Below are 55,668 nucleotides of genomic sequence, written 5' to 3' on the forward strand. Positions count from 1 at the left end.
GACCAGAAGACGATCCAAACCATTATCAGCCGTCAGGCGACCTGTCCGATATGCACCCTGGCGGCCATGGGAACACGAGCGGCCACGACCTCTTCGACGGGCTCGCGATCGACACCAGCCACCTAGGGGGCTTCGTCCCCCGTCGTTCGTGACCATGGCAATTGCACCGGGCGTGCCAGAGGCGCGCGGCCGCGTGTTTCCCGCGATTTGCGCATGAATCGCCCCCATTTCGTGGCGAGCGTCTTCGAGCCGCACGTCGGTCGCGGTGGGGCGGTTGAGGGTGGCAACCGCCAAGATGGAGGCTCGGACCTCCAACCGGGTCCTCGACCGTCGTGATGGCGTGGTCGAGCGCCCCCATGGTACCGTCCTCGATCGAAGTGATGATGGCGGCGGCGCTTCCCCTGTGCGCGTTCTTCGTGCCATGCTCGCGCGCATGAAGGACAAGATCATCGTCATCACGGGCGCGAGCGCCGGCATCGGCGCTGCGATCGCTCGCAAGGCGGGGGCCGAGGGGGCGCGCGTCGTGCTCGCCGCGCGCCGGCAAAAGGAGCTCTCGGAGGTCGCCGCCGCATCCGGGCCCGACGCGCTCGCCGTCGTCACGGACGTGACCGTGCGTGCCGACGTGGAATCGCTCGCGCGGCAGGCCCTCGAACGGTTCGGCCGGGTCGACGTGTGGATCAACAACGCGGGCCGCGGCATCACCCGCGCCCCGTCGCAGATCACGGACGATGATCTCGACATGATGATGCGCGACAACGTGAAGAGCGCGCTCTACGGCATGCAGGCCATCCTGCCCCATTTCAAGGAGCGAAACGCGGGGCAGATCATCAATGTCTCCTCGATGCTGGGCCGCATCCCGTTCTTCGCCGTCCGGGCCGCGTATTCGGCCTCCAAGCACGCGCTGAATGCCCTCACTGCCGGCCTGCGCGCCGAGCTGCGACACACGCATCCGGGGATCGTCGTCACCACGGTCTCGCCGGGGGTCGTCGCGACCGAGTTCGGTCTCAATGCTTTGCACGGGGGCGTGGATTCTCGATCGCTCCCGGGCGCGCAGAGCGTCGACGAGGTGGCCGACGTCGTGATCGACGTGATCCGCGATCCGCGGATCGACGTGTACACGCGCCCCGTCTACGCCGACAACGTCCACCGATATTACGAGGACATGGACGCCTTCGAACGGGCCTCGTTCGTCGGGCCCAAGTGATGGGGGGGCAGGGTCATGATGAAGCGCGCAGCAATTGCCGCCTGTCTGATGGTCGTTTCTTGCAAGCCGACGGGTGAAGGCCCTGCGAAGGAGGCTCCGGCCGCTCGTCCGCTCGGCGAGCTTCTCCAGCAGCAGGATCTGAAATACGAGGACCTCGGCAAGGATTTTCGCTGGACGCGCGGGCAAGCGTTCTCCAAAGCCTCCGCGCGTGATGCCTCCGGGTGGCCGCCGCCCGACGCGACGAAGATCACCGTCCGGTACACGAATCCCGACGGCTGGGGCTCGGATCCCGACGCCCGCACGGGCAAGGGCCGGCGTGATTGCCTCGTCGCCATATGCCCGACCTCGAAGGAGATCGTCGAATCGGCTCTCGAGGTGAATGGAACGCATGCCGTCCTGGAGCTGCCCGCGGCGGATTGCCAGATCCGGCTGACGACCCGGGATTTTCACGGCTACCCGGCGGCGCACCTCCACCGCGAGCCGGGCCTCCCCGGCACGCAAGGGTACGACGCGCCGAAGCTGCCCGCGGGCACGTCGGTGGGCGCCGTGATCGATCTGGGTGAAGTGACTCCGCGGCGAGAATGACCGCGGCCGCGCCGCGGCGCGTCGATACGTTATCGAGGGCACGGCTCCGACGCCGGTTCGACGGTTGAAATTTCGGCGATGGGGGATAGGATGCCGCCGTGCCCAGCGAACGCGACGCTTCCTTCACCTTGACGAGCCTCGACGAGGGGCGATCCCTGCGGCTCCCGAACCTCCGGGTCACGGTCACGCTCCCGGAGCGGCAGACCCTCACGGCGCCCCTCGGGCTCGCGCCCCTCTTGCTCGGCAAGAATCCCGAATGCGATCTCGTGATCACCGATCCCAAGGTGTCGCGCGTGCATTGCGAGCTCCGCCTCACCGAGCAGGGTGTCCTCTTGAAGGACATCCAGAGCCGGAATGGCACGTTCATTCGTGACGTCCGTGTCGTCGAGGCATTCCTCCCGCCGGGCGTGCCTGCCACGGTGGGCGATTCGACGCTCATCGTGCAGCCGTCCGGCGGGGCCGCCGTGCTTCCCCTCTCCACGCGCGGCAACTTCGGCGACGCGGTGGGCGAAGGCCTCCCGATGCGAGCGCTCTTCGCCCGATTGGAGCGCGTGGCGAAGACCGACGAGACCATTCTCTTGCTCGGCGAATCCGGCACCGGCAAGGAAGTGCTGGCCCGCTCGATTCACCAGGAGAGCCGGCGCAGCCAGGGCCCGTACGTGATCGTCGATTGTGGAGCCATTCCGCCCTCCACCATCGAGGCCGAGCTCTTCGGGACCGTGCCGGGCGCGGCCACGGGCGCGGTGAACCGGGCGGGCTTTTTCGAGGCTGCGCATCAGGGGACGATTTTCATCGACGAGATCGGCGAGCTGCCGCTCGAAGCGCAGCAGAAATTGCTCCGCGTGATCGAGGCTCGAACCGTGCGGAGGCTCGGATCGACGCAGGAGCGGGCCATCGACGTGCGGATCGTCGCGGCCACCCATCGGAACCTGAAGGCCATGGTGGCCGAGGGCAAGTTCCGGCAGGACCTGTATTTCCGCCTCTCGGTGCTCGAACTGCAGGTGCCGCCCCTGCGCGAGCGACGGGAGGACATTCCGCTGCTCGTCGAGCGTTTCCTTTCGAGCCGCAATCCGCCGCTGAGTGCTTCGGACTTGCCGCCCGAGACGATTCCGATGCTGATGGGGTACGACTGGCCGGGCAACGTACGCGAGCTCCGGAACGTGATTGCGCGCCTCGTGGTGTTTCCCGAACTCTTGCACGAGATCCTGGGCCCTTCGGCGGGGCTCACGCCCGAGGCCAGCACCGCGCCGCCGCCGCGCGAAGGCGAGGCGGCGAAGGTGGACCCGGAGGACCTGAAGCTCGGCAGATTGCTCGAGCTCTCGCTCCCCGAGGCGCGCGAGGCCGTGCTTGCGGAGCTCGAACGCAAGTACGCCACCGCCAAGCTCCGCAAGTACGACGGCAACATTTCCCGCGCGGCCGAGGCCATGGGCGTCTCGCGGCAGCTCCTGCACCGATTGCTCGACCGGCACGGGATCAAGGCGAAGGAGGGGGTCTCCGAGAACCCGGCGTCCCGACGGACCTGATCACGCAATGAAATACGGACGGCTGCGACGGGACGAGCCCGGACAAACGCAGGACGCGACGGTCGGGCAGGCGGAGCCGCCTCGCGCGCCGTCCATCGTGGACGGTGAAGCGACGGCCCCCGCGTCCGACGTGATCCCGAAGCTCGACCCGTCGCGGACCGAGCCTGCGGAGAACATGCCGCCGGACGCGGGAGCCGAGACGTCGGAGATCCCGCCCACGCTTTATTCGCGCTTCGAGGCATTCGAGTTCCTGGGGCGCGGCGGAATGGGCGCCGTCTACAAGGCGCGCGATTTTCGCCTCGGCCGCGAGGTCGCCATCAAGCTCCTCTTCGGCGCCGATCCCGAGCTCGGCGGCAGCATGCTCCGCGAGGCCCGCTCGCAGGCGCGCATCACGCACGAGAACGTGTGCGAGGTGTACGAGGCGGGGACGGCCGATCACGTGCGGTTCATCGTCATGCAGCTCATTCATGGCGAGCCGCTCGACAAGGCCCGGTCGGCCATGACGCTCGAAGAGAAGATACACGTCGTCCGGCAGGTCGCCTCGGCCTTGCACGAGGCGCACCGGCTCGGGCTCGTGCACCGCGACGTCAAACCCGCGAACATCATGGTGGAGCGCGGCGAGGACGGGGCGTGGAAGCCCTACATCATGGATTTCGGCCTCGCCCGTGAAATGGGAGACACCGGGGCGACGGTGACGGGCGCGCTCATGGGAACACCCTCGTTCATGGCGCCCGAGCAGGCCGCGGGGAAGGTGCGCTCCCTCGATCGTCGCACCGACGTGTATTGCCTCGGCGCGACGCTCTACGACGTCCTCGCCGGCCGGCCGCCGATCGTCGCCGACAACCTTGCGGCGCTGCTGCAGGGAATCGTCCACGACGAGCCACAGGCGATCCGGCAGATCGATCGCGACGTGCCTCAGGACCTCGAAGCGATCGTGATGAAATGCCTCGAGAAGCAGCCTTCCGCGCGGTACGAATCCGCGAAGGCGCTGGGCGACGATCTGCAGCGGTTCCTCGACGGCGACCCGGTGGAGGCGCGCAGGCAATCCCTTGGATACGTCCTGTGGAAGCGCGCGCGAAGGCACAAGGGGAAGGTGGCGCTCGCGAGCGTCTTGCTCGTCGTCGCGGCGGTGCTCGTCGGGGCGTGGATACGCGAGCGCCAGAAGGCTTCCCACCAGATGACGCTCTCGCACGAGATCGGCGAGAGCGTGAAGGAGATGGAGTTTTTCTTGCGAAACGCGTACGGCTTGCCGCTCCACGACGTGGATCGCGAGCGGAGGATCGTGCGGGAGCGGCTCCTGACGATCGCCTCGTGGATGGACGTCGTGGGGGAGATCGGCGTGGGGCCGGGGCATTATGCGCTCGGGTGTGGGTACCTCGCGCTGCAGGAGCACGCGGAGGCGCTCGCGCACCTGAAGCAGGCGGAGGCCGCGGGATATCGGTATGTGGGACTCGATTATTCGATGGGGATGGCGCTGAGTGAGATCTACAAGAACGAGCTCGCGGACACGAAACGGATGGAGGGGGAGCGACAGAAGCAACGCATCGCGGTGATCGAGGCGGAGTACAAGCTGCCGGCACTCGTACACCTCAAAGCTGCGCTCGGGGGGAAGATCGATGCGCCGGCGTACGTGGAGGGGCTCATCGCGTATCACGAGGGGCGATACGAGGAGGCGCTCGCGAAGGCGCGCGAGGCGTTCGAGAAGGCGCCTTGGCTTTACGAGGCGCGGAAGCTCGAAGGGGACGTGCTGTTCGCGATGGGGAAAAAATACGGCCACGACGCGGCATTCGATCACGAAAAAATGTCGCATTGGTTCGGCCTGGCGGGGGAGGCGTATCGCGCCGCCGCCGACATCGGGAGCAGCGATCCGGCCGTGCACGTCGCGATGTGCGAGCTCTTCACGCAGGAGATGAACGGCGCGCGCGCCGCGCAGAAGCCCCTCCGGCCGAGCTTCGAGGCGGCGCAGGAGGCGTGTGGAAGAGCGATCGCCGCGAGCCCAGCGATCGGGCTCGGGCACCTGCGACTGGCGCAACTGCATTCGCATTTCGCGTGGCACGTCGCCGTCGGGGACGCGCCCGACGAGCAGCCGGAGGTCGCGATCGCGAGGGCCATCGAGCACGCGGAGGAGGCCGCGAGGAGGAGCGCCGAGGGCGAGCCGATGGCGTGGTACATCGTGGCCGCGGTGTGGCGGACGCGGGTCCTTCATGCGAGCGATCGCGGCCTGGATGTCGTTCCCGCGGTCGACCACGCCATCACGGCGTACGACGAGGCGCTGAAGCGGGATCCCGTCTTCGTGTGGGCGCTCAACGAGAGCTGCTCGGCGTATTATTTCCGTGCCCAGCACGAGCTCCTGCACGGCATCGACGCGCGGAGCTCCATCGAGGAGGGCCTCCGGCGCTGTGACAAGGCCCTCGAAGTCGACCCGAGCTTCTCCTACGCGAAGCTCACGGCGATCGATCATCGCTTGCTCCTGGTGGAGCAAATGGTGGAGGCGGGGCAATTCCCCCGGAACGTCGCGCAGGAGGCGGAGGCGCTCATCGAGGCTTTTCAGCAACAATCGCCGCGTTCATCCGTGCCGCACCGCTTCCGCGCCATGCTGGCGCTGATGGAAGCGACGCACCTGCTCGAATCGGGCGGCGATCCGACGCCTGCGTTGCTCCGGGTCGCCGCAGGCACCGAGGAGCATGCTCGCCTGGCGCCGACGTCCACCCACAACCACAACCTCCGCGGGCGAGCTGCAGTGATTCGCGCGCGGCTTCATTTCGAGCGCGAGGAGGACCCGTCACCCTGGATCCTCGAAGCGAGGGACGCCTTCGGAAAGGCCATGAAGGCGAGGCCGAATGATTTGAAATATCGGGTATGGGGCGCCCTGGCGGAGACGATCGCTCTGCGCTGGGCGGTACAACGGGACAAGGCCAGCGACGCGGAATTCGACGCCGTGATCGCCTCCGTTTTGCCGCTGCTCGACGTGAAGCGCGCCGAGCCTCGGCTTTACGTCGCGCTCGGCGAAATCCATGAGCTCAGGGGCCGATTTCGGGGCGGGCGGGGCGCTGATGCGGAGACCGAAATCGCGAAAGGGCTCGGGGTCCTCACGCAGGCGCTTTCCATTCATCCGCGGATGCCGAGCGCGCTCGCGTGCAAGGGCAGGCTCTTGCTCCTTCGGGCGACCGTGGCGAAGGGGGAGCGCGAGGCGCGGGAGGCCGCGAAAATGTCACTGGAGGCATTCTCGGCGGCCATCCGGGAGAACCTGCTCGTCGAGAGGATGGACCGGCAGGCCATCGAGGCCGCGCGGCGCCTTGCGCGGGAGGTACCGGCGCGCGGCCCCTGAGATTGCTTCATCAAGGAACAGGAACGTTGCAGTTTTTGGGGCCCGCGGAGATGGTCCAGGAGCTGAGCCAGGTCTTGATGGCGGGACGGCCGAGGCAGCTCCAGTTTTGCGTGACGGGGTTCTGCGTGCAATCCGTATCCATGGTCGTTCGCGTTTCCACATTGCAGTCGGGGATCGCGTCACCCGGATTGTCCCCCGATGTGCAAGTCCGCGTCAGCAGCGACATGTACGTGTTCGGGCATGGCAGGACGATCTCGTCCAAGGGCCAGACGACGTACTCGCGTTCTCCCGTGTCCGACAGGCGAGCCACCCAGAGGGCCTCTTCGATGTTGTACTTGTTGATCTGCAACAAACCCGAGATGCCGTTGGAGGTGACGGAATCCCCCGTGATCCGAATCTCCACCGACGTCTTCTTGGGGTTGATGTTCACGATCATGCACGTGAAGAGGTCCAGCTTCTCGGAGAGGGTGAGGCCGCGGGTCGTCCATTCCGTCGTGGTCTCCAAGTGCCCCCACCCGACGTGACCGCCGGGTCCGTAGGTTTTCTCCGGCAATGCGCAATGGATCGCATACGCGAGCGTGCGGCTACCCGTGTCGGCCAGCAGCGCGGCCACGGCCTCATTTTCCGGATCGTTGAGGCTGAGGTCCGCCGCCGCCCAGAGCGTATCCGCGTGCCCGTGAAAGTCGTCGGTGCCGAGGCTGTTGGTTCCGTGATCGCCGCCCTCGAGCGTCTCGAGCCCGACGCCGTCGATGGGACCGACGCTATCCTCGACCCCCCCGAGGCACCCCGCGGTGAGGAGACCGAGACCGATGGCCGAGGCAAGGATGAAGAAGCGGTGGGGCGTCATGGCGTTCGCGTCCTTTTCTAAGCTTTGGCGACGTCTTTGTCCGTCGCGTGGATGCGATCCGTCATAACAAGACGCATGCCAGGCACCCAAGCGGCCTGGCGCATGCTTCGTTGCCCGAAACATGCGCCCGACCTGGCCTCGCGTGACACGCCGCCGCGACACTGTCACGCCGTCGTGACAGCCGGCGTTCCGTCCGCGTGACAGCACTCGTCGTCGATGCTCGCGCCGCAAAGCGGATCTCGTGTTGCACCGGTCGCAGCGGGCGCTGCATGGCCCCGGAGTCATCGGACGGAGGGATGCGGCGAGCCCACGAGGACGCTGCCGTTCTCCGTGTCCTGCGACGCGATGACACTCTATTGAGCACCGATGGGGTTGCAGCCGGGGTGTGCAGGGTGAGGTAGCTGGTGACGCTCAACCAGGTCTCGAGCGCGGGACGCTCGAGCGCAGGTCCAGTTCCCCGTGTTGGGGTTCTGCGTGCAATCCGTATGGAGGCTCCTCTCTCTCCCTCCTCTACATTGCAATCGGCGACCATTCCCGCCGGGCTCCCTCGCTTGGCGTCGAGTCCTTTTCTGGGTGAGGGCGACGTCTATCGTCGTGTGGAAACGAACCATGATAAGAAGACCCGTGCCAGGCGAGGGCAGCGATCAGCGAAGCAAGCACGGTGCTGGTCCTCATGGCGGTCTCCGTTCGGTCGGGGAAGGAACCATCGCAGCGCTCGTGCCAGGTCTGCATCCCTGGGCGTCGAGGGGGACTGTCAGACGCGCGTGACAGTCGTGGGCCGGGCACCGTCACGGCGGCGCGACGGGTGTCATGTCGCCGTGACAGTGGGTGGCGAGGGAAGGGAGCGAAGTCGACGTGAGCCACGACGGAGCGCGACTCGAATGCGAGCTCCACGACGCAGTCCGCGCCTGGCACGCTCTCTGCGAAGCGGTCGCGTGCCTTGGAAAACCCAGCGTCAGGACCACCCATGAAGAGGAACGGCCTCGCCATCGGCTTCGGCATTGCTCTCGCGGCGAGCACCGCCCTCGCGCAGGTGAGGACGTCCCTCTCCGAGCGGCTCGCCGCCGTGGGATGTCATTATAGCGACGCGGCGGGGTACATCCCCATCCACACGAAGAATGACGGCGTCAAGTACATCGCCACTGCCGACGGCCAGGATCCGTTCGTCGTGTACAACGTGGGCGACAAGGTCCCGAACGACGTCACGCTCGCGGCTTGCGGCATCAACGCGGCCGGGGAGCTCGCCGGATGCGATCCCGCCTATGGCGCGACCGTGCTGTACGCGCTGGAGGACCTGCAGAGCACCGAGCCCGACCCGACCGAGATGACCGCCGAGTGCCACGTGCTCTTCGGCACCACCGGGCATTGTAAGATCAGAAGGCTCGACGGGGACGCGACGTGTTACGTATGCAGCGGCGGATCTTGCGCCAAGACCCACTGCTGATGAAAGTCCGGCATGCGGTTTTGCGGCAGTGAAGCCCTCTGTGGCGCCGCGCTACGAGGCCGCGGGCGCGCCGAGGAATTCGTAGTCGAACGTGTAGCGGTGTTCGCCGCCCACGATGTCGATTTGCATTCGGCCGCGCAGCCCCGTGAGCGCGCCCGTGGCGGTGTCGGGTACGACGGTCACCGAAAGCGAGGCGGCGCCGCGGTCCATCGTGCCGCTGTGTTGCAGGACGAAGCTCCCGGCGCGCCCGTCGAGCGTGCCTTCCACGCGCTCGATCGCCACGTATCCGGCCGAACCCTTCACGCCGGACACGGCGCTGATCATCTCCACGACGCTCGTGGCGACGAGCTCACCCTCGAATCGTTTGTCGAAGCGGCTGCGTCCGAGCGTGGCGCCTTCGCGGGTATCGTACGGCGGTTCAGCCGTGCGTGTGATGTCGAAGCGTCCCTGAGCCTTGTGGTTCATGGCGGTCGAGGGTACCGGGACAGACTCCGGCGCGCAAGCCTCGTCGGCCCCTGTGTTCTTCGCGAGACGAGCGCGGGGCCGGCGAGGCTGCTAGGATTTCGGATGCAAAAGCGCCTCAGCCGACGAGACCTCCTGCACGTCGCGGGTTGTTGTGCGGTCGGGCTCGTCGCGCTCGACGCCCTCGCGCTCGAGCCCTCCTGGCTCGAGATCGCCGAGCACGACGTCCCCGTCCCGGGCCTGCCGCGGGGCCTCGAGGGCTTTCGGATCGCCCACCTCTCGGATTTGCATCTGAGCTCGCTCGGAAGCGTCCACGACTCGATTCTGGTCGCCCTGAAGTCGTTCCAGCCAAACCTCGTCGTCCTGACCGGCGACTCGGTCGAGGATCCGAACGCGCTCGCAGTGCTCTCGGATTTTTGCCGCGCCCTCGGCGCGACAGGGCGCGAAGTGGTCGCGACGGTCGGGAACTGGGAGCACTGGGGCGAGGTCCCGATGGACGAGCTGCGCCGAGCCTTCGTGCGTGTCGGCGCGCGGCTCCTCGGAAACGAATCCACGCGGCTCACGAGCGGCATTGCCGTCGTCGCCACGGACGACTTTTGCAGCGGCCACCACGACCTCGCCTCCGCCTTGCGCGACGCGCCCGCGGGACCTCTGCGATTGTTCCTCACGCACGCGCCGGGCATCTTCGACGAGCTGCCGAAGAGCGCGCCGCGCTTCGATCTCGGCCTCGCCGGACACACGCATGGCGGGCAGGTACGAGCCCTCGGTGCGCCGCTATGGGTCCCACCCGGCTCGGGGCGTTTTCGATCGGGAATGTATACGACGGACAAAGGGCAGATTTACGTGAGCCGCGGGATCGGCACGAGCGTTCTGCCCGTGCGGTTCACGTGTCGACCGGAGCTGCCCGTGTTTCGGCTGGTGGCGGCATGACCGGGGTCGGGTTGACCCACCGGCCGGACCCCAAAGGGGGGATGAGCAACGATCCGGTCGTGATCGGCGCCGAAACCGAGTACACTCCGACACTCCGCGCGGGAAGGTCGATGCGCTTCATCCTCAGCAACTACGGGCACCGCTACCTGCAGCATCTCGTGCGCTTGGGCACGCTTGAAAAGGCCCTCGAAGCGGACGACGTGGGCCGGCTCTGCCGGATCTTCGCCCGCGGCGTCCTCGACGAAGACGAGTGCCCCGAATTCTCGGCGCTCGTGGAGCGCGGGATGATCGAGCCCGCCCCTGAAGGCATGGATCGCGAAGCCGCCCGCCTGCGGTACGATCGCAACCCGCTCGAGCACATCCGGCGTGTGGTCCTGGAGTACACGACCGTCTGCAACCTCGATTGCAGCCACTGCCGCAATTCGAACCTGGAGGCGCACGCCGAGGCCGATCCGGCGCGGCTCCGACGGGTCGTCGACGCGGTGTTGCCCATCGGCCTCGGCCGCTTCGATTTCATCGGCGGCGAGGTCACGCTGTATGGCAAGGGTTGGCTCGATCTCGTCGCGTACATCCGCGCGCAGGGCGGCACGCACGCGTCGGTCATCACGAGCGGGTGGTTCTTCGGCGAGACGGATTTTCGCGCGGCCGGAAAACGTTATGCCGACGATCGCGAATACCTCGCCGATCTGCGGGCCCGCGGCCTGACCCACGTCATCGTCAGCCTCGATGGGCCCGCCGCGGCGCACGACGCTTGCCGCGGGGTGCCGGGCCTCTACGATCGCGTGATCGAGGGGCTCGACAAGGTGCGCGACGCCGGCCTCGAGCCGCGCGTGTCACTCGTGGTCGGCATGGGTACCTCCAGCGCGGGGACGCAGTCGTGGATCGCCGACCTCTCGCGGCGCATTTATGGTCACCACGCGGGCGACCGCGTGGCCGCGCAGCTGCTCGTGCAGGACGACTCCAACTACGTGAGCAATTTCATCGACGTCGGCGGCGGCGTGAAGCTCCGGCGCTCGCGCGGCGACCTCGCGGCGTTCACCGACGAAGAGCTTCGCTGCAAGAACTTCTTCCGCCCCGCCCCCACGCTGCGCATCAAGGCGACGGGCGAGATCGCGCTCTGCCCGCTGATCGAGGGCGGCGACGGGTATGGCAACGTGCACGAGCGGGACATCATCGAGCTGCTCAACCACATGCAGGACGCGTTCGTGTACAAGCTGCACGCCGAGCGGCGCGTCGGGGCGCACCTTCGATTCGTCGAGCCCGAGGTCTTCGGCGGGAGCATCGGCCACGCTTGCAGCGTGCGTGTCGCGATCAACATGATCGCTCGCACCATGCACGAGCGTGGCGTGGCCGAAGACGATGACGCGGCGATCCACGCAATCAACGTCGAGGTCGCCGAGAAGATGGGCGTATTGCCGCGGACCGGCATTCATCGCGCCAATGGCCACGTCCGCCCGCGCTGATCGGCGGAACTTCCTCGCAGAGGGGCGCCTCGTCACACATCGCACGCTTTGTGCGATACCCGAGGCATGACCATGCGCCTCCGCCTGTCGGCCTCGAAGACCGCCGCGAGCCTCGCCCTCTCGCTCTCCGTTCTCGCGGCGTGCGAGGCCCCGCGCGCGAGCACCATCGATGCGAGCCTGCCCGAGGTCACGATCGAGGATGCGGGCGCGGACGTCATCGTCGATGCGGCGCCCGACGTCGAGCCGAATCGCGAAATCGGCCCGTTCGAGATGCCGTTCCTCGGCAAGCGCACGGTCTTCTTCGCGCGGCCGAGCGAGCGCGCGAAGGGGCACCGGCTGATCGCGAACCTGCATGGCGTCTGCAATCCACCTGGGTATGCCTGCGGCTACTGGGTGAATGCGGCTTCGCGTGTCGGCTTCCTCGTTTGCCCGACCGGCGACGCGACGTGCGGCAAGGCCGCGTACGATGCGCCGACGTGGTCGGGGTCGTTCGAGAAAATGGGGGACGATCTCGAAAAGGCGATTGCCGTGGTCGACACGGCGCACCTCGGCGAGATCACACGCGAAGGCGCCATCCTGACGGGTTTTTCGCGCGGCGCGTATGCGGCGGTGCGGATCGCGCAGGCGCATCCGGGGAGGTGGCCGTATCTCATCCTGAACGAAGCGGACGTGAAGCTCGACGGCGCGGCGCTGCGCAAGGCGGGCGTGCGCGCGGTGGCGATGATCGCGGGCGAGCGAAGTGGCCAGGTCGCCGGCGAGCGCGCCACGGTGGCGAAGCTCGTCGCACAAGGGTATCCGGCGAAGTTGTGGATCATGCCCGGCGCAGGGCATCACTATTCGGAGAACATCGACCAGATCATGGCCGAAGCCATGGCGTGGCTCCTCGAACGTTGAGCTCGTTCGTATCGAATACGCTCGGTCCGCGCGCTCGTTCCCCCTGCGTTGACCGAGCCGAATGACTCGACCCGGGATATTTTTCCCTTCGTCTCCGCGCGGGGGGCGGCAACTCCAGCCGCCGCGCGCTACGGAAGGGAGGGGGAACGGCATGGCAAGAAGCGGAAAGGCGGACGGGTCCCGCACCCTCGGTTCTGCCGCCATGTTGTTCACGAGTTATTTCATCCTCGCGGACTGGGGGCTCCAGTGGGCGACGGTCCGCGGCGCGGGGTCCCCGGTGTTCCCCGCTGCGGGGGTCGCCCTCGCCGGTCTCTTGCTCGGCGGCCTGCGGCTGTGGCCGGCCGTGTTCGCCGGCAGAATGGCCGCATTTCTCGTGGACGGGCGTTCACTCCCGCTGTGGGCCCAGTGCGTCATTGCGGCGGGAAACACGATTGCGGCCGTGTGCGGCGCCTGGATCCTCACACGCGCGCGTGTCCGGCCCGCACTGACGCGCCTGCGCGACGTGCGGGCTTTGATCGGAGCTTGCCTCGTCAGCTCGGCCGTCGGCGCCACCTTCGGGAGCGCCGCGCTCGGCAGCGTGCTCGTGCAGGGATTCGGGCTAGCTCCGCTCGTGTGGCTCAACTGGTGGGCGGGCAACGTGATGGGCATGCTCGTCGTCACGCCCCTCGTGCTGAGCTGGACGCCCGGCGAGCCGATCGGTCAGCCGTTTCGGTGGTGGATGCATCTTTTGCTGAGCACCGTGACCGCCGGGGGCGTCGCATGGTTGATTTTCGGGCCTCATATGCCCCGCCTGCCCCTCGCATGGTTGATTTTCCCGGCGCTCATGTGGGCGGCCCTGGCCGGGGGCGTGCGGGGAGCGACGGCGGCCATGCTCCCTTCGGCCTCGGCTGCTGTCTGGGGCACGACGGCGGGGTATGGGCCGTTTGCCCCCGTCGCGGAGCATTTGCGACTCGTGATGCTCCAGCAATTCGTCGCCGTGGCCGCCGCGAGCACGCTGGTCCTGGCCGTCGTCGTGGACGAAAGGCGAAGGAGCGAGCTGCTCCGCGAGAATGAAGAACGACTGCGGCTTGCGAGCCGGGCCGGACGAACCGGTGTGTGGACCTGGAATCTCACGACGGGGAGGGCTTTCTGGACCCCGGAGGCCTGCGAGCTCTACGGCCACGGAAGCGGCTGCACGGTCGATTACGAGCGGTGGATCGAGAGCGTGCATCCGGACGACCGCGAGCAGGCCCGACGCAAGGTCCGCGAGGCCATGGAGCAGGCTCGGTCCGGGGGGAGCGGGCCCCATTCTTACAAGTCCGAATATCGCGTCATCCACGCCGACGGGACCACCCTGTGGCTCGAATCGAGCGGCGCCATCGAGCGGAAGGGAGACGAGCTCGTGATGCTCGGCGTCGTCCGGGACATCACGGAGCGCAAGCTCGCCGAGGCGGCCCTGCACGAGAGCGAAGCGCACATTCGCCGCGTGCTCGATAATCTCTTCGCGTTCGTCGGCGTGCTCGACCTCGAGGGGACGGTCCTGCAATGCAATCGCGCGCCGCTCGAAGCGGCGAACATCACGGCCGTCGACGTCCTCGGGAAGAAATTCTGGGATTGCTACTGGTGGAGCGGTTTGCCCGAGGCGCAGGCGCGGCTCCACGATGCCATGGACCGCGCCAGGCGCGGCGAGGTCGTTCGTTTCGACGTGACGGCGCGAATGGCAGGGAACTCCCTCATCTGCGTCGACTTCCAGCTCGCGCCGCTGCGTGACGACGAGGGCCGCGTCACCCACCTCCTTCCCTCCGGGATGGATATCACGGCGCGCAAGCGCGCCGAGAACGAGCGCGAGCGATTGCTGGAGAGCGAGCGAGCCGCCCGCGCGGAGGTGGAGCGCGCGAGCCGCCTCAAAGACGAGTTTCTCTCGACGGTGAGCCACGAGCTTCGCACCCCGCTCACCGTCATCCTCGGCTGGTCGCAGGTCCTACGCCGCCGGGCGAACGGCAAGGATGAGGACCTCCACAAGGGGCTCGCGGTCATCGACCGCAATGCCCGCGTCCTTTCGCAGCTCATCGAGGACCTGCTCGACATGGGCCGCTTCAGCACCGGAAAGACGCGTCTCGAGGTACAATCGGTGGACCTGCACGACGTGGTCGCGCTCGTCCTCTCGTCCGTCGCCCCTTCGGCGGCGGCAAAACACATCGAGCTCGAATCCATCACGAGGCCCTTTCCGGGCAAGGTGCGCGGCGATCTGAATCGATTGCAACAGGTGATCTGGAACCTCGTGAGCAACGCCGTCAAATTCACCCCGAGCGGCGGGAGGGTCGAGGTCACGCTCGACCGGATCGACGATCTCGCCGAGATCACCGTGTCCGATACGGGGCAAGGCATCACGCCCGAGTTCCTGCCGCACGTCTTCGAGCGATTTCGCCAGGCAGACGGTTCGACGACGCGGGAGCACGGCGGGCTCGGCCTCGGGCTCGCCATCGTGAAGAACCTGGTCGAGCTCCACGGCGGCACCGTGCGCGTGACGAGTGATGGCGAGGGAAAAGGCGCGACGTTCATCGTGAGGCTCCCGATCGAGGATGCCCGTGCTTCCGGGGGCACGGAGGTCGACGACGTCTCGAATCTGGGGATCGCGGCGCGCGCCGTGAACGACTCGACGCGCCGGACGGGCTAGAGGGATTTCCAGGCGAGATCGCCATTGCGGAGGAAAACCCGCACGGCGCGTCCGCGGATGGCGTCGCGCGCCACGAAGCCGAACACACGGCCGTCGTGGCTGTTTCCGCGGTTGTCGCCCATCACGAGGTAATGGCCGTCGGGGACCCGTGCAGGGCCGAAATCAGGTCCGCCGAAGCCGAGGCGGAGCGGGTGGCGGGTATCGCCGAGCTCCTCGTAGTCACCGCCGGGCTCGTGCGTGACAGGAGCTTCCTGCCCATTGAGCGTGACGCGGCCGTCCTTCACGGTCACCATGTCCCCGGGGCCGGCGACGACCCGCTTCAAAAGCGTGGCGTCGTTTTCGGGCGACGCCAGGACGACCACGTCCCCCGGTTTCGGCTCCGTGGTTGGCAGGACGTACGTATCGACCACGGGCAGCCGCACCCCGAAGGCGCGTTTGTCGACGAGGATACGGTCGCCCACGTGGATCGTCGGCTCCATCGAGCCGCTCGGGACGACGTAATGGTCGGCGAGCGAGGTCCGCGCGAGGAGCATGACGGCGACGACGGTCGCCATCGGCAAAACCTCCTTGAGGACGCGACGGCGGCGGCCGGGGACCGACCGGGGCGACGGCGAGGGCGAAGATGCGGGGGGAGGGGTGGAGGGGCGAGCAGAAGGAGGGGTGGCCATCGCGCCTGAAACCGACTGCTTCCGCGTCTATTCCCGCAAACGTTGCCCTCGCCCGCGCGAGCGCCCGGAACATGCGCGTCGAGGTGGACCGGCCGATTGTCCTCGGCATCCTTGACAGTATGACCGATCGGTCATATGACTGGTCGGTCGCATGCCGAAGAGCACCTTTTTCCGGCTCCCCGAGGAGCGGCGCGCGCGCCTCGTGCACGAGGCCATCGTCGAGTTCGCCGATCGGACGTACGCCGAGGCGTCGCTGTCTCAGATCGCGCGACGCGCGAACATCCCCAAGGGCAGCGTCTATCAATACTTCGAAGACAAGCTCGATCTGTACCGATGGCTGCTCACCGAGGAGGCGCCGCGCCTGAAGCGCGAGTTCGTGGGGAAACCGAGCATGGAAGGCGATTTCTGGACGCGCCTCGAGGATTTCGTCGAGCGCGGCATGGCATTCCTCGTCGAGCACCCGCGCCTCGCCCGTCTCTCGGCGGCCGCGGCCGATCCGACGGCGAACCCGGAGGTCCGCGGCCTGCACAAGGCCATTTGCGAGGCAGGCTTGAAGGAGCTCCGGGCCGTGCTCGAAGCGGGAGCCGAAAGCAGCGCGCTCCATGCGCCCGATCTGGACGTGGCGACGCGCTTCGTGGCGACGATCATCGGCCCCGGGCTGACCGACGTGGTGCTGAAGGAGCTCGGCGCCGAGCTCCACGAGGTGCTGGCCTCGGATTCCCTCCGGAAGCGGCTCGGGCCGAAACGCCGCCGGGCGCTGGCCCACCAGGCCGTCCACTTCATTCGAAAAGGTCTGGGCTCGGAGAAGCCTCGGCGTGGAAAGGAAACGTGAATGGTCCGATTCGATTTCTCGGGGCGCGTCGCGCTCGTCATCGGCGGCAGCTCCGGCATCGGGCTCGCCTCGGCGCGCGGATTCGCGCGAGCGGGCGCGGGCGTCGTCATCGCAGCCCGCGGGGAGAACGCCGGGCGCGAGGCCTGCGCGGCGCTGCAAGCCGAGGGGGCGCAGGCGACCTTCGTTCAGACCGATGTGCGCGACGAGGCCGCGGTGGCGCGCGCCGTGAAAGAAACCGTCAAGCATTTCGGCCGGCTCGATTTCGCGGTGAACTGCGCCGGCGGCGGCGACATGGCCCCGCTCGAGGACACCAAGCAGGACGTGTGGGACGACGTCATGGCCGTCAATGCCCGGGGGGTATGGCTTTCCATGCGGCATGAAATCCCGGCGATGATCGCGTCGGGAGGCGGCGCCATCGTCAACATCAGCTCGATCTTCGGCATGGCGGGGAGGGCGGCCCAGCACGCGTACGTCGCTTCCAAGCACGCGGTCGTCGGAATGACACGATCGGTGGCGCTGGAATATGCGACGAGAGGCATCCGCGTGAATGCCCTTTGCGCGGGCGTCACCGGGACACCCAGCATGCGGCAGTTCGAGACCTTCGCCCCCGAGCTCGTCCAAGCGCTCGTCGCGCAGCATCCCATGGGTCGAATGGCCACCGAGGAGGAGATGGCCGGGGCCGTGCTCTGGTTGTGCTCCGAGAGCGCGGGTTACGTGACCGGCGCGCCCCTGCTCGTCGACGGCGGCTTTCTCGCCGCGTGAGTGATGGCCACCCGACGAGGTGGGTCAGTAGTTGTGCACCAGGACGCCGCCCGCGAAATAGTTATGAAGGCCGTCGACGGAGAGGTCGTAGACCGTCGTTCGATGGTCGAAGTCGGTACGCGCTTCGAGCGTCACCGGCGCGCCGTTCTCGCTGAGCAAGACGTCCCCGATTTCGAGTACGCGCGCATGAACGTATCCGCGACCCACGACGAAGATCGGATGCTCCGCCGTCACGCGTAGCTCCTCTCCGTTCGAGAGCCGGAACGTCGCCACCGGCCGCTCCTCGCGTTCGGCCACGCGACGGACCTGCAAAACACGGCGTGCTCCGCGCTCGACGTCATACCCGATCACGGCGTCGCCGGGCCGCAGGCGCTCGATGGCGACCTCGCCCCGCGGCGTCGCGACGGGCGTGCCCGCAGCAAAACACGACGAGCCGGCGATCCCGTGTACGGCATCGGTCGCTGGCCGCATCGCGCCCTTGGCGTCACGCACGCAGGGCATGAGCAGATACCCGCCGTCGCAATCGATGGGATCCCCGGAGAGCTGCACCTCGAGCTCGGCGCCGCCCGCCATTCGGAGCGCACGCTCGCCGAGGAGCGCGTCGAGCAGCCGCCGATCGAGTGTGCGGACCACGGAGCCCGCGTCGCAGGCGAGCGCGGCGCGCGCGCCCGGCGATTTTTCTTGTGGCGCGGCCACGATCGCGACGGCGCGGGCCTCCGGCGGAAGCTCGCGGACGTGGAGCCTCACATCGAGCATGCAATCATAACTGGAGGGCGCTGGCACGAGCTCGATGGGGCCGGCCGACGGAGTGGCGAGTTTTTCGGGTTCACCCGCGCGCGCCTGGCTCGGCCGCTCGTCGCGGACGAGCAGATCGTCGACGAAATAATCGTCCGGCGCGCCCACATCGAGCAAAGAAGCATGAATTCCATCGGCGTTGCTCGGGGCTGCGGCGAGGCGAGGGCGGGCCCCGGAGGCGGTGAGGAGTACGTCGCCCTTTTGCAACTTGGAGGCGGCCTGGAACGTTCCGGCGTCTGGCAGGAAAAACTTGCGTGCCTGGGGGACCTCGATGTGCCGTCCGTCGTCGAGTCGCAACCACACCGAAGGAAGGGATTTGCTGCGCATGGAGCGCAAGCGCGTCGCGACCCGCTGCTTCTTGGCGACGTCATACGCGAGCACGTGATGCCCCACGACGAGGCGATCGGCCTGAACGCCGCCCGAAGGCGTGGCCACGATATTGCTCTCCTCGAAGCCGTCCAGGAGCGAAACGGACGTGCCCCAGGCTTCCTCCGCGGCGTGCAGGCGCCCTTCGCGGTCGCGCACGCAGCCGAGCACCGCATAACGCCGATCTCGGCGGATTTCCGGGGGCGTGAGCCGGAAGGGCAGGGTCAAATCGTCGCCGCCCGCGGCTGCGAACACGCCGCGCCCGACCTCGCGCACGACCCGTCCGTTACGACAATCCATGCGCACGAGCCCGCCGAGGGGCTCTCCTTTTTCGGCGAGCACGAGCGCGAAGGAGACGGCATCGTCGTCGAGCGGCGTGACCCGCACGCCCACTTCGATCCCCTGTGGCAATGCGCTCGCGGAGAGCCACGGCACGTGGCGCTCCCCCGCGAGCGTGCTCGTCGCGACCAGGCGATCTTTTCGGTAAGCACAAACGCGGTACGAATCGCCCTGTGACAGCGGCTTTTCCGCCGTCGTGGGCAGCGTGAGGCGAGCGCCGCGGAGCTTTGCCTTCGGGAACGTGGCGAAGAGCTCGCCCGCATTGCACGAGCCGGGAACGACGGGGCCGCGGCTCCTGCGCACGGTGAGGCGATCAAAAGGTGTCGACGTCTGGAGCAGGCGGAGGCGCAGCGCCGGCAAACCGCGGTTGTCGTTGAATTCGGTGATCGACGCGACGGCCTGCGCCTCGGGGAGCTTCGCCGCGGCCTCGGCCACGCCGGGACCCATGTCCGTGGCGCCGCAACTCGCGCGCAATCCCGCGCCGAGGACGAGGAGCGTGAGCCAGGAGCGTCGGCGTCGCGGGTGAAGCTTTTCCATGTGGTGGCTCGACCCGAGCACGGTTTTCCCTCGACGGCCAAGTATTCTACGACGCACCGAGATGCTAGGATTGCGTGCGGTGCGCATCGTCTCCTCCCTCCTCGCAGTCCTCGCGACCTGCACGGCGCTGCTCGGGTGCTGCCGCCCGCCCCCTTGCCTCTCGGGCGCATGTCCCCAGGTCGGCCTCGAAACGCCGGACGAGATGTTCCGCCTCGTTCGTCGGGAGCTCGAACGATCCGAGGAGGCGACGCCGCTCGTCGGCGGGCACATCCTCGAGCAGCTCCCCAGGCTTTTTCCCGACGTGAGCCAATTGCCCGACCCGCCGCGGTGCCGGTTGGATCTCGTCGACGCGGCGTCGGCGGCCACGTTCGACGAGAAGCCGATCACGTTTTCACGAATGCTGATGGCGCGCATTCGCGCCGTGGGGAACATGCAGAGCACGCGGGACGTGTCGGACGCCAAAGCCGTCTATCTGCGGAGACTCGTCGAGCTCGACGAGTCGCGCCTCACCGATTACCAGTTTTCCCCCGGCGAAGCGGGTCCCGCTCCGCCGAAATCGCTCGTGCGTTATGCCGCGCTCTCGGCGCTCGAACGGTACAACATGCCCCTGCACGAGACAGAGGGGCTTTTCCGGCGGCTGCAAGCGTCCCCGGACGACCGCGCGGCGTGGATCCTGCACGACACCGTGCTCAGCCACCTCGAGCTGGCGATCCACCGGACCCCGAAGCACAGCATCGACGACCTGGCCAAGAGCCTGTTTTTCTCCTGGCTGCCCGACATGCAGCGGCGATTGAATGGCCCTTCCGACCCGCTCTCGCTCGAAATCGTGCTCCAGCGCATGTTGCCGCTGGGGGTCTTCAGCGCGAAGGTCGGCGTGACGGACGAGGCGCGCAAGCTCCTCGAAAGCGTGATCGCGGCGCGCGGGGACTTTCCACTCACGCGTGGCATTCCCGGCGCCGCGCGTGATCTGACCGCCACTGCTTGGATGGCGCTGTTCGACCTCGACACGCCGCGTTCGAACACCAGCATTCGGGTGATCCTCCCATCGCCCGCGCGGAAGGTCTTCCGACCGGATGAGGCCTGGCAGGCGGATCCTGCGCCGGCCCGTCCCGCCGCCGAGGCCGTCGCGACGCGGATGCGCGACCTCGAGGGCGAGCTTCTGGAGCTGAAATTCGCGTACGGCCGTTGCCACGTGCTGCGAGAGCAGGCTTTCTGGGTATCTCCCGGCGACGCGGACCGGCTCTTCGACAGAATGGTCGCGCCGCTCTCCCCGGGCGGAAAGGTGGCGTTCAGCAGCGAAGCGTTCTGCCGCATGCGCGCCGCGACCAGCCTCCGCGCGGCGCCGGAGAGCAAGCGCGTGAGCCTCGTGCTCCGGTGGTTACGCGCGGAGCCGGCCGACATCGCGGAATGGGATCCGACTGGCGACAGCACCGACGCCATGGTCGGGCCCGACACCGACAAGAAGCAGATCAAGACGCGTGCCACTTTGGTGCTCTCCGAAAACCCCGAATGGGTCGAGCGTCACGCCGAGCTGCGCACCTGGCTCGCGGAGCAAGCGCAGAAGCGGAATCCAACCACGGGGCGTGCGGAGCACGGCCCAATGTGGGAAGAGCTCCATCCCGCCTGCGAGCGGCTCCTCGCCTTTCACGCCTCGGGGCACCCCGAGGCGAGCGTCGAGGTCGGCCGAGCCATTCTGCGCGCGTGGATCGAGAGCGCACGCGCCACCCTCGAGAGCGAGGTCGGCTCCTACGATTCCGCGCTCGCCCTGAAGCTCTTCGCCCTGGGCGATTTCGCCGTGCGTTTCGGCTTGCGCGACGAAGCCCAGGCGATCTTCGACGAAATGGCGAAACGTGTCGTTCCACCCCCGGGTGAGGACAGCCTGGGCCTCCATTTGTCTCTTGCTCACGACGCGACGGTCGCATCGCTCTTGATGTCGTTCACGGTGGCGCCGTCAAAATGAACCGCCCACCACCGCGCCACCCACGAGCGGCGCGACAAACCACGAGACGCCCGGCGCAGGCCGTCGCGGTTGCCCCACGCTCCCCGTGCCGCCTCCGCTTCGATACTCGTTCCAATCGTCGATCGCCGCCGTCGGCATCGTGAAAATTTGCGCCTCGCTGAGCGCAATCCCGATGGTTGCGCTCAGCGCGCCCGTCACCGGCCTTCCATACCCCAGCGCCAGCACCAGGCCGACGCTCGTGGACACCGTGCCGCAGAGCACGTGATTGAACCATTTGCGGCGCAGCACCTCCGATTCCGCGCTCTCGCGAAGGAGCCGCTCGCCACGCGCGAGCTTCATCCGTCGCTCCTTGGCCGTCGCATCCGGCATGGCCCGCAGATCGGCCGCTGCATGACGAGCGGGAAACGGAACGAGGCCCAGAGGAATCAGGCCGAGGGACGACCCGACCGCGCCCACGGCGGCGTCGGCCCGGAGTCCCGGATCGGTGACGGCGACCGCGATGACGCCTTGCCCGACCGTCAGCGCGCTCCAGCCCGTGTACCAGCCATACCACCATCGATTCGCCGCAGGGGTACCTCGATCGAGGCGTGCCTGGAGAAACGCGATGCGCCGCGTGACCTCTTCGTCCGATGGAGGCGCGGCACGCAGCGGAGGCTCGGCGCGTGCAGAGGACGCGGCGAGCGAGATGGCAGAGGCGACGAGGAGCGAGAGGTTTGCCCGGACGATGTTTGTCATCATGATGCACTACGCTTTCTTGCTCTTCCCCGCTTTGCCAGGGCGCCGCTCGCGGGCGGTCGACTCTCGCACGATCGTGATGAACGCGCGCAGCGCCGCGCGCACGAGGCGGTGGCTCGGGTGAAACAGGCGGAGACCGGGGAACGGCGGCGTCCAGTCGGCGAGCACGCGGACGAGGCGCCCCGCCTCGACATCGGCGGCCACGGCGAGATCACTCAGGAACGCGAGGCCCGCGCCGGCGAGGGCTGCGTCCAGAATGAGGTCGTCATTGTCGAGCGTCAGCGCGCCTCGGACGTCGACGGCCACCTCGCGCCCCCGCTTTTCGAGCTCCCAGCGATACACCATGCCGCTCGCCATGCGGCGGCGAATGCACTCGTGGTCGAGCAGATCCTTCGGCTTCGTCGGCTTCGGACGAGACGCGAAATACGAGGGCGCGCCGACCACGGCCATGCTGATGTCCGCGCCGCACGGGATCGCGACCATGTCCTGCGGTACGGCCTCCGCGAGCCGCACGCCTGCATCGAAGCCCTCGGCGACGATGTCGACGAAGCGCTCTTCCGTCACGAGCTCCACGCGCACGTCGGGATGGCGCCGCCGCATTTCGAGGATCATGGGAAGCACGGCGACCTGCGCGGCGCCTTTCGACGTGTTGATGCGTAGCGTGCCGCTCGGCGTGTCCCGCAGCTCGTGCATCTCGTCGAGCGTGGAGGAGACCTCCCGGAGCGCCGGCTGAACGCGCCTGACGAAATGCTCGCCGGCCGCCGAGAGCGACACGCTCCGCGTGGTGCGGTGGAACAGCCGGACCCCGAGCCGCTGTTCGAGCGCGGAGATCGCGTGGCTGAGCGCCGACGGCGACATTTCGAGCTGCCGGGCCGCGGCGCGAAAGCTCTTCAGGCTCGCGATGGCGACCACGGCTTCGAGCTCGATCAAGCTGGCGCGGATCATTGTTCCAAAGTTTGCATCAGAGCATGCCGGATTGCACGGATTGTTTCAACGGTCGGCATACTCTACATCGAGGGCATGAGCAAGACGGTTCTCGTGACGGGTTGTTCCTCGGGGTTTGGTCGTGACATCGCGAAGGTGTTCGCCGCGGAGGGCTGGAACGTCGCGGCGACGATGCGCACGCCGGAAGTGGAGTCGGAGCTCCGCGCGTCGGATCGGATGAGCGTGCTCCGGCTCGACGTGCAGGATCGCGCGAGCATCGACGCCGCCGTGGCCTCGACGCTCGCGCGGTTCGGCTCGATCGACGTCGTCGTCAACAACGCGGGCTTCGGCCTTTTCGGGGTGTTCGAGGAGACCACGCGCGAAAAAATCCTCGAGCAGTTCGAGGTGAACGTGTTCGGGATGATGGACGTGACGCGCGCCGTCCTCCCCACCTTGCGAAAGCAGCGCTCCGGCGTCGTGATCAACGTGAGCTCGGGCGCGGGGGTGTTCACGCTGCCGATGATATCCGCCTATTGCGCGAGCAAGTTCGCGCTGGAAGGGTTTTCCGAGGCGCTCTCGTACGAGCTTCTGTCGCTCGGAATCCGCGTGAAGATCGTCGAGCCGGGCGGCGTGACGAGCACGCGCTTCGGCGAGCGCAGCGCCAAGGAGTCGAGCTCCGCGTCGCCGATTGCCGATTACGCGCCGTTCGTCGAGGGCGCCGCCCGGGTATTCGCGGAGCTCAGGCAAGCGCGCAGCCTCGCGACGGCGGAGGAAGTCGCGCGGGTCGTCTTCGAGGCCGCGACCGACGGCACCGAGCGGTTGCGTTATCTCGCCACGAAAGACATCGCGCCGCTCGTCGAGGCGCGGCGACAAACCTCGGAAGAGGCGTACATCGAGATGATGCGGTCGCGGTTCGCGCCCAAGCTCTGACGCTCACTCCGTCACGGCGCGGCGCACCGCGACGGCCAGGCTGCACGCTTCGAGCTCGTCGCGGTGGGACGCGCCGAGCGACGACAAGGCGAGCTCCTCGTTTCGCCGGAGCACCCGCAAGAGCGGCTTTTTCGCGGCGAGATCATAAAGCGTCACGCGCGCCCCGGCCTTCGTATCCGCGACGGTGAGCAAGAGCTCCGCGGCGGCCGCCCTTTTGGCGAGGTCGACCGGCGCTTTTTGAAGGTCTTTCCGCAGCCGCTTCAGCACATTCCGATCCTGCGCGGTACGCACCGAGCTCTCGAAGGCCGGCGCGAGCACCGCGAGGCCGATCCGCAGCTCCGCGAGCCGCCGCACGTTCGCGGTCTCGTCGTCGACCTTCGCCCCGGCAAAGTACACGCCGCGCACCTTCGCGAGCAGATCACGCTCCGATGTGGAGGCGGGCGGATACATCAGGCAAACGAGGAATGCGTCCTTGATCGACCCGCGCGCCGCATCGTCCACGGCCCGCGCATCACGCAGCTCCGCCGCCGGCGCGCGTACATAAAGCGCAGGCCGACGCAACGTCGCGTCGAGCGCGCCCGCCGCGCGAAGCGCCGGGTCGATGAGCTCCACCGTCTCCCCCTCCGCCGCGGCCTCGACGAGCCATAGCTCCGTGTCCGCGACGAGCCTCTCGTGCCCCGCAGGAAGCCCCGGGCGAAGCGCATCGAGCTCGGAGAGCAGCGCGGTCCGATCCGCCTCGAGCTCGCGCCGCTCGTGGATCATCATGGCCGTAAAAAGCCCCGCGATGACCACGAGCGCGAGCAGCGGCAGGAGCTTCGCCGGCCGGAATCCCTCGCGGCTCGCGAAAGGCGACGCCATTCCGAGCCCCGCCGCGTGATGCTTCGCGCGTGCTTTGGGGCTGACGGCCCGCTCCACGCGCGCGCGGAGCGCCGGATTCATGCGCGGCGTGACCAGAAATGTAGCCACGTCAGGTCCCCCGCGCCCGCGCGGCCGGCGCGCGCATGTTGCGATCGATGAGCCCCTCGAGTTCGTCGCGGCTCACGCCGAGCCGCGCCGCCGCATGCGACGCGAGCGACGTCGTGGCCACACCCGCGACGAACTGGTACGTCGGACGGTGCGCCGCGTCGAGCCCTACCTGGATGAATCTGAGCCCCGCAATCGAGTTTTCCCGCGCGAGCCGCGCCGCGAACGTCAAGAAATGCGTGGTGATGAACGCCTGCGGGCGCAGCTTCGAGAGGAGCGTGATCACGAGCTCGAAGATCTCTTCACCCTCGGACGGGTTCGTCCCGGAACACAATTCGTCGAGCATGACCATCGCGCCGGGGCCGAGCATCTCGAACAGCGCCCGGATGCGCACGAGCTCCATCCCGAGCCGCCCCTCGCTCTGATCCACCCGCGTCTCCTGGATCAGCGAGACGACGAGCCCCGGGACGCGCACGAGGCTCGCCTCTCGCGCGGGCACGAACATGCCTCCTTGCGCGAGGATCTGCGCCAGCGCCACCGATTGCAAGAGCCGCGTCTTGCCGCCGGAATTCGGCCCGGTGATGAGCACGGTCGCGCTCGTCCGATCCGTCACGAGATCACACGGCACCGCGCGGACGCCGCTCGCGACGAGCAGCGGATTGAAGAGCCCGAGCAGCTTGCGCGGCCGATCGTCCGCGTCCTCCGCGGCCGGGCGTATCTCGGGCAAGCAGACTTCGAGGCCCGCGGCCTCCGCGAGGTCCCGGAAGCCGAGCGCACCGAGGTACACTTCCATCTCGCCGAGGAGCGGAATGAACCGGAGGACGTGCGCCTCGACGCCCTCGAAGACCGCGTCGAGCAGGCGCGCCATGACCTCGCCGTCGCTGAAGCGGTAGCCGCGGAAAAACATCTCGATCTTGGCGAGCCACCGCCGCGCCGGCGAAAGGACGAAGGGGTTGTCCTGACGCTCGCGGAGGTTTCGAACCTCGAACCCGCGCACGCGCCCGTCGGCGCCGACGCGGATCGTGACGCCGAGCGTGGCGAGGTGCTCGTCGTAGTCGAGCAGATCGACCATCGATCGATATCCCTCGGTCTCGCGGACCGAGGCGCCGAATGCACGCAGGCCCGAGAGGCCGGATTTCGCGCCGTCGAAGGATTCGCTCATCCGGTCGAACGCCTCCTTGACGAGCACGAGCACGTCGAGCTGCCGTCGCGTCGCGTCGAACTTCTTCCCGGCCGTCGCGCCTTCGAGCGCGGAGCGCAGGCGGCAGGCGATCGTGTAAAGGTCCTCGAACTGCCGGCGAAAAACGGTCGAGCTGGAGAGCTCGCGCAAGATGTCGCGCCGGTGCTCCGTCACGCGTGGATCCGTGGGCGGATGCGCGAGGACGCGGAAGATGAATGCGCGGTTCACGACCGCGTCGCGCTCGCCCGAGCGTACGCGGAAGCCGCGGGCGACGAGCTCCTCGAGGAACAGGTCCTGCGCGAAGCTCTGCGGATCCCATGTGGACGGCGCGAGCGGCGCTCGATCGAGCGCCTGGCTGAAGAGCCCGCCGGAGACCCCGCTCGCGAATGCGAACGAGAGGGCCTGGCGCATCTCTTCGAGGTCGGGTCGCGCGATCGGCTCGGGGTGGAGGAGGCTCAGGATCTCGTGAGCCGGGGCGGTGTGGGAGGCGGGTGGAGAGGGCTTCATGGGCGGCGCGAGGAGGGGACGTTCCGGGAGGGACGACGCATGGTCGCCGAAAGTTCCCGCGGCGACAAGCTCGCCGCGCGGCTCGAACCCATCACCGCGCGCCGCTTGGCGCGGCCTCCTCGATCGCGACGTCGGCAATCCAGTTCCGCTTGCGCCGCGCGAGCCGGACCTCCTCGGTTTCTTGATCCAACGTGGCGGATGCGCGCCGGAGGAGCGAGGGATCGACGCCCTCGAACGTGTTCACATTGACGACGGCGTAGAGCCGGTCGTCGATGCGGCAGGTGACCACCGGCGTGATGCCACACTTCGCGCAGACGTGGAAATCGGCGGTTTTCGTGCCGAATGCATACTTCGTTACGAGAGCGGGTTCGCGGACATGCACGCGGAGCGCGCCCGTCCGGCAGGAGGTCCAGACCCCGCCGTGCTTGGTGCAGAACGAGCACGTGCAAGCGCGCGCCGGGATCTCGGAGGGGTCCGGTGTCCAGTCGAGCGTGAACGAGATGTTCGTACAGTGGCATTGACCGTGGATCAGCATCGAGGCTCCGTCCGTCGAGACGTCGACATTAGCGTGGTTTTACCGGCCGCGCTTGCCGAAATGCGAGCGCGGGGACGTACCGGTTGACGGGCATCGCGGCCCGAGGGACACTCCTCGCGGAGATGGCAATGCGCGTTCGTGACGGCTACCTCGTGATCGGCCACTTCGGGCGGGCGCCGATTCGTATCCACTGGACCATGCCGCTCGGCGCGTTCGTGCTCTGTGGGCTCAGGTTTGCGCCGGGCGCATGGCTCGGATTCTTGATCCTCGTCCTCGTGCACGAGCTCGGCCACGCGCTGCTCGCGCGTGCGGTCGGGGGCTACGTCGCCTCCGTCGACGTTCATGCGGTCGGCGGGTCTTGCGAATGGGGCGGCGATGTCACCATGAAGCAACGCGCGATCGTCGCGTGGGGCGGCGTCCTCGCGCAGCTGGCCGTGTTGCTCACGGCCCCCGTCTGGTCGAGCGTCCTGCCGTCCGGGGGGTTCTTCGGGGAGATCACGACGGCGCTCACGACGACGAACCTGATGTTGATCGCCCTGAACTTGATTCCCGCCCCGCCGTTCGATGGCGCCGAGGCTTGGCGGCTGTTCCGGCGCTGAGCTACAGCATGACGCTGACCATTTTCTGCGACACGGTCTTCCCGGAAGAGGCGCATCGCGAGCTTTGCGAGGGCGTGGCCGGGCATTCTCTGGTGTTCGCCTCCGCGAGGACGTCCTCCAATCTGGCGAGCGGAGCGCCGGACCCCGCGCTGCTCACGGCCGACGTCGCCTTCGGCCAGCCGGCCCTGGACGGGCTCCTCGGTTCGTCTCGCCTTCGCTGGGCCCACCTCACCAGCGCCGGGTATACCCGTTATGACGTCGACGCGATTCGCGCGGCGCTCACGTCGAGAGGAATTGCTCTCACGACGAGCTCCACGGTGTATGCCGATCCGTGCGCCGAGCACGTGCTCGCCATGATGTTGTCCATGGCGCGGCAGCTCCCCGCGTCGCTCGACGCGCAACGAACGACGCGCGCCTGGGAGAGCACGTCGCGGCGTGAGCGGTCGTTCTTGCTCCGGGGACAAACCGTGCTCTTGCTCGGATACGGCGCCATTGGTCGGCGGATTGCGGAGTTGCTCGCGCCATTCGAGGTGCGGCTCTTCGTGTTCCGTCGGCGCGCGGAGGGGGACCCTCGCGTGACGGTCGTGCACGAAGGGGACATCGATCGTGCGTTGGGCGAGGCGAATCACGTGGTGAACGTGTTGCCGGAGAACGAGGCGACGCGCGGGTTTCTCGATCGTGCTCGGATTGCGCAGCTGCGCGACGGGGCATTCGTGTACAACGTGGGGCGAGGAACGACGGTGGATCAAGGGGCATTGCTGGAGGCCCTGGAGAGCGGGCGGCTCGGAGGAGCATATCTCGACGTGACGGAGGTCGAGCCGCTCCCGCCGGAGCATCCCCTGTGGTCGGCGCCGAACTGCTTCATCACGCCCCATTCGGCGGGCGGGCGGCGCGGGGAGCACCTCGCGCTCGTGCGGCATTTCTTGGACAACCTGAGGCGCTTCGAGCGGGGGGAGGCGCTCGTCGATCGGGTGCTCTGAAGTCGGGTGGGCCCGCCTGGTCTCGATGCGCAGACAGGGACCTTACGAAACTGCTTGCAAATTCCGCCCGGGTCGTGTTTGGTGAATCGTGAACGGTCATTTCCGTTCGATGCGCTGGACTCGATGGTGTAGCCGCTAAATTGCGGCTGCGCTGCACGAAAGGAGAACGCAGCATGCGGTTCTTGAAGCACGTGTTTGCGGCCCAGGGCGACAAGGCGCGGGTGAGCCGTCGAGATTTCCTCGGCGGCGCGGCGGGCGCGGCAGGCGCCTCCGTTCTCGCGCAGATGATTCCGGGGCGGGCGCACGCGAGCCCGCCTTGCCCCCCGCACCCGAGCGGCGGCGGGCCCTTCACAGACGATCCCGTCACCCTCGAATGGATCTTCTCGCGATGGGACGATCTCGGCGTCTGGGGCGACACCGTCGGCACGCTGGCCGAGATCAACGAGGCGAAGCGCAAGGACGCGCTGAAGCTCGGGCAGCGCGGAGATTCGAAGGTGTATTCGCTTGGCGAGCCCATGCACCCACGGATGCCGGCCTTTCCCGCCGACCCGCCGCGCCGCGCCGATTACTGGATCGCCGCGTACGGGCCCACCGGCGACAACCAGTTCATCTTCCAGGACGACCGGTTCGAGGCCTTCACGTTCCAGATCGCGACGCAGGTCGACGATTTCAATCACCCGAGCTTCGGCGGCTGGTTCTACGGCGGCCACCACTTCGACCAGATCACGCCGCGCTCCGACATCGTCGACCCGCTCGATCGGTGGGACCTCGCCCGCGCCGACTCCGCGGCCCAGAACTACGGGCCGGACAGCATCCTCGGGGGCACGAAATCGCTCGGGCTCCAGAATATCGGGCCGATCATCACGCGGGGCCTGCTCCTCGACGTGCTCGGCTACAAGATCGCGGCGGGGCACACGAGCGCCATCGCCCCCAATGGCAAATCCCTCGCGCCGGGATATCGCATCACGATCGCCGATCTCCAGGCGACGATGGCCTGGGAAGACCTCGATTGCATCGAGCCCGGGGACGTGGTCATCATCCGCACGGGGTGGAGCCATTACTGGTCGGACGAAGCGCTCTGGCCGACGTACATGGGCGCCGCGCCCGGCCCGTGGCTCGCCGAATGCCACTGGCTCGCGCAATTCCGCCCGGCCATCGTCGCGTCGGATACCTATGCGATGGAGTGCTTCCCCGGCCCGCGGCCCACCACGCTCGCCGAGGGGCACCAGGTGCTCATGGTCGCGAACGGCATTCGCATCGGCGAGGGCTTCAATTCCGCGGCGCTCGCCGCCGACCGGGTGTACGAGTTCATGTTCTTCGACACGCCCTACAACCTCCAGGGCGCGACCTGCGCGGGCAATGCCCCCGCCGCGATCGGCGGGCGCAAGAAGAAAAAGTAATCGCTACGAGCGCCGCGAGAACGCCCAGGCGATTCCGCCTTGCAGCGTGCCTCGCGTGACGAGCCCCGAGAGGTCCACGCCGAGCTCCACGAGCGTCTGCGCGACGCTCCCGCGAATGCCCGTCAGCACCACCTGCGCGCCGAGGAGCCGCGCCGCCTGCGCCGCGCGGACCAGCGTGGTCGCCACGTGCGCGTCGACCACGCTCACGCCGGTGATATCCAGGATCGCCACGCGCGCGCCTTTCTGCGCGATGCCCGCGAGCAGCGTTTCGAGCACGAGCTCGGCGCGCCGCGCGTCGACGGTGCCGACGAGCGGCATGGCCACGATATCGTCGCTGATCGGCACGAGCGGCGTCGACATTTCCTCGAGCATCCGGGACTGCGACCGCACCAGATCCTCGGCGTCCTTGCGCGCCGTGATGTCCGTGAACGTCGCGATCGCGCCCGTCACCACGCCTCGATCGTCGAGCTGCGGCGCCGCGCTCACCAGGAGCCACACGCGATCTCCGAGCGCGGGCCGGTCGACCCCATGCACGAAATCACGCACGGGTTTCCCTGTCCGCAGCGCGACGGTGATCGGATGGGCGTCGCCCGGGCACGGCGAGCCGTCCTCGTACACCGCGCCCCAGCGTGGATCGAACGAGGTCCGACCCAAAAGCTGATCCTCGGTCACGCCTAGCAACGTGAGGGCATGCGGATTGAAGAGGATGTTCTTCCCGGTCGGATCCTGCATGACCACGCCCACGTGCAGGCCCGCGAGCAGCGCGCGGAAGCGCGCCTCGCTCGCGCGAAACTCGTCCTCGATGTGCCGGGCCTGCTGGTCCTTCTCTCGCAGGGCCGCGTTTTCGCGCTCGAGCATGTCGATGCGGGCAAGAAGCGTCTCCCGATCCTGATCGCGATTGGTCTCTGTGATGTGCCCGTCCACGTTCTGCCTCGCTCGATGGCGCGTCGCTGCGCGCAGCCGCTTTCAATGTACGGCGTCGGCACGGCGCGTATCAAGAGGACACGCGCAAGCGGGCCCACGTTGGATCGTCGGCAGAGCTGCATCGCGCCGTCGGTTTCGCGATGTGGGTGCGTCATGGGATTGACACGTCAGGGCGAAGGCCGCGAGTTCGAGGCGATTTTCCGCGCATACTCCGCGATTACGCGCAAGGTGGTGTCATCCGTATCGTAAACACCGTACCAACCTTGCGCTTCGTGCGGTGGATCGCCGGTAAACGGGTCGTATTTTTGCCAATGGCCCCCGGGGATGCGTGGGCGGCCTTCCCCGGACCAGGCCCAGAAATTCACGCCACCCACGGGCTCGCCCGCGCGTACGGCGTCGAGCACCACGTCGAACACGGCGCGGTAATATCGATCGCGCGTGGCCGTGGTCGCGGCGGGATCGTGGCTGCCGGCGTCCCGCGGGAAGCCGAACTCCTCGACGACGAGGGGTTTGCCGAGGCGCCGCGCGTGCTCGATGTGGCGACGGAGATAAGACTTCATTTCACGCACGGCGGCCTCGTAGCTCTTGGGCCGCGCCGGGTCGTACCAGCCCCAGTTCTGCGCCCAGACGTGGGCCGTGACGTAATCGATCGAGGAGAACCGATGGTTCGCGACGACGTCGAGTCCGCTTTCGCGCGGCCAGGGCGTCTCACCCTCGGACCCGGTGGTCACGAGGTGCCGGGAATCCAGGGATTCGAGAAGCTCCGACGTGCGCTCGATCCACGACTGGAAGGCCTTGACGTTCGTCCCGCCACGCGGCTCGTTCGCGAGCTCCCAGGCCATGATCGTCGGGTCGTCCGCGTACCGCACGCCGGTGTACCGATTCGTTCGCTGGAGCAACATCCGCACGAAATCGTGGAATGCCTCCACGGCAGCCGGATTCGAATAAAACGCCGCGGTGTATGCCTGATAGGCCGACCAGCTCCCTCCGGGCTCGGGCGGGGGATACGGAATCGGTCCGGCGCCGCTCCAGCGCAGGTATTGCGCCATGCCGCCGGACCAGGGCCAGAAATTGTTCAGACAAACCACGGCGACCATGCCGCGCGCCTTCATCTCCTTCAGCAGAAAATCCAGGCCGAGGAGGATCTCCTCGCGGTATTCGCGCGGGGAGGGCTGGAGCACGGGGAGGATCCGCCAGGGCGAAGGCTCCGGGCCTTCGGTGGCCGCGAGGATACGCAGGTTCGTGACGCCGAGGGCCGCGAGTCGATCGAGCTCCCGCGCGAGCCTGCCCGGGTTTCCCGAAGGTCCCTCGGCCCCGAGGTTCATGCCATACCAGAAATTCGCGCCGAGGAACGTGTACGGCCTGCCGTCGCGCTGGAAGCGGCCCTCGGCCACGCGCACGAAGCCCGAAGCGGACGTGGTCTCCGCATGCAGCGTCATGGCGCAGGCGAGCATCGCCCCGAAGTACCTCATGAGTCCGCCCCCTGTTCAAGATGATACGCGAGCGGCCGTCGTCGAGGCGTGCCTCTCGCTGGAAGACGCGAGCTCGGACGAAGGTGTATGATCGAGCTCTCTTGGACATGCACACCACGCGGATTCCGAGCTGCCTCCTTTTCAGCATCGCCGCATGCGCCAGCCCATCCATGCCGCCGGAGCCCACCAAGGGCGCGTCGCGCGCGCCCCAAAGCGCTCCGGTGGTTCCCGCCGTCGCGTCGACGAGCCCACCCGCCGCGAAGGTGACGGTCGCGCCTGCGGGGCCTCCGTCGGTGGGGCTCGACGACGCGTCGGGGAAGCGCGAGCGCGCGCGCAAGGCCGTGCTTCTTTTCGGCACGAGCACCGAGGGCTCCGAAGAGCTTCGCTTCGTGCCTGTCGTGTGCTCCCTCGACGGCAAGCTCGAGACCGGAAAGGCGTGTGGCCTCGCCATGCCGGCGACGACGCGCGTGCGGACGACGCGGACCGATACGAACGCGCCTGCAATCCTCACGATCACACGATCCACGCGGGATTTTCACGACGAGGCCGGAGGCCGGGATTACGTCGCGCCGACGGGGCCTGCGTGTTGCATGTACAATACGTGTGTCGAGGAGACGATTCCTTATTTCGTGAAAGGAAATCTCGTCGCGCCGTCGCGGATCCTCGCGGTCTGGCCCGAGACGGCCGACGTCGATTTGAAGCCGCAGCCCGTCGGCGCCGACGGCGTCGAGGTCGTCGATGGCCCCTGGGTCGGTCGTCCCGGCGAACGGGGCGTGCGAATCGATCAAGCCGTGCGCGCAGGCCAGCAGCGCCTCGTCGCGATCTCGAAGCGCAACCCGTGCGGTAGCTGCGGCGCGCTCTGGGTCGACCGCGGAGGCGGCTTTGCGATCGTCGACGAGGAGATCAGCGGCGCCGACAGCTTCGATGTCCTGGCCACGAGCGACGTCGACGGCGACGGACGCCCCGAGGCCATCGTGTACGAGATATGGCGCAACGATTACGGCCTCCACGTGCTCGGCAACGACTGGTCGAAGCTCGCCTATCGCTTCAATTGCGGAAACATCTGACCGTCCGTGCGAACCGGCTCACCCCGCGCGCCGTGAGCGTCTTTCCTGCTTGACTCTCCAGCAGGGGGAGACCTCAGAGTGGCCGCGATGCCGAAGAGGGAGGCGCTCACCATCGGGGAGTTGTCGCGGCGGACGGGGATCCCCGTCAAGACGCTCCGATTCTACTCGGACGAAGGGCTTTTGCCGCCGGCGCGGCGATCACACGCCAATTATCGCCTGTACGACGAGGCGCAGATCGTTCGCGTCGAGCTCGTGCGTACGCTCCGGGAAGCGGGGGTCGACCTCGCCACGATCCGGAAGGTGCTCGCGCGCAACCTATCGCTCGAAGAAGCGCTCCGCCTGCGGCTCGCCGCGGTCGAAGCCCACGTGGCCTCGCTCTCGCGCGTTGCCGCCGCGCTCCGCGCCGCGCTTCGCGCAGAACCCACCGAAAAGGATCTCCGGAGGTTGTGGACCGTGACTCGACTCTCGAATGAAGAACGCAAGGCGGTCATCACCCGTTTTTACGATCAAGTCGCCGACGGCGTGCCCGTGGACGGCGAGTGGATGCGAGGGATGATCGAGGCGAGCACCCCGAAGCTGCCGGACGACGCCACGCCCGCGCAGCTCGAGGCGTGGATCGAGCTCGCCGAGATCCTCGCCGATCCGACGTTCATCGCGAACATGCGCGTGATGGCGGCCGTGACGTGGAACGAAGGGATCGACCAGGCGGCCCTCCTCCGCGCGCAGAGCGAGGCCATCGCGGCCGCACGCGAGGCGCGGGGGCGAGGCGTGGATCCACATTCCGCCGAGGCGCTCGTGATCGCCGAGCGGTTTGTCCGGGCCACCGCAGCGGCGTGCGGCAGGGAGCTCGACGACGCCTTCGAGGAGCAGCTGAGAAAGACGCAGGATCCGCGCACGCTGCGCTACTGGGAGCTCGTCTCCGCGATGACGGGCGAGCCCCTCTCGCCCGCGTACGAGGACGGGCGCTGGCTCGGTGCCGCGGTCGCGAGATTCCTCGAACACTGAAGGGAGGAGCGAGTATGTCACGTCGTCGGCCAGCCATTCATCGCGAGACGTACGGTCAGGGCACACCGCTCCTCCTCGGGTTCCCGATCATGGCGTCCGCCTGGCAAGGGGATCCCGAACGCGCGATCCTGAAGGGATATCTCGACCGCTTGACCGACCGATATCGGGTCCTTGTCGTGGATTATCCGAGCCTCGGCCCCGATATCGGCAAGAGCGAGCCGATCCCTGCGAACGAGCTCTCCGCCGAGCGCGTCTGCTCCGATTTGCTCGCGGTCGCGGACGAGGTCGGATTCGACCGGTTCGCATTCTGGGGTTACTCGTGGGGCGGGGTCGTCGGCCTAGATCTCGCGTCGCGGACCGATCGCGTCTCTGCCTTGGTTTGTGGCGGCTGGCCTCCGCTCGCAGCCCCTTACGTGGAGATGCTCGCCATCACGCGCATGATGGCAGCTGCCCCGGAGGTCCCCGTCCGCGTCGATCCATTCGTCACGTTTTACGAGAGCATTCAGGGAAAGCCAGAAGCCGAGGCGCTCGCTCGTATCTCGTGTCCGCGGATGGCGTTCGTCGGCGCGGCGGATGAAATGGATTATCCCGGCGGGATTTCGCTGCGGATCGCGTCGACGGTGCAGGAGCGGCGCCCGGAGCTCGAGCGCCTCGGGTGGCGCGTGCTCGAGGTTCCCGGGCGCGATCACGGGCTCTACATGGATCCGGCGACCGTCGTTCCCCTCGTCAGGGAGTTTCTCGATCCCGTGTGCAGATGAGCGCCGCACGGCACGTGCGATACACATATACGCCCACGGTTCAAGGAAATTCGACCGCACCGCGCGTCGTATGCTTCGCGAGCTCGGTTTCACACCTGGTCAGTCGGGTCGCCACGTTGCATCAAGACTCACACGAGAAGCCTGTCCACAGCTTCCCTCCTCACACGCCGGCGTACAGCCGGGCGCATGCGCTTTCCGTCTGGCGGGCGCTTGCGAGCTGTGATGGTATCGCGTTGTCTGGCTTTCTCGGTGAGGCATGCACACCATCGACGATCCGGAACGATTGCACGAGTTCTTCCGTGAGCACCCGGACGCGCAGATCATCGCGAGCCGCGAAGGGCATTGCCTTCACGTCAACGACGCGGCCGCGAGCGCGCTGGGCAACGACGTCCGACCGGAGACCTTGCTCTCCGAGCGCGTGCATCCGGGGGATTACGGGCATTTCCTGTCGGAGTGGGCAGCGGTCCTCTCGAGCGGCACGTCGTCTGCGTTCACGGTGTTGCTCGGCCGCAAGGGCGCGAGGGCGCGGGCATTCGTCGTCCACGCGCGCCGCGCGTCCACCGGCAACAGAGTCCACGTGTCGTTGCGGCCCAAGGAGGCCGAGATCGAAGGGGACCAGTCCTCCGTGCGGCGCCGCGAGCAGGTGCTGCGCGTCGTCCTCGACAATCTCCCCATCCTGGTCTGGGCCACCGACAAAGAGGGCGTGTGCACGTTTGCCGATGGAAAAGGCCTGGAGCTCTCCAGTAGACGGCCCGAGGACATCATCGGCAGCAACGCCCTCACGATGTACCCGCCGGAGAACACGACCGGCTTGAGGCTGGCCCTCGAAGGGACAATGACCCGGCACGTCAGCGCCGACAATGGCCAGTACTGGGACAACCGGGACATTCCCGTGCAGGACGATGACGGGAACGTGATCGGGACCGTGGGCATGTCGCTCAACATCACCGAGCTGCAGCAGGCCAAGGCCGAGCTCGAGGCGAAGCTCGCGCTCATCGAGCGGCAACAAGAGGTGATCCGCAACCTGGAGACCCCCATCATCCAGGTCTGGGATCACGTGCTCACCCTGCCCATGGTGGGCGTCGTCGACAGCCGCCGCGCCTCGCGGGTCATGGATGACGTGCTCGGCGCCGTCAATCGCACGTCCGCGCGGTTCGCCATTCTCGATCTGACGGGCGTGGACGTCATCGATACGGCCACGGCGAGCCACCTCTTCTCCATCATCGGGGCCGTCCGCCTGCTCGGCGCCGAGGGGATCATCTCCGGCATCCGGCCGAACGTCGCGCAGACCATGGTCAGCATGGGCGTCGACCTGTCGAGCGTCATCACGCTGTCGAGCCTGCGCGACGCGCTCGCATTGTGCATGCGCCGGATGCGGGAGAACGGGCGGCGGTAGGAGAAGCAGCGTCTCCGGCGATTACGCCGCCACGGCCGCCGCGGTCTGCCGCGCGACGACCTTCACCTTGACGCCCGGAGGCGGCCGCAGCGCGATTTTCCCGCTCGCCAGGAGGGGGCCTTTTTCGAGGAGCATCACGCGGTAGCGCTGCGCCACGGTCGCTAGCGTGAGCACGGCTTCCATCGTGGCGAAGTGCTGGCCCATGCATACCCGCGGTCCGAGTCCGAACGGAATGTAGGCCCCGCGGGGGAGGTGCTTCTCGGCGCCCCCCCGGAAGCGTTCGGGATTGAAGCGCTCGGGCTCGGGGAAATACCGCTCGTCCCGATGGATCACGTAGGGCGAGACGTAGATGATGCTGCCTTTCGCGATCGGATAGCCCCCGAAGACGAGGTCCTCGGTCGTCTCTCGCGGGAAGAGCATCCACCCCGTCGGGTAGAGGCGCAATGTCTCCTTGATGATCATGTGTGTATAGGCGAGCTGCGGGAGATCGTCGGCCGTCGGGGGGCGCCCGCCGAGCACGCGGTCGAGCTCCTCCCAGAGCGCGGCCTCCACCTCGGGGTTCTGCGCGAGCATGATCCACGCCCATACCAGCGAGTATGCCGTCGTCTCGTGGCCCGCGGAGAACATTGCGATCAGGTAATCCCGCAGCTCGTCGTGCGTCACGCCGCGCCCGTGGCCGTGCGCGAGCATCAACATCGAGAGGAGGTCGCCCCTGTCCTGCCCCGAATTCCGCCAATCCTCCGCGAATTTCATCACGATCGCGTCGAGCTCCTGGATGGCCTCCCGCTTGCGGCGGTTGTGCTCGATCGGCACCCACATGGGGATCGGGAACGAGATGTCGTACTCCGTGCCGAGCAGCCCGAGGATGTTGGTCATCGCCGCCGCGGCGCGCGGGACGATGTCGGATGCGTCTGCGTTGAAGAGCGTCAAGCAGACGTTCTGGATCGTCACACGCAGCATCTCGGTGTCGATCTCGTATTCGCCGCCCGAGCGCCATCCGTTGATCCCCTGGAGCGCCTGCTCCACGAAGACGCGACAATAACCATCGAGGCGCCGCGGCTGGAAGGCGGGCTGCGCCATCTTGCGCTGCCGGTCGTGCACCTCGCCGTTGGAGGTGACGACGCCGTTGCCGAAGAACGGGGCCACGATCATCTGGTGAATCCGCTCCTTCGGCATCTTCTTCGGCTGCTCGACGAGGATCTCGTGGACGCACTCGGGGCGGCTCAAGAGATATGCGTGGCGAGGCCCGACGCGAAAATGAACGAAGTCACCGTAGGTCTTGGCGATGCTCGTCAGGAACTCGAGCTTGTCTTTGCGCAGGTCGAGCACGCTGCCGAGGAGGGGGAGTCCTTTGGGGCCAGGCGGATAGTGGGTTTTCATGGTGTTCCTTGGTTCCTTCAGAGGACGACGACGGCGGTGGTGAGGAGCAGGCAATACCAGCCCGTGAAGAGGAGATAGGTGACGTGATCTTCCCGCGGCGTGCGGCAAAGAACGACGCGGATTGCGATCGCGAGCGCCGCGGCCCCGAGGACGGCGTCCGAGGCCCAGACCGACCCTCGCGCGCCCGCGGGCTGCATCAGCGTGACATGAACGGCAATCGGCAACAGCCCAAAACACACGGCAAGCAGGATGCGCGTCGCGCGCTCGCCGAAGACGAGCGGGAACGTGCGCCGACCGGAGGCGCGATCCCCGTCCATGTCGCGCAGGTCCTGCACGGAGACCAGCGGGAAAATCGCGGCCGCGGGCAAGAGGATCCACCTCCACGCGAGCGGCGAGAGGGGCGTGACCATTTGCCATGCCGCGGCGAGCTGGACGAGGATCCCGAGCGACATGCAAAGGTTCTTGACGACCCAGTTCCGCGCGCCGAGCACGACGTTGTGCACGAGAATGATGAGCTGCCAGCCGAGCGCATACTCGACCACCCCGAGCCACGCGCCGGCGAGGGTGAACAGCGCCATCACCACGGCCCAGCGCTGCCACGCTCCGCGCACCGATACGAGGCCCCTCACCAGCGGTCGGTGTGGCTTGTTGCGCCGGTCCTCCTCGAGCCCCGTGGCCTGGTTGGCGAGGCAAAAGGCATAAATATAAAGGAAGAAGTAAAGCAGGCTACGAGCCATCGCGCCCGGCAACCGTGCCGGATCCGCGCCCGTCGTTTTCCACGCCGCCAGCGTGAACAAGAACGCCGGGACCACCGCCGAGGACAGGTCGCCCGCGACGAAGGACCAGAAGAGCGACAGCTCGCGCGCGAAGGGGTTTGGCACGGCGCGCGCGGGCCGCATATCGGAAGGGAGGACGCTCATGGACGAAGCTCCGCGATTGCCAGGCCTCATCGGAGGCTTTGGATGAGCGATCCCGCGAGGGCCACGAGCGGCGTCGCGCGGTCGCCGAAGACGGCGACGTCACGGCGGGCGTCCGCGATCAAGACCTCCGCGAGGCGGCGGGATTCCGCGAGCCCGAGAACGCGCGGATAGGTCGCCTTGCCGGCGGACGCGTCGTTCCCGACGCTCTTGCCGAGCGCCTCGCGGGTCGACGTGACGTCGAGGATATCGTCGACGATCTGGAAGGCGAGCCCGAGCCGCTGCGCGTATCGGCGCAGGCGGGCCTTCATGGGCGCATCCGCGCCGCCGAGGATCGCCCCCGAGAGCACGGAGGCCTCGAGGAGCGCACCCGTCTTGCGGGTATGGATGTCCTGCAGTACCTCCACGCCGACCTCGGATTTGCCTTCGCTCGCGAGGTCCTTCACCTGGCCGCCGGCGAGCCCGCGTGGCCCTGCGGCGCGGCCGAGCTCGGCGACGACCGCGAGCGTCCGTTTGGCCGGGACGTGGGCGGTGTGGCGGGCGATGAGCTCGAACGAATGGGCGAGCAGGCTGTCGCCGGCGAGAATGGCGAGCGCCTCCCCGTACATCTTGTGGTTCGTGGGACGGCCGCGCCTGTAATCCCCGTCGTCCATCGACGGCAGGTCGTCGTGGATGAGCGACATCGTATGGATCATCTCGATGGCGCACGCCGTGGGCAGGGCGATCTCGGCCCGCGCGCCGGCGACCTCGCAACCTGCGAGGCAAAGGATGGGGCGCAGCCGTTTTCCGCCGGCGAGCAGGGAATAGCGCATTGCCTCGTAGAGAGCCCTCGGCTCTTCGAGGGCCAAAAAAGTCTCCAGCGTCGCGTCGATCCTCGCGCGACGGATGTTCAGGTACGTTCCCAGATCGAAGGAACGATCTGGCTCGATATTCATGGTCATTGCGGCCTCCAGAAGACGGAGCGATCCCTTCCGCGCGTGCCGGATCGCGCGACAATGGCCTCACGCGGGCGCTCCGGCACATGCCCGGGAGCGACCGAGTCGCGCGAGACTCCGCCACAGATATGGATGTTTCCCCGCGTCGTCCGCACACAGCGCGGACGACCCAAACCTCACGATCGACGAAAACCCCGACGACCCCGCAAGCCCCCCCTACGAGCTTGGTTCGTTTAGGGTTCCCTACCGGCACTCGCGTGAGCAACTCACGCGAGCGTTACTACATAGCACGGACAGACGGTGTCATGCCATGGACGGTTTCATCTTCAACCGTCAGAAACTTGCTTCGTCGTCGCCGCAACAAGTGACAGTTACGTTTCGTTGTCTTGGTCCGGGTCATGTGCTGGATTGAACCGGCGGTTCCCATCCCTTTGCACATTTTCTCTCGAAGCACATCTGCGTCCTGCCATGAACTACGACGACTTCATTCGAACGCGCCGTTACGTCGAAGACGCGGGAGCTGCGCTCCCCTTTTGGGACGAATCCTGGGAGCCGTGGCTGCGGCGCGTCTGCGAACGCCGAGCGTGGCCGTATCCGGACGTGATCGGGGCGTATGTCTACGGCCTTCCCGACGATCCGCTCGTGATCTTCGACGCGAAACACGTGGCCGGTCGATGGCTCCTCAATCTGGAGGATTCGGATCTGTTTGGCGACGACCTGGACGCGCTCGAGCGGTCCCTGTTCGAGTGCGCGAGTGACCCTTACGACGAGGAAGAGTGGCAGAAGTTCGTCACGTCGTGGCCGGGATGAGGCCGTCACCGCACGCAGCTACCAAGCCACCGCCGCGCGTTCTCGCCGAGGAGCTTTTGCAGCAATGCAGCGGGCAGCGCCTGTCCTCGATAAGGTGCCGGTGACAGACCTCCCAGCGGGTTTTGCCGCCAGAAGGTGAAGCTCTCGTCGCGCAGGAGGCCGAGGTTCGCGCTCACCTGCATGTCCCACTCGTCCTGCCAGGTCGGTCCCGCGCGTACCGTCACGAGGTCGCTGCCGAAAAGAAAGCGCTCGGGCGTCTTTTCGAGGATCTTCCGGAGCCGGTCGTGCTCCTTTTCGAGATAGGTAAAACCCTGCGCGGCAGCGTCGCTGGAGCCATGGCTCGTGTCGAAGAGCAGCGACGGGAATGCGTCGCGGATGGCCTCGAATCGGTCGAGATCCGTCCGGCTCCCGCAGAGGTGCGGGCAAACGGCGCGTAACTTCGGGAAGGCGCGCAGGACGCCTTCGAGTTCGCCGCGGAAACGCACCGTATTCACGTGCACGAGGACGGGGACGTCGCGCTCTTCCATGCGCGCGAAGAGCGGTCGGTGCGCGGGATCATCGAGCGGCCGCTCGTGGAACGCGTGATGCCCGTCGTAAAGCTTGACGCCGCACGCGCCGCGGGCGAGCAGGGCATCGAGGGTTTGGGGCTCGTCGTGGGCGAGATCGAGCGTCACGAATGGGATGAGCCTCGTCGGATGCGCCGCGGCGGCCGCGAGCACCACCTCGTTGCCGCGTTGATATCCCGCGAGCCCCTTGCCGCCGCGCCCGGCGGTCGCATCCGGCGTCGCCAGAACCACGGCGCGCTTGACACCTTTCCGATCGAGCAGGCCGAGGAGCGCGGGCACGGCCTCCATATCGGTCAGGTGGATGTGCGCGTCGAGGATCGTGCCGTCGTCCGGAGCCGGCGTGGTCGAGGCGGCGGGTGGAGGCGGGTTTTCACTGCGGCACGCGGAGAGCGCGGTCACGAGGAGCAGGGCGAGCGCGCAGGGGCCGCGGCGGGCGTGCATGGGATTCGACGGTAGCGGGGTTTTCGACCGGACCACAAGGGGCAAGGCGGGAGCGCCGCGTGAAAAAGCGCCACGTCGGACCGGAGCAGGATTTGATCGCGTCACGTGTTTTCGAGTGGGGAGATTTCCGTTACCGTGTTTCCGGGTCCTTCGAGGATGGGGGACCCGAAGGAAGACGAACATGCAATTGCAGAAGAAATTTGCACTATCGTGCTCGAGCGTCATCATCGCTGCGAGCGCCGCGGCGTGCTCGGTCTCGCCAACGCCGGAGGACATCGAGGGCGTGGGGAGCGACGCGCTCGTGGCGGGAGGGGTCGGGGTCTGCAACCAGGCCGATCCGTTCGAGAAGAACAACAAGCAGTCGAGCGCCACGGGCCTAGCCTATAGCTATGTCTACTTCGAGCCGGCGGACCCGGATTACTGGTGGTCGGTGGACACCGGCGGCGCCTATACGAGCGCGTCTGCGTCGATCTGCAAGAGGGACCAGGACTGGTACTTCGTGTCGACGTCGGATTTGCCCTACACGCCGGGGTGGCTCTCGATTCGCGCGCAGGCCGCCGGCGCCTCGCATTGCCCGATGTACGTGTACGAGGAGGAAGGCGAGACCTATACGTGGGGCTACGATCCGCCCGCGGGGCCCGAGAACACGATCCAGATCGACGTCTACAGCGCCGGCACTCTGCAGCTCGTGGCCTCGGCGCAGAGCAACATCGGCCGCATCTTCCTCGACACGTACAATGGGCCGCTGGATCAAGACTTGTATCTGCGCGTCCATGGACCAAAGGAGGCCCATTACGGTTACAGCCTCTCGGTCGCGGTGCAGACCGACGCGTTCGAGGACGAGTGCGAATACTGAGCACCGCCCACGTTCGCCGTGGCGGACGCCTCCGTGCTTCTCTCTTGCCCTGATGCCATGAAACGCTCATAAAGGGCGCCATCATGAACGGCGCGCTTGCAACGACGGAACGGCTCACCCTCCGCAAACTGACGCTCGCAGACGCGCCGTTCATCTTCCGCCTGGTCAACGACCCTGACTTCCTCGTGTACATCGGCGATCGCGGCGTGCGGACACTCGAGGACGCCGAGGCGTACATCCGCAACGGGCCGATCGGAAGCTACGAACGGCACGGGTACGGCCTTTGGGGCGTCGCCGTGAAGGAAACGGGGGAGCTGATCGGCATGTCAGGGCTCTTGAAGCGCGAGCAGTATGCCGATGTCGATATCGGTTACGCGTTTCTGCCGGAGTTCCGCGGCGGCGGGTATGCATTCGAATCCGGATCGGCTGTGCTCGGGCTCGCGAGCGAGGTGTTCGCGCTTCGCAGGGTGATCGCGCTCGTCGCACCGGCGAACGCCGCCTCGATCGGTCTCCTGAAGAAGCTCGGCTTCACCCGTTCCGCGCTGCAGGCGGCGGACCCGGAGAGCACGGTGATCTACGAGCGAAGTCTCGGCAGCGATTGATGCTGGGTCCGAGGCGGTCTCATTCGCCGGTTTGGCGTGGAGCACGCACCGCTTGCTCGGCCAGCGCTCGCACGGCTTCCCCCGACAGGAACACGTACACGGGTGTTTGGGGATCCCGGTATACGTTCAGCGCAATTGCCGTACCCTGTTTGTCCGCCATGACGATCAGGTCCAGAGGGCGTATCGCGGCGATGCCGAACGACCCCGGGGGAACGGCCGAAGGCTGAGAACACCTCCGCAAACCGAGGATACGAGCCATGGGTTGGGCTACTGGATACATCACCAAACTTCGCGCCGGACAGGTCGTTTCCTTTCGTCCGCGGGGCAACTCCATGTCACCGCGGATCGAGTCCGGCCAGCTTTGCACCGTGGAGCCCGTCGATCCACGGGATATTCGCCCCGGCGACATCGTCCTCTGCAAGGTGCGTGGTACCGAGTATCTCCACTTCGTCAAGAGCGTCCAGGATGGGCGTTTCCAGATCGGGAACAACTGCGGGCACATCAATGGGTGGGTCGGCCACAATGCCATTTTCGGGCGGCTCGTGAAGGTCGAGCCCTGAGGCGGAGCGGCGGGCGGATCGTGGGGGGTGGCTTGCGTGGGGCGCCCACGATTGGGCTTGACAAGAGCACGCTCGACCGCTTACTCCCCGTCCCGGCTTCAGGGACGTTCCTTCATGAACCAGCTCGCAACAGGCACCAGGCCATTCCTGGGCACCCTTCGCTTGAGCCGCGTCGAGGAATTTTACGGCAACACCATTGCCCTCGTCGCGCTCGGGACGATCTTCAATCCTCGGCTGTCGGCAGGCGACATCGTCCTGCTCTTCACCGGCAATCTCCTGCTCACGATCTTCGCCTTTGCCATCAACGACGTCGAGGACGCCGAGGATGACAGCAAGGATTCGCAGAAAGTCGTACGCAACCCCATTTGCGCCCGTCTGCTCACGCATGGACAGGCGCTCGCGCTGAGCTGGCTCTCCGCGTTCGCCGGCCTCGCGCTCCTCTGGCCCTTCGGGGCGCGCGTGGTCCTCCTGGGGGTATTGAACGTGGCTCTCGGGTTCCTGTACTCGTACCGGAGAATCCGGCTCAAGGCCGTGCCCTTCGTCGATCTCGTCTCCCACGGCCTCTTTTTGGGCACGCTCCAGTTTCTGACCGTCGCATACGCCCGCGCCCCCGAACTCCCTCGTTCGGCCGCGCTCGGCGCCGTCTTCATCTGCACCATCTCCATGGCGGGCGACCTATGGAACGAGATCCGCGACTTCGAGGTCGACCGAGAGACCGGCATCCGCAACACAGCCTCGGTGCTCGACGTCCGGCGCATCGAGCCCATTCTGCCGCACCTCTTCGTCTGGCCCTCGGTGGGCGTGGCGTCGCTCGTGCTCCTGAACCTCTCGGGAACCCAAAGGCTGATCGTCGGGCTCGCCGTGGCTGCGCTCTGTCTGGTCTTCGTGCTCCTGCCTTCGAACCTGAAGAAGCGAATGGTGACCGATCAGGCTCAATGGCTCGCAGCGCTCGCGGGCCTCTTGCTCCTCGTGATATGCCGCATCACCTCCGCAGCGCCGTAGAGCCATGCGGATCCATTGGTTGGATGCTCTCTTTGCCCAGGTCGTCTTGTCGCGCTCCCCGCGGTATTTTTCCGATGGGTGGGGGCCACTTTCGGCGCTCGACGAGCTCCTCGAGCCGCCTCGAACCCCGGCCGACCTCCACGACCTGACGCTCGGGACCGCGCGTCGCGAGGGTCCGCTTTTCGTGCAGGAGGGGCGCTTCGAGAGCCCCGCGACGGGAAAGCTCATGCCTCCCGCGTGCCATGAGGCGCGCTTTCAGCTCGTGTTGCCTGCCGGCGCCGGCGCGCGCCCAGCCGTGTGCCTTTTGCTTTCCGCGTCGGGAGACGAAGGGTTTGGCCGGCGCCGCTCGCTCGCGAAGGACCTCGCGCGGCACGGGATCGGGGCGCTGCTGCTCGAGAACCCTTATTACGGCGCGCGTCGCCCGCCGGGGCAACGGGGCGTCGCGGTGCGCACGGTCATCGATTTGTTGCTCATGTTTCGTGCTGCCGCCGTCGAGTCCCTCGCCCTCCTGCGATGGCTCGGCGCGCGCGGCCACGGCCGCCTCGGGATTTCGGGATTCAGCATGGGAGGTAGCCTCGCCGCATACACGGCTGCACTGGCGAAAGAGCCCCTTGCCGTGATCCCCGTCGCCGCCGCGCATGCCGTGGTCCCCATTTTCGAGGAGGGTGTACTTTCCGATATGGCCGACTGGAGAGCCCTGGGGTCGGATGTCGGTGCTTCTCCCGCCATTCGTAGGCGTCTCTGTGACGTCCTCGCGCCTGCATCCATCACCACGCTGCCTCCGCCACCCTTCCTCCGCAGCGCCATTCTCCTTGCCGCGCGTGAGGACGGCTTCGTCCCACCGAGCTCCACCGAGCGCCTCGCCGCGCATTGGCGAGGCGCCGAGGTACGTCATGTGCCCGGCGGACATGTCAGCGCATCGCTCACCCAGCGCAAAGCCATCGTCCGCGCCGTGTGTGATGCATTCTCGCGGCTTGCGCCGAGCGCCGTCGCATGACGAGCGCCATTCCGTGGCAGCCATCATCGAGCACCTCGTCGGCACGTTCGGCCGTGCAGGGACGAATGCTCAATGCGCGAGCAGCCACTGCGCGAGCGGCTCCCACGCGAGCTGAGGCGCGTCCTCGGCGTAGAGCAGATCGCCATGGCCGAAATCTTCTGGCTCGTTTTCGACCGGGAGGCGGCGGACGACATGCGTGGTGACGTCGGCGGAGCCGACGACCGCGGTGGTGTAAAGGCCGTGATCACCGAAGCCGCCGGCGGCGCCGAGGTAGAAGAGCGGGACCCTGATATCGGCGAGGTGGTCACCGAGCGGCAGGGGCGCCTCGCCGCACCAAAGGGCGCTCCGGTCGGCGCTCTCCACGAGGGATTGGTGCGGCGGTGAATGTGCGAGCCAATCGTTGATCAGCGCCTCGGGCGCGTACCGCACCCCGGTCGGCGCGCCGTCCGTGAAGGCGCCGGCCACGAGGTGGTATTTCGGCTTGGGCTCGTAGAACAGGTACGTCTGCGTCACGAAGCCGAGCAGCACCTCACGATTCGAATAGCCGTCGTAGAAGGGAGACGGGTCCGCGGGGGCGGAGGCGGCGAGCTCGGCGAGGGGCTGGAAGAAAGCGCTGTTGTCGCTGTCCACCACGCCCTGCGCGACCAGATCTCGCTCCTCTACGGCGCTGGCGCAGGCCACTTGCCTGCTGACCTCGTCCTCGGAGGCCACCTTCGCGTAGATATCGATGGGGACGATGCCCTTGATGTGCCGATGCTCCTCGGGGCTCTGCGTCTCCTCGGAGGCATAGAGGTAGGTGATCTGCGCGCCGCTGCTGAATCCGCCCAGGATCAAGCGATCTCGACCCGCACCGGTCAGGCCGCGGAGCGAGCGCGCGAAGATCAGCGCGCGTCCCGTATCGAAGACCGCTTGCACGACCCCCATGTCGGCGAAATCGGAGAAATCGGCCCCATCCTTGGGTGCCGTGGTCCATCGCCGATCGAGGCCCCATACGTCGATCCCGCGTCGGGCCAAGTAGACAGCGAGATCCTGATCGGGTTGCGCAGCGTCGCTCGTCAGCGAGGGCGCGAAGTTCGTGTCGAACGTCGCGAAATCGCCGTGCAGCAGCAAGATCGCTTGGGCGGCGGGGCGCGCCCGCCAGGGGGCGTCCTCGCGCACGACGCGGTGCACCCGAATGCGTGCATTGGCAGTGTCCCCCACCTTCACGAGGAAGCTGTAATGGTAAATATCATCGACGATCGGCTCGCGCTCCAATCCGGCCACCTGCGCCTCGATATTGGACGCCGACGTCCCCGCGGCGTCTCGCAGCACCTCCTCGTCGTCCTGGACCGGCGCCGCCTCCGTCGTGCATCCACTCGCCGTGACAACCAACCATCCCAGCACGACGGGCATGCACAGCACATTCTTTTGCATCATCCTCTGTCTCCTTGCGCGACGGGCCCAAGCATATTGCATGCCGGAGAGTTCGGGGGTACATTTGACAGGCATTGATTATCGGCAGCACTCGGCAGGTTGCGCAAGTTTGCGCGAACTGCGCGTGCGTGCTCGATTCGTGCAGCGAAGCCCCCGAGCGCGCTGCAACACCGGCGCTCTTTCGTTGGGGGCGAGACGCGACGCGGTTCGAGACCAAGACGGATCGGGAGCAGCTCGAGCCGCGTATCCCTGTATGAGGCGCGCCCGCGCCGAGGGAGCTCTGCAACGAGAGGGTGTCTGCAGGATAACGCACCGCAGCAGACGGACGGACTCTACAAATTGTCAGATTTCCAAAGTGCCTGGCGCTGATCGGCGATATGCTGGGGCCATGCGTCCTTGGTATGCGCCAGTATTTTTCGCGTTTGCTGCCGTGAGCTGCGGCGGCACCGGCCTCGAAACCCCCGTGCCGCACTTCGACCCTCCCAGCGCCACCACCCTCCCCGCGGTGAACTCGCTCATCAAGGTGATTAACCTGGACGACGAGTCCGTGATCTGTTTCACCACCGACGGCACGGTGCCAGAGTGGAACGGGGGGAATTGCAAGAACCGGCTCGACGCGAGTCGTCAAATCGCGGTGCCGGCGTGCGGGTTCAATGTCATCCGTATCGCGTGGTCGAAGGGCACGGACGAGGCCAACTACAAAGTCGAGAGTGATGAGTGCGACGCGAGCTGCGAGCCGGTGTTGCCGTGGTCGAATCAGGAGCTGGTGCGCGCATTCGCGGTCTGGCAGGACGAAACGAAATGCCTTCTGAACGGTTGTGAGAACCCGTCGGGCACGGGCGACTGGCTCGAGCAGTGCGACTCCGGGAAAGTCGCCTGGGACGTGAGCCTGAGCGGCTTGCGCGCGATCAGCAAGTTCACCTATGACGCCTGCGCTCACGCCGTCACCATCGATGTCGAGGAGGGCGGAATGACTGTCCCGCGGAAGATCAACCTCGTCGTCACGGGCACGCTGATCCAGGACACCGACTTCAGCGGCAATGGCAACGAGGGCGGGACCTTGACGGTCTCCGGCGATTACACGGGCACCGTCACGTCGCGCATCGTGCTCGGCGACAAGAAGCGCAGCGGCGGCGGCTTCGATGCCGGATGCACGGCCGATCCGCTGGAGGGGAAGGAATGCGCCCCCGCGGGCTCGAAGATCGCGTACGACTTCCCGAACTGGAGCTGCCACGGCGACATCTGTCCGGTCGCGATCGCGGGCTCCTGCCAGGCGTCCGACGCCGACGGTGACGCCATAGCCGATACCGCGGACAACTGCCCCGAACAGGCGAACACCGATCAATCCGATGTCGATCACGACGGTATCGGAGACGTCTGCGACGATCACTCGGGCTTCGTCGTCATTCGATTCAAGGTCGGGGATCGGTGCATGATTCTCGGCGATGGCAAGGTCGAGTCCACGAGCACGTGCGAGCCGACGGATCCCCGGCAGCAATGGGAGATGTTCCCCGACGGCGACGCCTTCGGGTTCCGCAACCTTTCGAATGGGGAGTGCCTGAGCCAGTCCGGCATTCTGGCCGGTCCGTGGACGGTCGTCACGGCCCCGTGCGATGGCACAGACGAGCAGCGGTGGAAGCTCGAGGCTTACGACCAGGGCGGCCTCGATGCGAACTTCCCGATTCGCCTGCACAACGTCGCCGACAATTTCTGCGTGTATACCGATTTGACGGGCGAGGTCTACGGCACGGTCAGCAATTGCGGACTCGCGGGGACCGAGTCGAACCGGAAGATCGGGCTCTATTACGGCGGAGCGTTCGACAAGCCGCCGTATCAGCCCTGAAGATCAAGAGCTGCGTGCACATTGCCCCGGCGTCGCTCCGACGATCCGCCAAGAGTGCCGGTCGAGTTGCCCATGCTCGTAAAGGCCGATCGGCGGAGCGACGCCCGCACGGCTTCACCCGGACTCAAAACTGGCAGGCGGAAGCGAGCTTCGGATACCGATAAAGGCCGAGGAAGCACATCTCGTCGTCGGAGCTCGTGCCGAAGCCGAGTGTCTTCGATGTCGTGTTCATGTACGAGCATTCGTAGTGGATACGGTCGCCCGTCAGGACCGGGACTGGCGTGATCGGGTAGTTCTTCTGCTCGGTGAAGCTGAAGGGGGCATCGTGGAGGGTGACCTCGCCGGCGTTCGTATGGTGTGTCACCCGCATATGCGTGCCGTATTTGTGCATATGGGGCCACACGCTCAGGAGGGTCGCGTCGCCCGGGAAGATGCAATCGCCTTGCACGGAGCCGGGGCTGTTCGGGGGCACGGAGATGCCGGGCGCGCCGGGCATGATCATTTCGGCCTCCTGCTCGACCTCGGAGGGATCGAGGGTCTTGACGAGCGTGCCCGAGATGCCGGGGAGCGGATCCGTCGTCGTATTGAAGAGGTGAAGGTTCAAGAGGAGCTGTGTCCCCGCCGGAATCTTGAGCGCGACCCCTTCGGGGAAGACCAGGTCGTCCGTGCCGATGCCCGAGGCGAAGAGCATACTTTGGTCGAGCGTCGGTCCGCAGACGCTCTCGCTGTCCGGGGTACTGCCCGAGGCCCACAAGAGCAGCGTGTGATGCGTCCCCGTCGAGCCGAGGGGGCGGAAGGCATTGATGTAGAGATCCTCGTGGAAGGTCTTGGTTGCGCACCAATAACTCTCGGTCCCTCCGCCGAGCTCCCACTTCGTGTCGATGAGCGTCATCCACCCATCCGTGCTGGTGCCCGAGGTCGTTGCCGGTGGATTTTGTTCCTCCACCACACGCGCACCACAGCCGACGAGGCCCGTGCATGCGAGCACCAGCGAACCTACTGCGAGCTGAGCTCCGAGCCGTCGTGTCATCATAACGGCCAGTATACTCCCTCACCGTGGATGCGGCGGGAAGAATCGATGCGGGTGGCGAACGTGCGGCCCTGACTCCGCGCGTCCATCCCCCGTTCCCTCGAGATGCCAGATCACGAACAAGTTTGTACTGAAACGATTCGTAAGGCGCGGACCGCCGAGCCATCCACCCCGCTGCGCGTCAATCGAAAACAAGCTCCGAGAGCAGGAAGGCGAGCGCCTCGGACTCGTCGCTGAACACGGACGCCTTGCCTCTCTCGCGCGTCATGCGCGCGGCCTGGAGCTTGCCCGTGGCACTTGCGACGAGGATGGCCGAGCGTACGAAACCCGAAAGCAGTCGCGTGCCGGCCTCGTTCACGCGCCGCTCCGTCTCGCGATCGGTCGCCATGGGCGCCTCCCGCGAGTCGAGCAGAAGGACGAATTGGGGGCGCATGAGCGGTGGGAAGAACCGGTCGAAAAATGCGAGCAGGTCCGCCGTGCCCTGATCGTCGAGCGGGATGTCGGTCCGGCGGATTCGCACGAGTTTCCCGCCAGCCTCTCGCAAAACCACGAACTGGCTCGACCGGAAGACCTCGCCTTCCGCGAGCCTCCCCCTGCTGGTGCTGCTCGCCGCCATGACGAACCTTTCCATCGCATGGGAAGGCGGGTGTCGGCAAGGGAAGAGCAGCGACGAAACCGGGCTCGATGAGGCGGTGCGTCGGGACGACTACTTCGGCGCCGCGCCGCTCGTGGTTTTCCCTTTGGGGTGCGAGCGGGGTTCGTCGCGCATGCCCTTCACGATTTCGACGAGGGCCTTGAGCTTGGGCTGCTCCTGCATGCGCGCTGGAAAGTAGAGGCAAAGCCCCGGGCCGGGGGTCACGAAGGGTTCGAGCACGCGTTCGAGTCGGCCCTCGGCGACGGCGTCGGCGATCGATTCGTCTGGCACGTACGCGAGCCCGGCGCCTTCGAGGGCGAGCGCGACCATGAGGCCGATGTCGTTGACCACGACGTTCCCGGGAACGTCGACCGTCATGGGTTTACCCTGCCGCTCGAATTCCCACCGATAGACCACGCCGGTCGTGATCATGCGCTGGCGGATTCCCTGATGGCGGAGCAGATCCTCGGGTTTGCGCGGCCGTCCCGCACGCGCGAGATAACTCGGCGCGGCGACGATCGACCACGCGGATCGCTTCGTCATGGGCACGCGCACCATGTCTTTTTCGACGGCGTCCCCGAGCCGGATGCCGGCATCGAAGCCGGCTTCTACGATATCGACGAGCGCGTCGTCGAGGGATATCTCCAGGGAGAGCTCCGGGTACAGCTCGCCCATGCGCGTGACGAGCGGCGGGAGCAAAAAGCCTCCGCTCGTGCGCGGCGCGGTGATGCGCAGCCGCCCCGAAGGACGGCCGCGAAAGTCGCCGAGCGCGGCGATGGCGTCCTCGACTTCCGCGACCGCGGGCTTCAAGCGCGCAAAGAGGTTCGCTCCCGCCTCGGTCAGCGCCACACGCCGCGTCGTGCGCTGGAAGAGCACGACGCCGAGGCGCTGCTCGAGCAGCTTGATCTTCTGGCTCATCGCCGTCGGCGATACGCCCATGTCGGCGGCGGCCGCCGTGAAGCTCTTGTGGTGGGCCACGGCGAGGAACGCGGGGAGCCCGTCGAACGTGTCGTCCATGGGAAGATTATAAACCAGGAGTTCATGACCCATCCACCACTAGCCTGATTTTCTTCACGGTCGGACGGGGCTATGTTCAACCTCGTCGAAAGGAGCTCATCATGACGAAGAACGAAACGAAGCGGGTCTGGTTCATCACGGGTGCGTCGCGCGGTCTCGGCGCGGAGATCACGAGCGCCGCGCTCGCAGCGGGCGATTTCGTCGTCGCGACCGCGCGTGATCCGAAGCGCCTTGTCGAGCGCTTCGGGGCGTCCGAAGCCCTGTTGCCCGTCGCGCTCGACGTGACGAGCGAGAGCTCGGTCGCCGCCGCGGTCGAGGCGGCGCTCGCGCGCTTCGGCAGGATCGACGTGCTCGTGAACAATGCGGGCTACGGCCTGATCGGCGCGGTCGAGGAGACCTCCGGCGAGGATGTGCGGCGCCTCTACGAGACGAACGTCTTCGGGCTCCTCACGGTCACCCGCGCCGTGCTTCCGGTGCTCAGGAAGCAGCGATCGGGGCACATCCTCAATCTGTCCTCGGTCGGCGGCTACCGATCCGGTCCCGGCTTCGGCGTCTATTGCTCCACCAAGTTCGCCGTGGAAGGGATCTCGGAGGCGCTGCACGCCGAGCTCGCGCCTCTCGGCATCGCCGTGACGATCCTGGAGCCCGGGTACTTTCGAACGGAGTTCCTGGAGGCGCAGTCGGTGGTCAATACGGATGCGAGCATTGCCGACTACGCCGAGACATCGGGCAAGGTTCGCGAACGCGCGAAATCGGTGAGCCTCCAGCAGCCCGGCGATCCGGCACGCCTCGCGCGGGTCGTGGTCGAGCTCTCCCGCGCGGCAGAGCCCCCGCTGCGGCTGCCGCTCGGCAGTGACACCGTGGCGGCCATCGAGGCGAAGAATGCATTCGTGTCGAGGGAGCTCGATGCGTGGCGCGGCGTTGCGATCTCGACCGACTTCCCGAGCTGAGGCGTCTCGGGCGTCAGAGGTATCGATAGGTGCTCTTGGTGTACTCCTTGAGCCAGGGTGCGTCCAGGAACGACATTCCGAGCGCGCGGGATCCTTGCCACTGCAGGATGCCGATGCACCCCGGGTTCAATCGGTGCGGGCGCCAGAAGCTCACCGCGTTCATGTGGTAGCTCCTGGTGGTCGTGGAGAAGGAGATCTCCCGTCCCTCTTCATGGTAGTGCCCGCAGAAGTGATACGCCGGCTGAAAGTTCAAAATGAAGTCTCGCACCGCGGGGGACCCGGCGCCCGCATACTTGGGGTGTATGCGGGATGCCGCGTCCAGCGGCGGTTCATGCGACAGGAAGACGTCGAGCCGCTCCGTCAAGGCGAAGAGCCGCTTGATGTCTTGCCTGGTGTAGCACTCCCCGCCGTCATTCTTGACCGGGTTGCCGCCCTCGTCCGCGATCCCTCCCAGGCCGGCGATCCGCAACGAATGACCGTCCTTCTCGTACGTGAACGGCACACCGCTCTTGAGGTAATGGATTTTCTCGAAGGCATCCACGGGCACCGGGCCGTGGTCCGTGCCCCCGAGCTCGCAGAGGTAGGAAAAGTCCTCGTGATTGCCGCGGATGAAGATCATGTCCGCGTCGATCTTGCGATGCTCCGCCGCCCCGGGTCCCAAGATTTCTTCGGCCTCGGGCTCTCCGTGAAAGTATGCGGTGAAGCCGAGCTCGTCCGGATCGCTCTCCGCGAAGCGCTTGGTGGCCTTGTCCAATCGATAGGGCGGGGGAAAGGCACCAAAATCGCCAACCTGCAAGATCAGATCGATGGGCTGCCCTTCCTCCTCTTGCCAGCGCTTCAAGACGCGATATGCCAGCGTGAGGTGGCCGTGAGTGTCGCCCAGGATGGCGATGTTGAGGTGCTCCACCTTCATGTTGGTAGGGCAGGTGCCCACATCTTGTCAATGGCCGTTGCCGTGTCCCCGTCTTCGTCACGCCCATTCACTTCTGCGCGGAGCTCCGGGCCCGCGTGAGGGCAATGTCGCGGACCGCGTTGTTGCCGATACGAGCGCCGCCTTCTGCGACGATCTGCCACTGCGCCGCCGACAACGTGAGCCGGTTCAGCATCGGGCGCAAGGTGCCCGCGAGGAACGCGGGAGACGCGCCCCCGGAAAAGAGCAACGAGACGGCCTCGGCGAACGCAGCCTTCGACGTCTGCTCCGCTCGCTCCAGGACCTCCTGCGCCGCGTCTTCTCTGTTTCGCGCGACAGCCTCGTCGAGGAGCTCTTTCGCGGACATCTTGCTCTTGCGCTTCCGCTCTTCCCGCTCCGCGCGAGCTCGCTCTTCTTCTCTGCGCTCCGCCTCTCGGTCGCGAAGCTGAAGATAATAGTCGCCGAATCCCTCTTCCACGCGGAAGTCGTCCGCGACGACGCGCGATGCGTACTGGGTCGCCCAATCCACGAGCGAAGCCGCGAGCAGGTGAAGGGGAGGCGAATCATCGTGGCGAATCTCGAACACGCGTCCGCTCACCGTGTTCACGGCAAGGCCATCGGAGTCGCGGCCGGCAAAGGGAACCCAGGCATCCGAGTGGAGCTCGGCATTCGTGAGCCCCGACTCAGGCATCGCCTGAGGCGTCTCGCGCAGGAACCCGAGCGCGACCATGACGGAATCGCGTTCGCCGAGCGCTCGTTCGATCGAGTAGAGGTCGAAGGCTTCGACGAACCCGTTCATCTCCTCGTGTTGGCCGTCGTGGAGCGACCACAAGGCGCGAAGCTCAGCCCCCAGTGAAAACCCGAGCTCCGCCTCGGCCTCCGCCACTTGTTCCGCGCTCGCGCCCGGCGCGAGGTTCTGGGCCAGGAGCTCCGCGCCATGCTTCGCCATCCATGTCGTGATCTGCTCGAAAGCCTCGGCCAGCGACTCTTCCGGTTTCATGGGGTCGATGCGTACCAAAATTGCCCGCGCACGCGCAAGCCGATCGCGAGAGGCGGCTCAAGGCTGCGGAGCGCCGGCGAGCCTGCGGTAGCGTGCGGGCGTCATGCCCTCCCACCCCTGGAACGCGCGCGCGAAGGAATTGATCTCCTCGAATCCCAGGAGGAAGGCGACCTCGCCGGCTTCGAGATCGGTGCGCGCGAGCAGCCGGCGCGCCGATTGATAACGAACGTCGTCGAGGAGGCGCTGGTAGCTCGTCCCGGCCTCCCCGAGGCGGCGCTGGAGCGTGCGCGGGCTCATTCGAAGGTCCTTGGCGACCTTGTCGACGGATGGGCGCTCGCCGCACATCCGGCGGCAAAGCGCGAGGCGCACGTCGTCGGCGAGCGAGCGGCGACGCTCATCCTGGGCGAGCTCGCTGTCGAGGCCGGGGAGGAGAAGCGCGAGCAGGTCAGCGTTGTGCGTCACGAAGGGCTCGGCGAGGGCGGACTCGGGCAAGACCAGGCGATCGACCGGCGCGTCGAAGTGAATCTCGCAATCGAAATGGCGCGCGAGGAGGGCCGCGTCCATGCGGCGCCGCGCGAGCTCGACGCGCACCGGCGTGATGTTTTTCTGGGTGCCGCGGCGCGCGAGGGCGAGGACGGCGGCAAAGGTGCCGTCCACGAGGAGCCGCGGCGGCTCGCCTTCCGCGAGCCACCAATGGAAGCCGACCCGCGCCTCCCCTTTTTCGATTTCGACGGTCACCTCCTCCGGGCAGACGAGACGCTTGTACTTCCCGAGCTTTTCGAGCGCCTCGCCCAGGGTCGCCGCGTGGAGCGCGGCCATCGACGCGATGTCGTAC

Annotated in this window: 50 protein-coding genes (1 of these 50 only partly in view); 28 read left to right on the forward strand and 22 right to left on the reverse strand. The window is 67.0% G+C overall.

All coding sequences use genetic code 11. The features are described from left to right. Positions 1-433 precede the first annotated feature (433 nt). From QHF83_RS34375 to QHF83_RS34390, 4 genes are all read left to right on the forward strand, one after another. The gene (locus QHF83_RS34375) at positions 434-1,204 is read left to right on the forward strand and encodes an SDR family oxidoreductase (protein ID WP_282422251.1); all 771 of its coding nucleotides are present in this window, start codon (positions 434-436) and stop codon (positions 1,202-1,204) included. Between the two features lie 15 nt (positions 1,205-1,219). Continuing rightward, positions 1,220-1,789, forward strand: a complete 570-nt coding sequence (locus tag QHF83_RS34380) for a hypothetical protein (protein ID WP_282422252.1) — start codon at positions 1,220-1,222, stop codon at positions 1,787-1,789. A gap of 98 nt (positions 1,790-1,887) precedes the next feature. Further along, on the forward strand, positions 1,888-3,312 hold the full coding sequence (locus QHF83_RS34385; protein WP_282422253.1) for a sigma 54-interacting transcriptional regulator: 1,425 nt from the start codon (positions 1,888-1,890) through the stop codon (positions 3,310-3,312). 7 nt (positions 3,313-3,319) lie between these two features. Beyond that, positions 3,320-6,640, forward strand: a complete 3,321-nt coding sequence (locus tag QHF83_RS34390) for a serine/threonine-protein kinase (RefSeq protein ID WP_282422254.1) — start codon at positions 3,320-3,322, stop codon at positions 6,638-6,640. 10 nt (positions 6,641-6,650) lie between these two features. Here QHF83_RS34390 and QHF83_RS34395 read toward each other — a convergent pair whose 3' ends face one another. After that, on the reverse strand, positions 6,651-7,487 hold the full coding sequence (locus tag QHF83_RS34395) for a hypothetical protein (protein ID WP_282422255.1): 837 nt from the start codon (positions 7,485-7,487) through the stop codon (positions 6,651-6,653). Positions 7,488-8,454: 967 nt separating this feature from the next. Here QHF83_RS34395 and QHF83_RS34400 point away from each other — a divergent pair. Beyond that, entirely contained in the window at positions 8,455-8,931 is a 477-nt protein-coding gene (locus tag QHF83_RS34400; RefSeq protein WP_282422256.1) for a hypothetical protein, read from the forward strand. 51 nt (positions 8,932-8,982) lie between these two features. Here QHF83_RS34400 and QHF83_RS34405 read toward each other — a convergent pair whose 3' ends face one another. After that, positions 8,983-9,396 (reverse strand): DUF3224 domain-containing protein, encoded by a 414-nt coding sequence (locus QHF83_RS34405; protein WP_282422257.1) that lies wholly within the window; start codon positions 9,394-9,396, stop codon positions 8,983-8,985. Positions 9,397-9,498: 102 nt separating this feature from the next. Here QHF83_RS34405 and QHF83_RS34410 point away from each other — a divergent pair, with 102 nt between their 5' ends. From QHF83_RS34410 to QHF83_RS34425, 4 genes are all read left to right on the forward strand, one after another. Next, positions 9,499-10,323, forward strand: coding sequence for a metallophosphoesterase (locus QHF83_RS34410; protein ID WP_282422258.1), 825 nt, complete (start codon positions 9,499-9,501; stop codon positions 10,321-10,323). Positions 10,324-10,364: 41 nt separating this feature from the next. Then, entirely contained in the window at positions 10,365-11,786 is a 1,422-nt protein-coding gene (locus tag QHF83_RS34415) for a radical SAM protein (RefSeq protein ID WP_282422259.1), read from the forward strand. Positions 11,787-11,858: 72 nt separating this feature from the next. Continuing rightward, complete coding sequence (locus tag QHF83_RS34420; protein WP_282422260.1) at positions 11,859-12,680, forward strand: hypothetical protein; 822 nt, start codon at positions 11,859-11,861, stop codon at positions 12,678-12,680. 151 nt (positions 12,681-12,831) lie between these two features. Next, complete coding sequence (locus QHF83_RS34425; protein WP_282422261.1) at positions 12,832-15,336, forward strand: ATP-binding protein; 2,505 nt, start codon at positions 12,832-12,834, stop codon at positions 15,334-15,336. Here QHF83_RS34425 and lepB read toward each other — a convergent pair. Then, a complete protein-coding gene (gene lepB, locus QHF83_RS34430; RefSeq protein ID WP_282422262.1) occupies positions 15,333-15,890 on the reverse strand; it encodes a signal peptidase I in 558 nt (185 codons plus the stop codon). The two genes, QHF83_RS34425 and lepB, sit on opposite strands and share 4 nt — an antisense overlap. Positions 15,891-16,155: 265 nt before the next feature. Between lepB and QHF83_RS34435 the strand changes: the two genes are divergently transcribed. Both QHF83_RS34435 and QHF83_RS34440 read left to right on the forward strand, forming a co-directional pair. Continuing rightward, positions 16,156-16,836 carry a TetR/AcrR family transcriptional regulator gene (locus QHF83_RS34435; protein WP_282422263.1) on the forward strand — a complete coding sequence of 227 codons (681 nt, stop codon included), beginning with the start codon at positions 16,156-16,158 and terminating at the stop codon, positions 16,834-16,836. Then, a complete protein-coding gene (locus tag QHF83_RS34440; protein ID WP_282422264.1) occupies positions 16,837-17,598 on the forward strand; it encodes an SDR family oxidoreductase in 762 nt (253 codons plus the stop codon). A gap of 24 nt (positions 17,599-17,622) precedes the next feature. On the opposite strand, the gene QHF83_RS34445 is transcribed toward QHF83_RS34440, so the two are convergent. Further along, on the reverse strand, positions 17,623-19,635 hold the full coding sequence (locus tag QHF83_RS34445; RefSeq protein ID WP_282422265.1) for a polymorphic toxin-type HINT domain-containing protein: 2,013 nt from the start codon (positions 19,633-19,635) through the stop codon (positions 17,623-17,625). A 61-nt stretch (positions 19,636-19,696) separates the two neighbouring features. Here QHF83_RS34445 and QHF83_RS34450 point away from each other — a divergent pair, with 61 nt between their 5' ends. Further along, positions 19,697-21,595, forward strand: coding sequence for a hypothetical protein (locus QHF83_RS34450; RefSeq protein ID WP_282422266.1), 1,899 nt, complete (start codon positions 19,697-19,699; stop codon positions 21,593-21,595). Here QHF83_RS34450 and QHF83_RS34455 read toward each other — a convergent pair. Next, a complete protein-coding gene (locus tag QHF83_RS34455) occupies positions 21,587-22,330 on the reverse strand; it encodes a hypothetical protein (protein ID WP_282422267.1) in 744 nt (247 codons plus the stop codon). The two genes, QHF83_RS34450 and QHF83_RS34455, sit on opposite strands and share 9 nt — an antisense overlap. 9 nt (positions 22,331-22,339) lie before the next feature. Continuing rightward, complete coding sequence (locus QHF83_RS34460) at positions 22,340-23,275, reverse strand: LysR family transcriptional regulator (RefSeq protein WP_282422268.1); 936 nt, start codon at positions 23,273-23,275, stop codon at positions 22,340-22,342. A gap of 75 nt (positions 23,276-23,350) precedes the next feature. Between QHF83_RS34460 and QHF83_RS34465 the strand changes: the two genes are divergently transcribed. After that, a complete protein-coding gene (locus tag QHF83_RS34465; RefSeq protein WP_282422269.1) occupies positions 23,351-24,184 on the forward strand; it encodes an SDR family oxidoreductase in 834 nt (277 codons plus the stop codon). Positions 24,185-24,187: 3 nt separating this feature from the next. Here the strand turns inward: QHF83_RS34465 and QHF83_RS34470 are convergent, their stop codons facing one another. The 3 genes from QHF83_RS34470 to QHF83_RS34480 all read right to left on the reverse strand — a co-directional run bounded on the left by QHF83_RS34470 (position 24,188) and on the right by QHF83_RS34480 (position 27,369). Next, on the reverse strand, positions 24,188-25,150 hold the full coding sequence (locus tag QHF83_RS34470) for a hypothetical protein (RefSeq protein WP_282422270.1): 963 nt from the start codon (positions 25,148-25,150) through the stop codon (positions 24,188-24,190). Between the two features lies 1 nt (position 25,151). Then, positions 25,152-26,834, reverse strand: a complete 1,683-nt coding sequence (locus QHF83_RS34475) for a DNA mismatch repair protein (RefSeq protein WP_282422271.1) — start codon at positions 26,832-26,834, stop codon at positions 25,152-25,154. 91 nt (positions 26,835-26,925) lie between these two features. Next, positions 26,926-27,369, reverse strand: coding sequence for a hypothetical protein (locus tag QHF83_RS34480; protein WP_282422272.1), 444 nt, complete (start codon positions 27,367-27,369; stop codon positions 26,926-26,928). Positions 27,370-27,497: 128 nt separating this feature from the next. Between QHF83_RS34480 and QHF83_RS34485 the strand changes: the two genes are divergently transcribed. The 3 genes from QHF83_RS34485 to QHF83_RS34495 all read left to right on the forward strand — a co-directional run bounded on the left by QHF83_RS34485 (position 27,498) and on the right by QHF83_RS34495 (position 30,348). Beyond that, entirely contained in the window at positions 27,498-27,968 is a 471-nt protein-coding gene (locus QHF83_RS34485; protein WP_282422273.1) for a hypothetical protein, read from the forward strand. Between the two features lie 8 nt (positions 27,969-27,976). Then, positions 27,977-28,948, forward strand: coding sequence for a D-2-hydroxyacid dehydrogenase (locus QHF83_RS34490; RefSeq protein WP_282422274.1), 972 nt, complete (start codon positions 27,977-27,979; stop codon positions 28,946-28,948). 173 nt (positions 28,949-29,121) lie between these two features. Beyond that, positions 29,122-30,348, forward strand: coding sequence for a cyclase family protein (locus tag QHF83_RS34495; RefSeq protein WP_282422275.1), 1,227 nt, complete (start codon positions 29,122-29,124; stop codon positions 30,346-30,348). Between the two features lie 3 nt (positions 30,349-30,351). Here the strand turns inward: QHF83_RS34495 and QHF83_RS34500 are convergent, their stop codons facing one another. Next, a complete protein-coding gene (locus QHF83_RS34500) occupies positions 30,352-31,272 on the reverse strand; it encodes an STAS domain-containing protein (RefSeq protein WP_282422276.1) in 921 nt (306 codons plus the stop codon). Positions 31,273-31,439: 167 nt separating this feature from the next. Further along, positions 31,440-32,744 carry a cellulase family glycosylhydrolase gene (locus QHF83_RS34505; protein WP_282422277.1) on the reverse strand — a complete coding sequence of 435 codons (1,305 nt, stop codon included), beginning with the start codon at positions 32,742-32,744 and terminating at the stop codon, positions 31,440-31,442. Positions 32,745-32,965: 221 nt separating this feature from the next. Here QHF83_RS34505 and QHF83_RS34510 point away from each other — a divergent pair, with 221 nt between their 5' ends. The 4 genes from QHF83_RS34510 to QHF83_RS34525 all read left to right on the forward strand — a co-directional run bounded on the left by QHF83_RS34510 (position 32,966) and on the right by QHF83_RS34525 (position 36,970). After that, complete coding sequence (locus QHF83_RS34510) at positions 32,966-33,811, forward strand: hypothetical protein (protein WP_282422278.1); 846 nt, start codon at positions 32,966-32,968, stop codon at positions 33,809-33,811. An 87-nt stretch (positions 33,812-33,898) separates the two neighbouring features. Beyond that, complete coding sequence (locus QHF83_RS34515) at positions 33,899-34,816, forward strand: MerR family transcriptional regulator (RefSeq protein WP_282422279.1); 918 nt, start codon at positions 33,899-33,901, stop codon at positions 34,814-34,816. A gap of 14 nt (positions 34,817-34,830) precedes the next feature. Then, positions 34,831-35,574: an alpha/beta hydrolase gene (locus QHF83_RS34520; protein WP_282422280.1), complete on the forward strand. Its 744-nt coding sequence runs from the start codon at positions 34,831-34,833 to the stop codon at positions 35,572-35,574. Between the two features lie 256 nt (positions 35,575-35,830). Next, positions 35,831-36,970 (forward strand): PAS domain-containing protein, encoded by a 1,140-nt coding sequence (locus QHF83_RS34525; protein WP_282422281.1) that lies wholly within the window; start codon positions 35,831-35,833, stop codon positions 36,968-36,970. A 21-nt stretch (positions 36,971-36,991) separates the two neighbouring features. On the opposite strand, the gene QHF83_RS34530 is transcribed toward QHF83_RS34525, so the two are convergent. Genes QHF83_RS34530 through QHF83_RS34540 form a run of 3 tightly spaced genes read right to left on the reverse strand, consistent with a single transcriptional unit; the run spans position 36,992 to position 40,208 of the window. Continuing rightward, on the reverse strand, positions 36,992-38,350 hold the full coding sequence (locus QHF83_RS34530; RefSeq protein ID WP_282422282.1) for a cytochrome P450: 1,359 nt from the start codon (positions 38,348-38,350) through the stop codon (positions 36,992-36,994). A gap of 17 nt (positions 38,351-38,367) precedes the next feature. Then, positions 38,368-39,270: a UbiA family prenyltransferase gene (locus tag QHF83_RS34535; RefSeq protein ID WP_282422283.1), complete on the reverse strand. Its 903-nt coding sequence runs from the start codon at positions 39,268-39,270 to the stop codon at positions 38,368-38,370. A gap of 26 nt (positions 39,271-39,296) precedes the next feature. Next, positions 39,297-40,208: a polyprenyl synthetase family protein gene (locus tag QHF83_RS34540; protein ID WP_282422284.1), complete on the reverse strand. Its 912-nt coding sequence runs from the start codon at positions 40,206-40,208 to the stop codon at positions 39,297-39,299. Between the two features lie 462 nt (positions 40,209-40,670). Between QHF83_RS34540 and QHF83_RS34545 the strand changes: the two genes are divergently transcribed. Next, positions 40,671-41,012 carry a hypothetical protein gene (locus QHF83_RS34545; protein ID WP_282422285.1) on the forward strand — a complete coding sequence of 114 codons (342 nt, stop codon included), beginning with the start codon at positions 40,671-40,673 and terminating at the stop codon, positions 41,010-41,012. A gap of 5 nt (positions 41,013-41,017) precedes the next feature. Here the strand turns inward: QHF83_RS34545 and QHF83_RS34550 are convergent, their stop codons facing one another. Beyond that, on the reverse strand, positions 41,018-42,019 hold the full coding sequence (locus QHF83_RS34550; RefSeq protein WP_282422286.1) for an amidohydrolase family protein: 1,002 nt from the start codon (positions 42,017-42,019) through the stop codon (positions 41,018-41,020). A gap of 181 nt (positions 42,020-42,200) precedes the next feature. Here QHF83_RS34550 and QHF83_RS34555 point away from each other — a divergent pair, with 181 nt between their 5' ends. The 5 genes from QHF83_RS34555 to QHF83_RS34575 all read left to right on the forward strand — a co-directional run bounded on the left by QHF83_RS34555 (position 42,201) and on the right by QHF83_RS34575 (position 46,036). Then, a complete protein-coding gene (locus QHF83_RS34555; protein WP_282422287.1) occupies positions 42,201-42,875 on the forward strand; it encodes a hypothetical protein in 675 nt (224 codons plus the stop codon). 83 nt (positions 42,876-42,958) lie between these two features. Then, positions 42,959-43,477, forward strand: a complete 519-nt coding sequence (locus QHF83_RS34560; RefSeq protein WP_282422288.1) for a GNAT family N-acetyltransferase — start codon at positions 42,959-42,961, stop codon at positions 43,475-43,477. Between the two features lie 257 nt (positions 43,478-43,734). After that, positions 43,735-44,037: a S24/S26 family peptidase gene (locus QHF83_RS34565; RefSeq protein ID WP_282422289.1), complete on the forward strand. Its 303-nt coding sequence runs from the start codon at positions 43,735-43,737 to the stop codon at positions 44,035-44,037. Between the two features lie 114 nt (positions 44,038-44,151). Continuing rightward, positions 44,152-45,039 carry a UbiA family prenyltransferase gene (locus QHF83_RS34570; protein WP_282422290.1) on the forward strand — a complete coding sequence of 296 codons (888 nt, stop codon included), beginning with the start codon at positions 44,152-44,154 and terminating at the stop codon, positions 45,037-45,039. A gap of 19 nt (positions 45,040-45,058) precedes the next feature. Continuing rightward, positions 45,059-46,036: an alpha/beta hydrolase family protein gene (locus tag QHF83_RS34575; RefSeq protein ID WP_282422291.1), complete on the forward strand. Its 978-nt coding sequence runs from the start codon at positions 45,059-45,061 to the stop codon at positions 46,034-46,036. A 69-nt stretch (positions 46,037-46,105) separates the two neighbouring features. Here QHF83_RS34575 and QHF83_RS34580 read toward each other — a convergent pair whose 3' ends face one another. Then, positions 46,106-47,452: a hypothetical protein gene (locus QHF83_RS34580; protein WP_282422292.1), complete on the reverse strand. Its 1,347-nt coding sequence runs from the start codon at positions 47,450-47,452 to the stop codon at positions 46,106-46,108. A 385-nt stretch (positions 47,453-47,837) separates the two neighbouring features. Between QHF83_RS34580 and QHF83_RS34585 the strand changes: the two genes are divergently transcribed. Continuing rightward, positions 47,838-49,292, forward strand: a complete 1,455-nt coding sequence (locus QHF83_RS34585; protein WP_282422293.1) for a thrombospondin type 3 repeat-containing protein — start codon at positions 47,838-47,840, stop codon at positions 49,290-49,292. A gap of 124 nt (positions 49,293-49,416) precedes the next feature. Here the strand turns inward: QHF83_RS34585 and QHF83_RS34590 are convergent, their stop codons facing one another. From QHF83_RS34590 to QHF83_RS34600, 3 genes are all read right to left on the reverse strand, one after another. Further along, positions 49,417-50,184, reverse strand: a complete 768-nt coding sequence (locus QHF83_RS34590; RefSeq protein ID WP_282422294.1) for a hypothetical protein — start codon at positions 50,182-50,184, stop codon at positions 49,417-49,419. Between the two features lie 319 nt (positions 50,185-50,503). Further along, positions 50,504-50,938 (reverse strand): hypothetical protein, encoded by a 435-nt coding sequence (locus QHF83_RS34595; RefSeq protein ID WP_282422295.1) that lies wholly within the window; start codon positions 50,936-50,938, stop codon positions 50,504-50,506. Positions 50,939-51,028: 90 nt separating this feature from the next. Next, positions 51,029-51,973 (reverse strand): LysR family transcriptional regulator, encoded by a 945-nt coding sequence (locus QHF83_RS34600; protein WP_282422296.1) that lies wholly within the window; start codon positions 51,971-51,973, stop codon positions 51,029-51,031. A gap of 101 nt (positions 51,974-52,074) precedes the next feature. Here QHF83_RS34600 and QHF83_RS34605 point away from each other — a divergent pair, with 101 nt between their 5' ends. Continuing rightward, positions 52,075-52,923: an oxidoreductase gene (locus tag QHF83_RS34605; protein WP_282422297.1), complete on the forward strand. Its 849-nt coding sequence runs from the start codon at positions 52,075-52,077 to the stop codon at positions 52,921-52,923. Positions 52,924-52,936: 13 nt separating this feature from the next. Here the strand turns inward: QHF83_RS34605 and QHF83_RS34610 are convergent, their stop codons facing one another. The 3 genes from QHF83_RS34610 to QHF83_RS34620 form a co-directional block, all read right to left on the reverse strand. Beyond that, positions 52,937-53,836: a metallophosphoesterase gene (locus QHF83_RS34610; RefSeq protein WP_282422298.1), complete on the reverse strand. Its 900-nt coding sequence runs from the start codon at positions 53,834-53,836 to the stop codon at positions 52,937-52,939. 67 nt (positions 53,837-53,903) lie between these two features. Next, a complete protein-coding gene (locus tag QHF83_RS34615) occupies positions 53,904-54,833 on the reverse strand; it encodes an SMI1/KNR4 family protein (protein WP_282422299.1) in 930 nt (309 codons plus the stop codon). Between the two features lie 57 nt (positions 54,834-54,890). Continuing rightward, on the reverse strand, positions 54,891-55,668 hold the 3' portion of the coding sequence (locus QHF83_RS34620; protein ID WP_282422300.1) for an AraC family transcriptional regulator. 227 nt of this gene lie beyond the right edge of the window; the window shows 778 of its 1,005 coding nt (coding positions 228-1,005); its start codon lies off the right edge, out of view — the gene reads right to left on this strand; its stop codon occupies positions 54,891-54,893.

It is taken from the genome of Polyangium sp. 15x6, assembly GCF_029960785.1.
In the GTDB taxonomy this organism is placed as follows: Bacteria; Myxococcota_A; Polyangia; order Polyangiales; family Polyangiaceae; genus Polyangium.

What these genes read in the sequence shown, in the direction of transcription:
- QHF83_RS34375 (WP_282422251.1), top strand. Translation starts at nt 434, where the DNA reads ATGAAGGACAAGATCATCGTCATCACGGGCGCGAGCGCCGGCATCGGC.
- QHF83_RS34380 (WP_282422252.1), top strand. Translation starts at nt 1,220, where the DNA reads ATGATGAAGCGCGCAGCAATTGCCGCCTGTCTGATGGTCGTTTCTTGC.
- QHF83_RS34390 (WP_282422254.1), top strand. Translation starts at nt 3,320, where the DNA reads ATGAAATACGGACGGCTGCGACGGGACGAGCCCGGACAAACGCAGGAC.
- QHF83_RS34395 (WP_282422255.1), bottom strand. Translation starts at nt 7,487, where the DNA reads ATGACGCCCCACCGCTTCTTCATCCTTGCCTCGGCCATCGGTCTCGGT.
- QHF83_RS34400 (WP_282422256.1), top strand. Translation starts at nt 8,455, where the DNA reads ATGAAGAGGAACGGCCTCGCCATCGGCTTCGGCATTGCTCTCGCGGCG.
- QHF83_RS34405 (WP_282422257.1), bottom strand. Translation starts at nt 9,396, where the DNA reads ATGAACCACAAGGCTCAGGGACGCTTCGACATCACACGCACGGCTGAA.
- QHF83_RS34410 (WP_282422258.1), top strand. Translation starts at nt 9,499, where the DNA reads ATGCAAAAGCGCCTCAGCCGACGAGACCTCCTGCACGTCGCGGGTTGT.
- QHF83_RS34415 (WP_282422259.1), top strand. Translation starts at nt 10,365, where the DNA reads ATGAGCAACGATCCGGTCGTGATCGGCGCCGAAACCGAGTACACTCCG.
- QHF83_RS34420 (WP_282422260.1), top strand. Translation starts at nt 11,859, where the DNA reads ATGCGCCTCCGCCTGTCGGCCTCGAAGACCGCCGCGAGCCTCGCCCTC.
- QHF83_RS34425 (WP_282422261.1), top strand. Translation starts at nt 12,832, where the DNA reads ATGGCAAGAAGCGGAAAGGCGGACGGGTCCCGCACCCTCGGTTCTGCC.
- lepB (WP_282422262.1), bottom strand. Translation starts at nt 15,890, where the DNA reads ATGGCGACCGTCGTCGCCGTCATGCTCCTCGCGCGGACCTCGCTCGCC.
- QHF83_RS34435 (WP_282422263.1), top strand. Translation starts at nt 16,156, where the DNA reads ATGCCGAAGAGCACCTTTTTCCGGCTCCCCGAGGAGCGGCGCGCGCGC.
- QHF83_RS34440 (WP_282422264.1), top strand. Translation starts at nt 16,837, where the DNA reads ATGGTCCGATTCGATTTCTCGGGGCGCGTCGCGCTCGTCATCGGCGGC.
- QHF83_RS34445 (WP_282422265.1), bottom strand. Translation starts at nt 19,635, where the DNA reads ATGGAAAAGCTTCACCCGCGACGCCGACGCTCCTGGCTCACGCTCCTC.
- QHF83_RS34450 (WP_282422266.1), top strand. Translation starts at nt 19,697, where the DNA reads ATGCTAGGATTGCGTGCGGTGCGCATCGTCTCCTCCCTCCTCGCAGTC.
- QHF83_RS34455 (WP_282422267.1), bottom strand. Translation starts at nt 22,330, where the DNA reads ATGACAAACATCGTCCGGGCAAACCTCTCGCTCCTCGTCGCCTCTGCC.
- QHF83_RS34460 (WP_282422268.1), bottom strand. Translation starts at nt 23,275, where the DNA reads ATGATCCGCGCCAGCTTGATCGAGCTCGAAGCCGTGGTCGCCATCGCG.
- QHF83_RS34465 (WP_282422269.1), top strand. Translation starts at nt 23,351, where the DNA reads ATGAGCAAGACGGTTCTCGTGACGGGTTGTTCCTCGGGGTTTGGTCGT.
- QHF83_RS34475 (WP_282422271.1), bottom strand. Translation starts at nt 26,834, where the DNA reads ATGAAGCCCTCTCCACCCGCCTCCCACACCGCCCCGGCTCACGAGATC.
- QHF83_RS34480 (WP_282422272.1), bottom strand. Translation starts at nt 27,369, where the DNA reads ATGCTGATCCACGGTCAATGCCACTGTACGAACATCTCGTTCACGCTC.
- QHF83_RS34485 (WP_282422273.1), top strand. Translation starts at nt 27,498, where the DNA reads ATGCGCGTTCGTGACGGCTACCTCGTGATCGGCCACTTCGGGCGGGCG.
- QHF83_RS34490 (WP_282422274.1), top strand. Translation starts at nt 27,977, where the DNA reads ATGACGCTGACCATTTTCTGCGACACGGTCTTCCCGGAAGAGGCGCAT.
- QHF83_RS34495 (WP_282422275.1), top strand. Translation starts at nt 29,122, where the DNA reads ATGCGGTTCTTGAAGCACGTGTTTGCGGCCCAGGGCGACAAGGCGCGG.
- QHF83_RS34505 (WP_282422277.1), bottom strand. Translation starts at nt 32,744, where the DNA reads ATGAGGTACTTCGGGGCGATGCTCGCCTGCGCCATGACGCTGCATGCG.
- QHF83_RS34515 (WP_282422279.1), top strand. Translation starts at nt 33,899, where the DNA reads ATGCCGAAGAGGGAGGCGCTCACCATCGGGGAGTTGTCGCGGCGGACG.
- QHF83_RS34520 (WP_282422280.1), top strand. Translation starts at nt 34,831, where the DNA reads ATGTCACGTCGTCGGCCAGCCATTCATCGCGAGACGTACGGTCAGGGC.
- QHF83_RS34525 (WP_282422281.1), top strand. Translation starts at nt 35,831, where the DNA reads ATGCACACCATCGACGATCCGGAACGATTGCACGAGTTCTTCCGTGAG.
- QHF83_RS34530 (WP_282422282.1), bottom strand. Translation starts at nt 38,350, where the DNA reads ATGAAAACCCACTATCCGCCTGGCCCCAAAGGACTCCCCCTCCTCGGC.
- QHF83_RS34535 (WP_282422283.1), bottom strand. Translation starts at nt 39,270, where the DNA reads ATGAGCGTCCTCCCTTCCGATATGCGGCCCGCGCGCGCCGTGCCAAAC.
- QHF83_RS34540 (WP_282422284.1), bottom strand. Translation starts at nt 40,208, where the DNA reads ATGACCATGAATATCGAGCCAGATCGTTCCTTCGATCTGGGAACGTAC.
- QHF83_RS34545 (WP_282422285.1), top strand. Translation starts at nt 40,671, where the DNA reads ATGAACTACGACGACTTCATTCGAACGCGCCGTTACGTCGAAGACGCG.
- QHF83_RS34550 (WP_282422286.1), bottom strand. Translation starts at nt 42,019, where the DNA reads ATGCACGCCCGCCGCGGCCCCTGCGCGCTCGCCCTGCTCCTCGTGACC.
- QHF83_RS34555 (WP_282422287.1), top strand. Translation starts at nt 42,201, where the DNA reads ATGCAATTGCAGAAGAAATTTGCACTATCGTGCTCGAGCGTCATCATC.
- QHF83_RS34560 (WP_282422288.1), top strand. Translation starts at nt 42,959, where the DNA reads ATGAACGGCGCGCTTGCAACGACGGAACGGCTCACCCTCCGCAAACTG.
- QHF83_RS34565 (WP_282422289.1), top strand. Translation starts at nt 43,735, where the DNA reads ATGGGTTGGGCTACTGGATACATCACCAAACTTCGCGCCGGACAGGTC.
- QHF83_RS34570 (WP_282422290.1), top strand. Translation starts at nt 44,152, where the DNA reads ATGAACCAGCTCGCAACAGGCACCAGGCCATTCCTGGGCACCCTTCGC.
- QHF83_RS34580 (WP_282422292.1), bottom strand. Translation starts at nt 47,452, where the DNA reads ATGATGCAAAAGAATGTGCTGTGCATGCCCGTCGTGCTGGGATGGTTG.
- QHF83_RS34585 (WP_282422293.1), top strand. Translation starts at nt 47,838, where the DNA reads ATGCGTCCTTGGTATGCGCCAGTATTTTTCGCGTTTGCTGCCGTGAGC.
- QHF83_RS34590 (WP_282422294.1), bottom strand. Translation starts at nt 50,184, where the DNA reads ATGACGCTCATCGACACGAAGTGGGAGCTCGGCGGAGGGACCGAGAGT.
- QHF83_RS34595 (WP_282422295.1), bottom strand. Translation starts at nt 50,938, where the DNA reads ATGGCGGCGAGCAGCACCAGCAGGGGGAGGCTCGCGGAAGGCGAGGTC.
- QHF83_RS34600 (WP_282422296.1), bottom strand. Translation starts at nt 51,973, where the DNA reads ATGGACGACACGTTCGACGGGCTCCCCGCGTTCCTCGCCGTGGCCCAC.
- QHF83_RS34605 (WP_282422297.1), top strand. Translation starts at nt 52,075, where the DNA reads ATGACGAAGAACGAAACGAAGCGGGTCTGGTTCATCACGGGTGCGTCG.
- QHF83_RS34610 (WP_282422298.1), bottom strand. Translation starts at nt 53,836, where the DNA reads ATGAAGGTGGAGCACCTCAACATCGCCATCCTGGGCGACACTCACGGC.
- QHF83_RS34615 (WP_282422299.1), bottom strand. Translation starts at nt 54,833, where the DNA reads ATGAAACCGGAAGAGTCGCTGGCCGAGGCTTTCGAGCAGATCACGACA.